The following is a 57671-nucleotide window of genomic DNA, read 5'->3' as shown; positions in this document are numbered from 1 at the left end:
GTCTTGCCGTCGTCTTTGTCGTCGTTCTTATCGTCGTACCTGGAATCGCCATCGTTGTTGGGGCCGTAATCGGTATCATCGTAATCCGTCACACCATCGTTGCTAGGACCGTAATCGGTGTCATCGTAGTACGACCAGCCGTAATCCGTGGTTCCCGAAACAGCGAACACTGCGTTCACCTTATTGGTGTGCGCATAGGCATCGGCGCCTTCGACGATGTCATTCAGGAAGTTATGGGTGGGCATATGCGAGCCATCCTCAAGCTCGATCTGCACCTGGCGGCCTTCTCCTTCGACCTCTTCAACGAGGAAGCCCGCCTCGTTGAACTTGCCCAGCAGCGTTTCCACCACACTGCGACACGGCTGGCCGACGAATTCGTCATCGGAAGGAACAAGAGCGCGGCCATCGTCGTTGAGGCCCTCGACCTTGACGACATTGCCTTGCTTATCGTAGGAAACGGCAATCTCCGGGTTCACGCGCAACACGATGGTGCCATAAATCTCGTCTTCTTGCTGGACAGCGGCGTCCCCCGACGAAATAGCCGTGGACCCTGCCGCGCTTTGCTGCGCGCATCCAGCGATCAGGCTGCCGCATACCATGAGCGAGAGCACGGCTGCGAGCGCGATAATCATACGCTTTTTGGTCATTGTTCTCACATCCCCTCAAAGGTTCGATGCAGTCTTGTGCTGGGAACCTTCGCGTCGTCGGGTGGAACTCGGCGGCGCGCGAGGATGGATGCCAAAAGCCCCACCTTGCGAACACAAAGGTCGTCTCCTCTGTCCGTCCAGAGGAGAATGCTGATAGCGAAATTGTTTCATAGAAAACGCTACGCAACAACGACATTTTTGGCGAATGACGTGCGGAAGTGTAAATTGTTTGTCAAGGGAATGTAAAGTGGTGGGCCAGATTCACCGGGGCAGCCAGAAAAGGTAAACCCCTACGCCATCTTTTCCTGTTTCAGCCTATCGGCTATCCAGGTCTTGATGACTGCCTGTCGATTAATGGCGAGACGATCGGCGGCTTCATCAAGACCCTGAATCATCCACTCAGGAAAATCGACATTTACGCGCCGTGTTTTGTTAAGGGGAGGACGCACCACCGCCGTATCCAAATCAAGATAATCAAGAATGTCTTCTTTGCCCTCGTCAAAGATACGGTCAAACTCCTCAATGCTCGATGCTTGTTTTTTCGTCATAGTATTTGACCTCGTTCTTCCTCGATCGCCTTACAGAAATGATGCGGATATTGCCTCCGCGATAGGTAATGATTGCGGTCCAGTTCTTCCCCTCTATCACACCAAACACAGCAAAGCGCTCTTCGCCATAATCTCCATTCACGGACACCTCGACCGTTGGAGAATCCCACAGCCTCTGCGCACGCATGAAGTCGATGCCGTGTTTCAATAGGTTCGAAATACTCTTTTTTGGGTCGTATTCGAATTCCATACTTTGCCTCGCTTCATTATACTACCTTGCTAGGTATATCTCATATACCTTTTGTAAGCTATTTGAATAATGACGAGGCAATGGTACAAATCTGGTAAACCAGACCGTTGGGCCACGGCAACCACCAAGTATTTGGTTGCGATAACGTTAGAGCTGCCAAGAAAATGGCATGAATTTTGCTACCAATCAGAACAAAACCGAGCACGAGAGGCATATACAATGCTGAACTACACGATAGAACCGGCACAATCCGGAGATGAGCCAGAACTTGTTGCATTAGGCGAAGCGGCAGGCATGGGCGTACTTAAGGGTTTTGAAACAACTCTTGTTGCGCGACTTGCCGACGGGCGCATTGGCGGTTTTTGCCGAATTCGAATCTTTGACGGCATCGCGTACGTAAATCCCATCGTCACGTCCGAACACGCACGCGGAATGGGCTTAGGCGCAGCGCTGATGAATGCCGCACACGAAACCTACGGCGAGCTACGCTTTGTAGCGCGCGGATACGCGATACCTTTCTATCAGTCGCTTGACTGTACGGAGGCACCCTGGGGTTCAATTTGCGCAGAGGTTGCTGCCGACTGCAACGAATGCCCCGATTTTGAAACATGCAAGCCCCTACCGATGGTAATGCGCGCCCCGCACATGCCCAAGAACGGAACCGAACGACCCGTCATAGGTATCACCACCGAACTCGACTACGAATCAAACCTTTGCTCAATAAACAGGGAGTACGCCGAGGCTGTTTGGGCTGCGGGAGGTATTCCCATCATGGTGGCACCAATCGAGAGAACGCCCGAATACGCTGCATGCGCCTTAGAAGCGCTTGACGGCCTTATCCTCGCGGGCGGAGGCGACATCGACCCATTTGAATACGGACAGCAGACCCATCACCCTCTGCTATCGAATGTCCAGAGACAACGCGACGAATTCGAGATCGCTCTTACGGCGCAGGCGCACAAAAGCAAGCTTCCCGTTTTGGGAATATGCCGCGGAATGCAAATAATGAACGTTGCGCTTGGGGGAACCCTCATCCAACACATTGGGCATGACACGCCCCATACGGTAGTCGTCCCTGGCTCGCCCGCCCTCTCCGAAAGCGATGCCCTTTCAGAACAACTCGTCGTTCACGTCGATCACAACCAACCCAAGCCATACACTTCTGCAGCGCATTTTGTTTCCGTTGACTTCGGCACGCACCTACACGCCATTCTTCACAGCAATATGCATGCAGATGATTCACCTTTGGTTCTGCCCGTGAACTCGATGCATCATCAGGCAATAGACTATCTTTCTCCCATGCTCACGACGACAGCGCGCTGCGGCAGCATCATTGAGGCGCTAGAAGACCCCCAGCTTCCCTTCTTTCTGGGCGTTCAATGGCATCCGGAATATCTCGAAAATGAACACGCCCTTTTTGAAGCTCTCTGCAAAGAAGCGCGCAAGTATCGCGCATATAAAAACTGCCCCACCCCAGCTCAGCAATGCGATAACAAAAGTGACAATGAATAGCATGACACCCAGGAATAGCATCGGCGCACAAACGAAACCCCGTTTCGCGAATGCCGCCTTTACGAACGAATGGCTGCAGTTCATAACGGCATCCACTGAAGGCTCGGCCGATGGGCAAAAGGCCGCAACGTACATGAGCACATCGACCGCCATCGTGCACGGGGAAGTGACCCCCTGCGCTGTTGTTCCACGCCTATTCGACAACAACACCAAAGCGGTTATGACTCAAGCCGTTGCCATCATGCATTCGATTCTGAATAAGGTTCGCAACCGCTATCTTTGCGACCCGGCATACCGTGCGCTCTTCGGGTTTGACTCACGTCTCGAAGAACTCATTCTTTCAGCGGATGGCAAGGATCTTTATGCCCCCTTCGCCCGCTACGATATTTTTCTCGACGAAGCAACGGGGTCGTATGTGTTCTGCGAATTGAACGCCGACGGTTCATCGGGCATGAACGAAGATCGCGAAGTCGCTCGGGCGATGAGCCTGACGAGTGCCTACTCCTCGTTTTTAGGCAATCATAAGCTGGAGGGAAACGAACTATTCGAAAGCTGGATTGACACATGTATCTCGATTCTGAAGGCGAACGGCCGCAACCCCAAAACTTCCCATATTGCAATCTGCGATTACCTTGAATGCGCAACGCTGGAAGAGTTCGAAGAGTATCGTTCGCGCTTCGAAGCAAGGGGCATCGAGTGCTCCATATGCGACGTTCGCTCCCTCGCGCTCAGAAACGACGGCCTGCACACTTCAGATGGTCGGCTCATCGACGTAATTTGGCGTCGATGCGTCACCAACGACGTCTTGCTTCATTGGGATGAATCCCAGGATTTTCTTGAGGCGGCCCGACGCAGAGATATTCTGCTCATAGGTGGGTTTTCAGGCCATCTTGTTCATGACAAGAGGCTATTTAATGTACTCCAAGACCCTGAGACCGTCGCATTTTTGACCGGAGCTGAAAACGATTTCATAAAAGAGCATATCCCCTTCACGGCCATCCTCGATAGCTCTCGCGTTGACATCAATGAAGTAAAAACGAACAAAAGCGCCTGGGTCATCAAGCCGGCAGATCACTATGGGGCAGACGAAGTGCATCTGGGGATAGAGACGCCCCAAAGCGAATGGAACAGATTGGTGAACAAATTCGCCAACAGTGCCAGTGGAGATTTGTTCCTCGCTCAACGATTTATTCGACCATACCGCACGCTCACCATTCCTCTTGCAAGCATCGCTGACAATGAATCAGGGGCACAGATGCAGATTGTCGAGCCACGCTCGTATGCGAATCTGCTGGGGCTGTATGTGTACGACGGCACGTTTAAGGGAGTTTTCTCCCGCTTGGGACCGAGCGAAATCGTCACCGGGCTGGCAGGCGGGCTCACTGCTGCAACGTTTTGGGTTGATTGCGGCAGACCGTAGGCAAATTCCCCAAGAAGACCCTTAGATAATGCACCCCCATCTCAGGCCTCTTCCCGTCGCTACGCTTCTTCCAATCCGGATTCCACAAGATAACGTTTCATGTCCCGTCTCTGGAAGAACGCCAACCCCACAGTGCACGCAATCGCTAGAAAAATCACCACCATGCCTCCAGCATATGCCGCTCCGAAGCCTGCCAAATCTATGACTGCGCCCCATACAAAACCAGAGAGAACACCTGCCACATTCGCTGCCATCGAGATGCGAGCATATATAATGGGATACTCCAGTCCGCCGAATGTCTTTCGGGCAAGTAAGGGAGACATGACGTTGGTGACTCCGTAATATATTCCATACAGTATTGCTGCAGCGCCTATAAGCCCCGCAATTCCCAAACTACCGCCGAGCAACAGCAGCACTACACCGACGATTCCTGCAGATGCGCAGAAAATAGGCCCTGCATAAGGATGTTTTTCTCCGATGTATCCCAACATTAATTTCGTGCCAGTCTGCGCAGCCATAGAAAGCGAAGTCGCGATTGACCCCAGCATGGGAACAGCCGCGCCCAATGGCAAAGTTGATACATACGATGGAATCATGCCGTTGAGATACATGCCGCAATTCAAAAAGAAAGCAAATCCCATGATTAGATACAACTGAGGCATCCTGAAAGCTTCTTTGGCAGAGATTCCCTTTCTTGCTTTCGGATGATCCCCCGGCGCGAGAGGAGCAATTGCATCGCCGCTTTTCGATGGAATGCCTGCACCCGCTGCGGAAATATCGCCTGTTTCGTTTGCGCCATAAGGCAATATACCCTTATCTTTTGGCCTGCTCGCCACACATAAAAACATAACTGGGATGCATGCGAATGTAATGCATGCAAAAATACGATGCGTCCACTGCCACCCGACTTCCTGGATGAGTGCGCCTCCCGCAGCTGCCCAGACAACACCCCCGATTCCAGTAAACGCTGCAATAAGCCCGATATAAAAACCGGCATTTTTAGCGAACCATCGATTAACGAGCGTCGCAGGAGCAAGATAGATGAGAACGGAGGTGCCAAATCCCATCAGAACGCCGCAAGCAAGATACTGCCATAACTGCGTAGACATCGACAAAAGCAGAAAAGCCAGCCCAGCAACGCCGCAGGATGCCGCTAGGCAGATTCGCGCATCACAACTGTTGAGCAATCGACCGGCAAAAGGCATAAACACCAGACCAGAAAGACAGGCAAGCGGCGTAAAGTAGCTCAACACACCCGTTCCACATCCTAAGTCCAAAGCCGCATATGGATAGAAAATGCCAGCGCAACTATGTCCGAAGGAAACCGGACAAAACATGCAGAGAATTAAAGCGAACTCGACAAAAAATGCAAAGTGCGGTCCTCGGGAGCGGACATATTTTTCCTGGGTTTCTTGCAATACGGCAGGCATCGATATCCAATCTTTTTTGATAACTATCGTTTAGCTGCCAATTAGCAAGAATCATGCCATTGCAACCCCACAAGCGCCCTATTCGTCGATAACCACTTCAACCTTCACCCTAAGATGAAGCTGCTCCATGCGTTTGTACAGCGTGTTACGCGAAATGCCCAATGCTTTGGCGGCCTTAGACATGTTCCCACCGTGCTCTTCCACAAGTGCAATAATTCGGTTTCGCTCAGCGTTGGCCTCGCCTTTAGGGGCAAATGCGTCCACATCACCCTTTTCACCCTTTTCACCATGAGCGTCAGAAGAAGGATTTTTAGCGCCACCTTGTGTAGATGTTTTTTTCGCGCTCGCCTGGGCAAGACCGGACATGTTCAACGCTGGACCTACGAATTTAGAACCCGTCGAAACGGAATTTGCAATGTGCGCCGGCAAATCGTCGAGCGTCACGTTGGCACCCTCGCCCGCCATGATCAGCGTGCGCTCCACGATGTTGCGCAGCTCGCGCACGTTGCCGCGCCACGTATAGTTCTGCAACGCCTCCATCACATCCTCGGGCAAAGGCGTATAGGGAAGCTGCAGCGATTCGGATAGATCCTTGTTGAAGTAGTCCGCCAGAAGCCTCACGTCGCCATCGCGGCGGCGCAGCGGAGGCAGCTCTATCTCCACCATGCTCAATCGGTAATACAGATCGGCGCGGAACTTCTGCGAGTCGATGAGCGAACGTACATCCTGGTTGGTGGCCGCCAGAAAACGCACATCGAACTTGCGCGCTTCCGTCGAACCCAGGCGCGTGACCGATTGATCCTGAATCACGCGCAAAAGGCCCACCTGCAGATCGAGCGGCATCTCGCCGATCTCGTCCAAGAACAGCGTGCCGCCGTCGGCCGCCTCTATCTTGCCCGGGGCGCCGCTCTCGTTGGCGCCGGTGAACGCACCGCGTTCGTAGCCGAACAGTTCGGCGGCGAACAGATCGCGCGGAATGGCGCCGCAGTTGATGGCGATGAAATTACCCTTGCGCCCCGACATGGCGTGAATGGCACGCGCCACCCCCTCTTTGCCGGTGCCGGTTTCGCCGAGGATGAGCACGTTAGCCTTGATGGGCGCAATCTTGCGCACCAGCTTGTCCACCTTCATCCAGGCGTCGGATTCGCCGATGTAGTTCACGGTCTCGCGCGTGGTGGCGCGGCCCATGACCTTGGGCTCCGATGTGCGCGACACAACCACCTTGGCGGTTTTCGCAGATTCCTTGAACACGCACACCACGTAGGTGAGGCCGTTGCCAAGGTCGATGGAGCGCCTCCTGACCAGGTAGAGGGTTCGTTCGCCCTTCTTGCGAGGAGCCTTGAACGAAATGGCGAGCGGCTGGCCGTCCTTGATGGGCTCGCGCATCAGATACGACGCGTTCGTCTTCTTGGACAGGTAGGCGTCGATCGACTGGCTCGCATAGGAGAAATCCTCGTATCCGGCCACATATGAACGCATGGCGCTGTTGGCGAGCAGCACATGCCCCTGAAGATCGAGTATCAGCACCGGCTCGTCCATGAGGTTGGCAAGCGGCGCGAAGAATTCCGCCGTGGACAGGCGCGCATTCAGCGACCTGCCCGCCGAGAACAGCTCGTTCGCCAAATCGACGCCCATGGCGCACATGTCGAGCGCGTACTCGGGCAGCGGGTTGAACGGGTCGTTGAAATTCAGGGCGCCGAAATACTTCTTGTTCGCATCGATGAACGGGGCGCTTACGCCCGAATACGTCTGGGCGATGGAGCGATACTGCTCGAACCCCTCCACGCGTACCGGCTTCTTCTCGTAAGGAACCACCGTCGCATTGCCGGTGCCCACCTCTTCTTCCAACACGTACGTGCCGAACGTGCGGGGGTAGTAGCTCAGAGGCGATATGAATTCGAATACGAAGTTCTCCTGGTCCATGAGCGACACGTTGCATTCGAGGAGCGCCATGATCACGCGCATGATCGGCGTGTTCGCCGCCAACGAATGGGCGTACTTCTTACGCTTCTCCCTCAGCAACGCCTCATCGATCGAAGGATAGTACGACGACCACGGGTTCACGCCGGCGGCACGGCAGCGGCGCCATGAACGGGCGATCTCGGGACGTACCACATCCTCATCGACCACGCCCGTGGTAACGAACGTCCTCCATGCCTCTGCGAGACGTTTGCGATCGTACATCTATGCCTCCTGCCAGTCTCTCGTCGTTCGTCAGTCGTCAATCCCTGGCTTCACCGCCCAGCGCCTGCGGGCCTGCGGCTCGATGCCCAGCGACTCTCGGTATTTGGCGACCGTGCGGCGCTTGATTTCCACGCCGCGCCCGTTGAGCACCTCGGTGATCTTCGCGTCGCTTAGCGGATGCTCTTTGTCTTCCTCGTCAACGATAGCCTTGATCATTTTCTTGATTTCGAACGATGATACGCCCCCGCCGACGCCTTCCGAATCGGTGCGCGGCAACGAACGCGTGAAGAACATCTTGAGCGGAAACGTTCCCCAGGGCGTCTGCACGTATTTCCCCTGCACCGTGCGGCTGATGGTGGACACGTGCACGCCCAGCGCATCTGCCGCCTGCTGCATATTCATGGGCGAAAGCGCTCCCCCGCCCATGAGGAAGAAGCGGAACTGCTTCTCCACCAGAAACGCCCCGAACCGCTCGAGCGTGCGGCTTCGATGGTCGAGGTTGCGCAGCAGCCGGTCGGCCTCCTCGCGTTTCTCGGCGAGATACCCGCGCGCCTCGGCATCGAGCCCTGCGCCCTCGAGCATCGAAACGTAATCGGAATTGAGGGAGAGGCACTTTTCCATCATCCCGGTCACTTCTACCGTGAGACGCGTATCAAGTTTTCTCACGATGAGGTCGGGAATGATGTAGCGCGCGTCCGTCTTCTGATAGAACGCCGCGCCCGGTCGAGGATTCATCTCCAGCACGGTGCGCTTCATATCCAGCATGTCTTCCATGTCCACGCCGAGAGCCTTGGCCAAAACGGTCAGCTTGTTTTCGGCCAGGTCACCCAGATGTTCACGCACAAGACAAAGCAGAGCGTCGCGATGAGGATCACGTTCGTCCACCTGAAGCTCCAGGCATTCTGAAAGCGACCTAGCACCCACGCCTGCCGGCTGCAGGCCCTGAACGATTCGAAGGGCCTCGTCGGCCGACGCCAGCTCGGCGCCGTGCTCGAACGCAACCACGCCCACATCGCCCGTGTAATACCCATCGTCTGAGATGCCTTCGATAACGGCATCGACCAGCTTCAACATGGCAGCGGAAAGGTCCAGGCACGACGCCTGGAACTGCAGGTATTCGCGAAGGGTCTCGGTTTCCATGCAATCATCTTGAATGCGCGAGAAATCCCAGTCGCCGGCAAGCCCTGGAAGCGGCGCATCGCCGCGCGGGCGGATGAGCGGTTCGGGCTGATCGTCGTTCTGCTCGGCACTGGCAAGCATATCCTCGTACGCGTTCTCGTTCGGCATTTCCGAGAACGCGAGCAGATCGTCGTCGTAGTTCACTTCCAGCAGCGGATTGGATTCCGCGGCTTTCGAGATGTAATCGGGAAGCGCGCTTACCGGAAGCGACAGAATCTCCAGCCCCTGGAGTGCCACGGGGGCAAGCGTGACTTTGGTCTTGGTTTTCGTCGCCGTGCGGGAAGACTGCTGCATTTCCAGACGCGTGGTTGCCATGCTCCCCCTTTCAAAACGACGTGCATGCTCCATTTTAGTCGTTTTGGCCTTTTTTTCTATGGGATTTCGGTAGACCGGAGGCGCTTTAAAGAAATTTGGCATGCTTTATGCTTAGCAACCTAACCTTTTTCAGGCGTGAAAAAAGGGAGGAGCATACGCTCCTCCCCAGAACGGCGATGCGACTCGCCTCTGCGCTGGCGCGAACGAAGTCCGCTTAGCGCTGGCGCTTGGCCTCGGGGGCCGCCTCGGCGGGGCCGGCGTAGGTCTGCACGATGGTGGCGTAGGTGCGCGCCTCGTCGCCCACGACCTCGAGGTCGGTGTCCATCCAGTTGCGGCGGCGGATGGCGACGAGCGCCCAGTCCTTCGCGGTGCCCTTGATGTAGTTCGGGCTCTCGGGGTCGCCCTTGGCCCAGACCTCTCCGGAGGGCAGCGTGAGCTCAAGGTACATCGGGATCTCGGGGTCGAAGGTGAGGCCGTTCACGTTGTACATGTTCGGGCGGCCCTGCCACGACAGGAACAGCGTGGAGGTGATGCGGTCCTTCACCACGGGGTCGAGGCCCAGGGCGTCGTAGATGTCGACGGAGTGCGCCCACAGCTCCATCAGGCGGGCGGAGGCCAGCGAGCGGTTGGACATCGGCGGGATGCCGGCAGCCCACGGCACGCGGGCCTTGGGCCCCTGCTCCATGAACGTGGCGTTCATCAGGGTGCGCTGCTCACGCCAGAAAGCGAGGATCTCGGCGCCAGTCATGTCCTGGCACTTCATGACATGATAGTGCTCGTCCTGATCGGAGAATGCATCGGCGACGGCGTTCACGCTCTCGCCGCGGCCGTTCAGAAGCTCGGCGGCACAGTAGTCGAACATGGCGATGTGGGCGATGACGTCCTTGAGCTTCCAGGTGGTGCAGTAGGAGGCCATCTTGTTCCAGTCCTCCTCGGTGAAGTCCTGAACCAGAACGTCAACCTGAGCCTGCTCGGCCAACAGGTCGCCCATGGGATCGAAGAGTTCTGCCATTGTTTTCCCCTTTCAACGTAACTTGCCTAGATGCCTGCAGGTCATCCATGATCCTGCAGGTTGCTGAAAAGCCAGCGAGGGCGAGCCTGGCGAGTCGGATTGGCCCGCCGCGACCCCAAGCGTGCTTCGCACGCGCCGAGGGGAGCATAAGGGCCAAGCCGGCCGCTAGGCTCGCTCGCAGCGTCGCAGCGCCTCATCGAGCAATTCCGCCGGCTGGCAAGCCGGCGGAACGGCACTAATCCTGATACAGCTTCTGGATGGCGCGGCCGGCGATGTGAATCATGATCTCGTCGGTGCCGGCGCCAATGCGGTAGACGCGCTGGTCACGCCACAGGCGCGAGATGCGGCAGTCCTTGGTGTAGCCGATGCCGCCCATGACCTGCAGCGCGGTGTCGACGACCTCGAACGCGGCGCGGCCGCAGTACAGCTTGGCCACGGCGGAATCGATCTGCACGGGCTCGCCGTTGTCGATCTTCCACGCGGTCTTGTACACCCAGTTGCGCATGTTCTCGATCTTCATGTACATCTCGGTGATGTGCTCCTGGATGAGCTGGTTCTTGCCGATCGGCTTGCCGAACTGGATGCGCTGGGTGGCGTAGCGGGTGGCATCCTCGAAGGCGCACTCGGCAGCACCCAGGCTCTGGGCGCAGGCGATGAGGCGCTCCACCTCGAAGTTCACCATGGCCTGCATGAAGCCGTTGCCCTCGGTGCCCACCAGGGCGCTTTCCTCAAGCTCGACGTCTTCCATGTGCAGCTCGCAGGTGTTGCCCATGTTCCAGCCGATCTTCTCGAGCGGCTCGATGGAGATGCCCGGCATCAGGTTACCCTCGTCGTCATGCAGCTGGACCCACCACATGGAGAACTTGGAGCGGTTCTCGCGCAGGCTGGCGTCATCCTCGGAGTTGCGGGCCACGCACAGCATGTACTTGGAGTTCACGGCGTTGGTCATGAACGACTTGCTGCCGTTGAGGTACACCTTGCCGTCGCGACGGGTGTAGGTGGAGGCAAGAGCGCTGGAGTCGGAGCCGGCGCCAGGCTCGGTGAAGCCCAGAACGAAGCCCGGATTGCCCTTGGCCACCTCGGCGAAGCACTGCTCCTTCTGCTCCTCGGAACCGTACTCGGTCATGTCCTTGAGGGCGCACAGGTTGCCGTAGATGTAGATGGGCACGCCGTTCTTGCACATGCGCTCGGCCACCAGCATCAGGGTCTGAACGTCAACCGGGGTTCCGCCGTACTCCTCATCGAGACCCAGCGACTGGAAGCCGTTCTCCAGAAGCGCGTCGGTGAACTCCTTGGGCCACACATGCTTCTCGTCGCACTCCTTGAAATACTGCTCGGTGCCGTAACGCTCGCACACCTCGTCGACGCTCTCAAGCAGCAGCTCCTGCTCTTCGGTCAGTTTGAAATCCATTGGCCTACTTCCTTTCCTTCTCTGCTCTCTTGCGGTCGAAGTAATCTATGACATCCTTCAGACGAACCTTGCCGGCATCGTCTCTGTGAAGGTCGTCGATGAATTCGACATAGCGGGGCTTCTTATAGCTCGCTATGTATTGCTTGCATGTTTCCTGGACCTCTTCGACAGTCAGCTCCACACCGGGCTGCGGCTGCACCACAGTGGCAACCGCCTCGCCCATCACCGAGTCGGACGTGCCGAACACCACGCAGTCCGCAACCTTGGGGTTGCGCAGGATGGCGGTCTGCACCTCGTTGATGAACACGTTCTCGCCGCCGGACTTGATCATGTCCTTCTTGCGGGCCATCAGATAGAGGTAGCCGTTCTCGTCGCGGCGCATGATGTCGCCCGTATGCAGCCACCCGTCGTCGGTGAACGCGTTGCGCGTGAGGTCGTCCTGGCCGTAGTAGCCCGACATGACCGCGGGCGATTTGACGATCGCCTCGCCCGACTGCCCTTCCTCCACGTCGCGCCCGTCGTCGTCCACGATGCGTACCTCGAGCGTTTCCATGGGGGTTCCCACGGAGGCGAGCTCGGGCACGCGGCGCTCCACCATGTCGCGCGTGATGCGGATGCTGGTGCCGGTGCCGCTTTCGCTCTGGCCCCACCCGTAGTTGACCTCGGTGTTGGGGAACACCTCGAACGCCTCGGATATGACCTCGGGGGTCATGGCGCCGGCGGCGCTCTGCACGATGCGGATGCTGGACAGGTCGTAGTCGCCCACGTGCTCGTCGCGCATGAGGCGCAGGTACGTGGTGGGCGGCAGGAGGATCATGTGGGTCACGCCGTACTGCTCGATCTGGGCGAGGATGCTCTGCGGGTTGAACTTGCCGCAGATCACCGTGGTCGCGCCGGCGGAGAGCGCCGACATGAACCAGCTGTGCCCGCCGTGATGCTCGAGCGGACACTGGATCAGCGCCACGGGATGGTCCATCTCCAGCATGTCGTTGGACGCGATGCACGCGTGGATCTCGGTGAGGTCCTGGCGGTGCGTGCGGCACGCGCCCTTGGGAAGGCCCGTGCTGCCGCCGGTGAACTGGATGCGCGAAAGCGCCGACGCGTCTTTGAACAGCGGCACCTCGGGGTCGATGGGCGCCTCGCTGGCGAGGTCCCACAGCCGGGGCGCGTACGGCGTCGAGGTGCCCACGCCCATGAGGTCGAGGTCGGAATCGAAAACGCTCAGGACGGCGGTCACCTTGTCGACGAACTGCTTGTCGAACACGAGCAGCTTCGCGTCAACAGCGTTGGTCAGAAACGCTATCTCGCGCGAGATGAGGCGGTAGTTCAGCGGAACCGCCACCGCGCCGATGCGCTGGATGGCCAGATACACGCCCACCAGCTCGATGCTGTTGGGAATGAGGTAGGCCACCTTGTCGCCGGCGCCTATGCCGCGGTCGACGAACGCACGGGCGATGCGGTCGGTCAGCACGTTCATCTCGGCGTAGGTGTGGGTGACGTCGCCGCATACGCAGGCGAGCCGGTCCGGATGCGCGCGCACGTTCTCGAGAAACGGCTCTATGATGTTGTCGTATTGCTCGTAGCCCATCGCGTCAATCCCTTCCTTTATCGGACGCTCCCTTTTTTCGTCCGGCCCCACGTCGCGCCGGCGAGTGACCGGCGCCCGTCGGCGAGGCCCGTCCCGCTCCTCCCCCTCCTTGCGGAAGCGGGACGGGCCTTTGCGCACGTTAGCGCGCGAATTTCTCCATGGTCTTTGCGTAGGCCTTGGTAGTGGTGCAGAACGGCGAAGCGGTCTGCTCGTTGTTCATGGACGTCTGCAGGTTCCAGTCTGCAAGGCCGTTGAACATGCACTTGGCAACCTGGATAGAGGCGTCGGGCATGTCGGACAGACGCTTGGCGAGACCCATCGTGGTGGCCTCGAGATCCTCGGAGGCGCACACGCGGTTGGCGATGCCCATATCGAACAGCTGCTGGCCGCTGATGCGGTCGCCCAGGAACACGATCTCCTTGGCGCGCTGCGCGCCCACCAACTCGGGCAAGAACTTCACCACACCCATCTCGGGAGCAATGCCGATCTGGCAGAACGCCGGGATGATCTGGGCGGTTTCCGAGATGCACACCAGATCGCTGGCAAGCACCAGGGCGAATCCGCCGCCCACGGCATAGCCGTCCACCATGGCGATGACCGGCTTGGCGATAGAGCGCAGGGCCCAGACGGCCTGGCAGTACTTGCGATAGGTCTTGCGGGCATGCTCGGGGGTGTTCTCCTCGGGGGAGGACTGGCTCAAGTCGCCGCCGCTCGTGAAGCAGTTGCCCGACCCGCGCAGAACGATCACGCGCACCTCGTCATCGGCGTCCGCCTCATAGAGGCATTGCGTCAGAAGCTCCATCATGCGCGCATTGATGGCGTTCTTCTTCTTGGGCTGGTTCAGGTAGATGACGGCGATGCCGTCTTCCGCCTTCTCTATGTACACGACGTCGCGTTCAATCTCAGTCATGATCGATCTCCTAGATAGCGCAACCCGCCACGTAGCCCGCCTTGGTGGCATCGGCAATGCGATGCGGCTCATCGGCATCGCCAACCAGGTACACCTCGTCGCAGATGCCCTTGAGCGATTCGGCCAACGCATGGTTGGGCTTGAAGCCCAAGGTGACGGCGACGGTCTTAGCGGGAATGAAGATTTCCTTCTTGTTGCCCTCCCTGTCGGACTGAATGGCCTTAACGCCGCTCTCGGTGATTTCGGTCACCTTGGTAAGCGGGTAGGTGGTCACGTTGGGAGCCTTCTTGAAGTCGTTGTTCATACCGAAGCGTTCAGACGCACTCACATCATAGCCAATCTTCTTGCCCTCTTCGATAATCGCGGTGGTGCGGCCCGTTTCCATGCACAGATGCCCAAACTCGCAACCGGGCAGGCCGCCGCCAATGATGGCGACGTTCTTGCTGATGGGCCAGCTCAAAGAGCCCGTCGCCTTGCGAGCGAATTCGGGGGTGTAGTGCATCTTGAGCACCGTGGTGGCGCCCCACCACATGAAGTTGTTGAACGCGCCCTTGGCCTTGGGCTTGTGGCCGTTCAGCATCTCCAGGAAGTTGTGCGACTGGATGACGTTCTTGCCGTCGGCGCCGGGAACATCCAGACCCAGCACATCGCCGCCCACGGCGACCACCACGGCATCGGGCTTGGCAGCCTTGACCACAGAGGCGTCCACCGGGGTCTTCAGGTGCACGTTGATAGCGGGGTGCGATTCGATCAGATGATTCATATAGTCAAGGTAGCGCTCATGATAGGGGCTGAAAATGGAGCTCATCTTCACGCAGCCGCCCAGACGCGGGCCGGCCTCGTACAGATCGACCTCGTGGCCGCGCTCGCTGGCGGCGACGGCGGCGTTGATGCCGGCCGGACCGGAGCCGATGACCATGACCTTCTTCTTTTTGTCGGCCTTGGGATACAGCTCGTGATCGAGCTCGGGGCCGAAGTGGGGGTTCACGCCGCAGTACACCAGCGGCTTGCCGCCGGAAACCACATCGTCGATGCAGCGGCAGCACACGATGCACTTGCGCATGTCGTCGGTGCGGTCCTCCATGACCTTGCGCGGCAGGTCGGGGTCGGCGATGCTGTAGCGCAGGCCGGCGATGGCGTCGCACTTGCCCTCCTGGAGGTTCTTCTCCATGACGGTGGGGTCGGTGTTGCGGTAGCCCTGGGCGACAGGCTTCTTCGCCACGGTCTTGATCTTCTCGGCGATCCACATCCAGTGGCCGTCCTCGATGCGCTTGGTGGTCAGCGGCACGCTGGTCTCGTGCCAACCGACGGCCAGGTCATGCAGGTCGAGGCCAGCCTCTTCGAGGATGGGAACGATCTGGAGGGCTTCCTCGATGTCCAGGCCCTCGCCCGCGTCGGTCTTGATGAAGTCGACCGGCGACCAGCGAACCACGATGGGGTAATCGGGGCCCACGACCTCGCGCACGCCCTGCAGAATCTCGACCGTCAGACGGCAGCGGTTCTCCAGGCTTCCGCCGTACTGGTCGGTACGGTTGTTGGTGGCCTTGGACATGAAGCGGCTCATGATGCCGCCGACGCCCGCCATGACCTCGATGGCGTCGAAGCCCGCCTCCTTGCACACGCGCGCGGCGTTGAAGTATTCCTTCTTGAACTCCTCGATCTGCTCGATGGTCATGGCGCGGAAGCCGCCCATGAACTTCAGCACGGCGATGTCGGTGGGGCCGTAGGGGCCTTCGCACTCGTCGGACTCGAACTTCCAGTCGTGCACGGCGTAGATCTGAGCGCAGATCTTGCCGTCGTGCTTATGCACCGGATCGACCATCATCTCTTTGAGGTTGGGAATGCACTCGTCGCCATAGCAGGACGGCAGGGGATGCAGATGGATGCCGTTCTCGCCGATGTCGGAGTTGCGCTTCCACGGGCAGATGGTCTGGATGATCAGGCCCGTCTTGCCGGCAGCGCGCTCCTCAAGGTAGTTGGCCAGACGCTGGGTGGCCTTGCCGTTCTCCGCATAGCCCTCGCCCGGCGACATGGACGTGGTGATCATGCGGTTCTGCAGCGTGACGCCGTTGACCTTCAGCGGCGAGCCGAGGATGGGATACTGCGTGCTCATCGTATGCATTCTCCTTCTCTTGACGACGAATCCTCTATCGAAAGCCCCTTTTACGTACAAGGCGGTTTCATACGAGGTCGCTTCCGCAGTCCGACCTGCGCGCCGTACGGCAAGCAGGGCGCCATGCGGGAGAAACCTCGGTCCAATTCCCTTTTAAGCAAATTGCGTGCCAACCGCTATTTCCACAGTTTGGAGCCCAAAGAGATGGCCAAAGGAACAATGAGGAACGTCGTGGCGTACAGCGCGATGACCATAACGAACATGCCGGCATAGGAGCCCGTGACGTCGTAGATGACCGCATAGGCCGACGCGCCGATGGCGTTGAAGAAGAACACGGCCGTGGTGACGCGCGCATAGATGCGGGTGTAATCCCGCGGGCCGAAGCAATCCTTGGTCGCAAGGGGATTCACCACCGAAAGCGCCGAATAGCCGCAACCGAACAGAGCCGCGCCGAGAAAGAACGCCGGCACCCCGTTCGCAAGCAGCATGACGAGCGCCCCTATGCAGCCGCAGCCAGCGCCCACGCGCGCCGCGACGCGCGCGCCGTACCGGTCGCTCACCCATCCGAGGAATATCTTCGCGAATATGGCCATCGAGCTCACGATGGACACAGCGAACGCGCCCGCCACGGCGCCTATATGGGGCGATTCCGCTCCGAAAGAGGCAAGCTGCTGACATAGGGTGGCGCTCATCACGAAGCAGCCCGCTGAAATCAGCAGCAGCACGAACGCGGGAGATTTCATCGCCCGAGACGCTTCCACGCCGCGCACTTCCGCACCTGCGGACTCCTTGCGCGCAACGGAAGCATCCTCCGAGCTCCCTTCCGCCGTCCGAGACGGTTGCGCCCCGTCTGTGCGCGCGGCCTTCTTCCTCACGTTGCATGACGCATCCTCTTCCGCACCGTACGGCGCCACGCCCAGCGTATCGGGCATCCCGCGAACGCATGCCACAGTGATCGCGCACGCCAGCACCGTAACCGTGACGCCCATGACCACGCGGGCGCACCGCCAGCCCAGAAACCCGATGAGAAACGTGGTCAGCGGGCTCGCGATAGCCGCGCACACGCTCAAAGACGCGCCCACGATGCCTATGAGCAATCCCATTCGTTTCGTGAACCAGGCGTTGATGAGCACGGGTATCGCGAGATACATGATGAACGATGACGTCGCGCCGTAGACAACCCCGAACAGGATCCAGGACCAAAGCCCACGGGTCACGGCGGTCAGAAGGTAGGCGATGCCGAAGGCGATCACGCACGCGGGAAGCACCGTGCGCGGACCGAATCTATTGAGAATCTTTCCCGAGAAAGGCGAACACGCGCACGCCACGATGGGCATGATGACCGTGAAGATGGTGGCCTCGAAGCGCGACCATCCCGTCTCCTGCATCACGGGCTCGTAATAGTTGCCCGCCGTGTTCGAAAGAAACCCGATAACCAGGGAATAGAAGCCCAGACAGCCGATAAACACGAGCCATGCCGGATGGATGCGCCCCCGCACCTTCTTCGAACGTACCTGCGACTTCCCTGTATCCGCGCGCCTCATGCCCCGTCACTTCCTCTCGTCTTGTCAAGAAGCAAACGGCATGCCACCTTTTACCGAACAGACCGAGAGCACTTTGCTCACGTATAACGAATGCAGCAATCGGGCACATTTTTTGCTATATTTTATGTTCAAATACGAACCGATTCGAAAACGAGGAGCCTCATGGCCAAGAAGAAAAAGAAGCCCCAGTTCAAGGCGCCCGAAGGCCAATTCGAGCGCCTGAGCGAGGTCAACTCCGTCAGAATTCCCGTGGAGCTTGAGAACGGCAAGCTCCCCGTAGACATCGGCATCGAGCTGCCAGACGGACGCATGCAGGTGCTCGTGAAGCGCAATGAGCCCATCCCCTTCTGGCATAGCGAGATGTACTCCACCGCTATCGCCTATCAGACCGCCGTCGAGGCGCACTTCCTTCTGGGAAGCCGTCCGCTCGCTAAAGACAACCTATCGCTCGGGCGCATTCGCCTTCGCAATATCCGCTGGTCGAATCAGGGCCTGCCCATGATCGACATGCTGGTGGGCATGGATGGCCAAGGCACGCTGTCGCTGGGATCGAACAACCTCGACCGCACCGAAGACAAGGGCGCCGTCATTTCGCAAAGCGGCCCCATTTCGGCCGACGACCTGCGCCGCCTTGCCGAGGACGCGGAATCCCACCAGGCGGAAGACGAAGAGTGGCGCACCTATCTCAAGGAGTCCGACGAGGCGCGTCAATTCATCAACGAACTGGCCGACATCTATATCGTGGCGAAGAAGAAGATGGGGTTCGCCCAGAAGCACGCCCACAACAAAGTGGTCAATCGCGTGTGCAAGGTCCTCAACTCCCCGGTGAAGAAACTCACCCCGCAATCCATCGCCCAGTTCCGCGAGGACATCGCCACCCTGAAAGCGAGCCTTCCCCAGCTGCACCAGCTGCGCGCCGCCGTCATGCAGTGGTATCGATAGCCTTCGTACGCTCCTACTGCTCTTGAGCGCATTACAGCCGGCCTCGTTCATGTCGAGGCCGGCTTTTTCATGCAACAAAAGGACGCCCTCCCGAGGGAGAGCGCCCTTGCAATGCTTCTCGTGAGCGAATCGTGCTACTTCTTGTTCTTCCACAGAGCGTTGCCGCGCTTGACGGTGAACGGAATCATGATGGCGGCGCACACGTACAGCGCGATGACCACCACGAAGCACAGGTCGTAGTTGCCGGTGTTGTCGTAGATCAGGCCGTACACCGTGAACGAGATGGCCGTGGCGATGAAGATGCCGGTGGACACCCAGGAATAAATCTGCGAGTAGTTGCGCGGGCCGAAGGAGGCACGGGCCAGCATGGGGGCGATGACGGTCAGGCCGGCGTAGCCGAAGCCGAAGATGACCATGCCCGCATAGAACATGACCACGTTGGAGCCTGCCTGCCATGCGAGCACCATGCCGATGGCGCCGCCCAGCGTGGCGATGAGGCCCGTCCAGGTGATGCCGATCTTGTCGTTCAGAGCGCCCAGCAGCAGCTTGCCCACGATGCCGCCCACCATGATGATGGACACGGCGGTGGCGCCTACGGTAGCGCCCAGCGCACCGTGCGAGCAGAACGCGGGAATCTGCTGGAAGAATGCCGCGCACATGCAGAAGATGCCGGCGACCAGGATGAGGGTGTACAGAGCGGGCGACTTCTTGGCCTGCTCCATGGTGGCGCCGTCCTGCTCCATGGCGGAGTTGTCTTCGCCCTCCTCATACACCGAGTCGGCGCAGAAGGGCAGCACGCCCATGACCGAGGGGCTCTTGCGCACGAAGGCGGCGGTCAGGATAGCGGACAGAACGGTGGTGAACACGGAGAGCACCGCACGGGCGGTCTGCCAGCCGAACTCGTTGATAAGCGCCTGGCCCACGGGACTCGCGATGGCGGCGAGCAGCGACAGGGTGGCGGCAGCGATGGACACGGCGATGCCGGAACCCTTCTTGAACCAGATGTTGATCAGAACCGGAGCAGCCAGATACATGAAGAAGCCGGCGGTGATGCCGAACACCACGCCGTAGAGGTTCCACTGCCACAGCTCGGTGGCATAGGCGCTGGCGAGCGATGCCAGGCCGAACGCAGCGGAAACCGCGGTCAGGATCCAGCGCGGGTTGTACTTCTCAAGCAGCTTGCCCGCGATAGGAGCCGTGATGGCCGAAACGATGGGCTGGATGGTGCGGTACATGGTGGTATCGGTCTGGGTCCAACCGAACTGGTCCATGACCGGCGCCACGAAGATGCCCGACGTGTTGGCGATGATGCCCGTCGGGATGGAGTAGAAGCCGATGCAACCGATGAGCACGAGCCATGCCCAAACGGAGCCGCTCAGTTTAGATGCCGTCATGTTGATCCCTTTCTGCGGCAGTTCAATAAAGCTGTTCCACTTTAGGGCTCCCCTGTTAACAAAGGCTTCACGGATAGGAGGGGGATAACGGGCGTCTGGGTGCCTAAACCGCCCTGATTTCCTGCAATTTTAGCTTGTTCAAGGCATAGTGTTAGCGTTTTGTTAATATATAGGTCATCATGTTAATGTCTGAAAGGGGAAAGCCGAAGGTGGCATCGAAGAGCCTGCGCATCGAGCTCCTTGGCGAGCCGCGCATCCTTGTGGATAATGCCGAGACCGCCGTGGCCCGCACCCGCGTGAGGGCGCTCGCATTCTATCTCGCGGCGGCGGGCAAACCCGTGTCCCGCGCCACGCTCTCGTGGCTTTTCTGGCCCGATAGCACCGCCGATGTCGCCTCTCGCAGCCTAAGCATTCACCTGTCATACCTGCGCGCAGCCCTGCCCGAAGGCGCGCTCGTGTCAACGCGCTCAACCGTAGGCATCTCCCGTTCGTGCGAAACGGACGTCGCCGATTTCGAGCGGCTCTCGCTGTCCTCGAACGAAGACGACGCGCTTGCCGCGCTCCGCCTTTTCCGCGGACCGTTCCTCGAGGGGTTCTCCCTCAAGGGCGCCCATCCGTTCGACCAGTGGGTCGAAGCCCAGCAAACGCGGTGGACCCAGCGCTTCGTCACCACCACCTGCAAAGCCGCGCGCATTCTGGCGATACGCGGAGAGGCGGAATCCGCTCTCGAGCTTCTGGAAACCGCCGCTCAGGCCGATCCCCTGAACGAAGACGTCTATCGCTACCGCATGCGCATCATGGCGCACAGCGGCAGACGCGCCCAGGTCGGAGCCTTGTACCAGTCCCTCGTAGAACAGCTGAACGAAGCGCTGGGCATTCCTCCCTCGCAGGAAACCGTGGCATGCTATCAGGAGATAATCGGATCGAACGACGCGTTCACCGCCTCGGTGCGCGCAACGGGCCAGCAGTTCGTGGGCAGCGAAGACGACATGCCCTTCATCGGGCGAGACGAGCTCCTTCGAACGGCAGTAGAGGAAGCCGAAACACGGTTCGTGCTCGTGCAAGGCCAGGCGGGCATCGGCAAAACCCGGTTTCTCAAGGAGCTCGCCCGCTTCAACAACGCCGTCTCGCTTATGGTGCCTCTTTCTCAACAGGGAAAGGACGCGCCCTTCTCCACCGTCGCGGCCATCATCCGCGCCGTGGCGGCAGCGGTCGACTGGCCCCGGCTTTCCGCCCGCCTTGAGCAACGCTTGCCCACCGAGCTGTGGGCCACGCTGTACTGCCTCGTTCCCGACCTCGATTCCCACGACAGGGATTCATCGGCCGCCTTCGCGTTCACATCGCTGCAGGTGTCGGAGGCGTTCTCTCGCTTTCTGGAATGCGCCTCCGAGCAGCAGGCCGTTCGCATTCTGATGGACGATTTGCACAACGCCGACGCCTCGTCGCTCGCGGTGTTCCAGGCCATTCCCTCGTACCTGGATGCAGGCAAAGCGCAGTTCATCGCCACGCTCTCCCCCACGCTCATGGATCTTGCCACGGCGGGTTTCCTCAATGACCTGCAGAAAACGGGGCGCATGCGCGTGCTGAGGCTTGAGCGGCTTAGCAATTCCCAGATGATGGAATTGTTGCTGTACTACTTCCCCGACATCGACAAAGAGACGGCCGACCGCCTTGTGACGCTCGCCGACGGCAACCCGTATTGGATGAAAGCCATCGTGCGCGGCCTCGATTCGGGATACACGGAGTTCTCGGGCAAGAACTCGCTGGACAATCTCTTTGATTTCGTCCTACGCTCGTTAAGCCCCGAGGCGCAGACCATGGCGGAAAAGCTTGCCGTCATGGAAGAGCCGTGCGAATTCCGCCTGTTCGGACGCATATGCCGGTCCGACAACCCCGAGAATGTGCTCTTAGAGCTTTCGACGGCGGGCATCACCGCGCTCGACCGCACAAGCCATGTGGGTTTCCTGCACACGCAGGTGCGCGACCACGTTCTAAGCCGCCTTGCGCGCGAGTCCCAGCGCCTTGCCACCGCGCACCTGCGCGTTGCCCAAGGCATGGAGGCGCTGTACGGCGACGGCCCCGCCAACGCGCAGGACATCACCATCGCGAAACATTACCTCAAAAGCACCCACCCCGAATCAAGCGCCCGTTTCGCGGCGAAGGCGGGCGACTACCTTCTTCAGGTGGATGACGTGGAAGGCGCCATCCATCATTACAAGCTGGCCGTTCGCTACCTCACCGGACCCAAGAAGCTCGACTGCACGATGGTGCTCTACGCCAACATGACGCACCGAGGGCAAATGTATGAGGCCGACCTCTACGTCCAAGAAGCGGTCGCGGTTGCACGCGCTCAAAACAGGAACGACTACGCTCTCACGTTCGAGGCGGCACAGGCCTTGGTGGCAATCCCCGAATTCAAAGAGGTGCAGGCCGGCGTCATCCCCTATTACCGGCGCGACCTCGACGCCTCTATCGTGAAGAAGCTGCGGACGGCCGAAAACGAAGCGCTCCTCAACGGGGCCAGCATGCTGCTCATCAACTACATCCTGGGATTCGAATCGTCGTATTACATGATCGTGGGCGATTTCGACCGGGCGAAAGACTGCCTCAATCGCCTGATAGGCCGCAATCTGTGGCAGCGAGGCAACGAGGAGTCCAGCGCCAACATGCTGCTGCAGTACTCCGCCATCGTCACGCTGATCGCCATCATGAACTGGTTCCCCGACGAGCGCATCTACGACGTCATCAAGCTCGAGGAGGAGATGTTCCGAGAGACGCCTATCAACAGCTTCTCGGCCACGGCGTCGGGCGTCAGGGCGCTGCTCACCAACATCCGCGGCGACTTCGTCGAAGGAGAGCGCCTCATGGACATCGCCATCGACGAGCTGCGCAAGTCGGACAACCCCATCTCGCTTGCAAGCACGCTGGTCACCCAGGCCATGCTGGTCCATCGGCACGCGCCCGGCAAGGCGTATGCCGCCAATCGCGAAGCCTACCAGATCGCCCAGCGGCACCAGGCGCGCTACATCCAGGTGAAGGCGCTGATCGGGTTGGTTGTCACCAGCCCCGACAAGCGCGAAGCCGCCACGTTCCTCGAAGAGCTGCGCGAGCTCGCGAGCATCATCGGCGACGGCGCCCTGTACACGCGCATCGCTCACGTGGCGTCCTCCATCAAAGACAAGCCGTATCTGAATTAAATCACGCTCCCCACCTGAACGACGGCGAAAAAGGCCGCGCCGCGATGCCGACAACGACACCGCGGCGCGGTCTTTTCGCAGAGCGCCCTGCTCGCGATGGCAGCGCACCCCGCCATCCCCAAAGCCCCAAGGCAAAAAACAAGCCGCCCCCGAAGGAGCGGCTTGCGGATGGCCGAGTTTGCAGCCTCGACCGAACGTGCATGAAAGCGTGATGCTAGGCTTCCTTGGCCCAGAGCTTGCGACCCATCGGGACGATGACCATGGACATGAGGATAACCAGGGCGTAGAAGACCATCATGACGACCATGGCAGCCTGGTAGCCACCGGTGAGGTCGAACAGGGTCGCGTACATCAGAGCGGCGAAGCCGGAGAGAACGTTCAGACCGGTAGCGACGATCGAGTAGATGTTCGCGTAGTCCTTCTGGCCGAACGCCTGACGGCAAGCCATAGGCGGAACGATGTTCAGAGCGGAGTAGCCCAGACCGAACAGAGCAGCGCCGACGTAGAACATCATGACGGAGCCGCCGGAGAACATGATGACGGCAGCGCCAGCCAGACCGCACACACCAGCGGTGATGCCGGAGACGCGAGCGCCGAAGTGGTCAGCGATCCAGCCGAGGCCGAACTTGCCGACGATGGAGGCGTACATGATGACGGACACGGCCATAGCGCCGACAGCGGCACCGCTCTCACCGAACAGCGGGTTGACGGCGGCGTAGCGGGCAGCCTGCTGGTTGAAGGAAGCAGACAGCACGAACAGGCCGGCCATCAGAACGAGCATCCACAGAGCGGGGGACTTGATGGCGTCCTTCTGCATGCAGCCCTCGTCCGGACCGACTTCCCACTTGGAAGCAGCGGTCTGCTTGGCCTCGGTAGCCTCGCCATAACCCCAAGGCAGAACGCCCATCTTCTCGGGGGACTCGCGGAGCAGCAGCAGCGTGCCGCCGGCGGAGATGATGGTCACAGCGATGCCCAGGACGATACGGGTCTGCTGCCAACCCCACTCGGCGATCCAGCCGCCGATGATGGGGGACATGATGGCGCCGAGCAGCGACACGAACACGCCGATGACGCCGATGATGGTGCCGTTGTTCTTAGCGAACCAGCGGTTGACCATCGTCGGGGTGGCGATGTACATCCAGAACGCGGCGGACGCGCCGTAGAGCACGCCGTAGATGTGCCACTGGATGGGCGAGGTGAACCAGGCGCAGGCCAGAGACGAGAGGCCGAACACGAGGGCGGCGATCGTCATGACGATGCGGGGGTTGTACTTGGACAGCAGCTTGCCGGCGAACGGCGTGCACACTGCAGCAACCCAGGGCTGGATGGACATGTACAGCGAAGCCTCGGTCTGAGACCAGCCGAACTCATTGATGACAGGCGTCAGGAACAAACCGGCGTGGTTTGCCATGAGGCCCAGCGGGACAGCGTAGAAGCACACGCAGGCAATGGCTACTGCCCAGGCGTAATTGCTGCCCTTAGCATTGGTGGTTCCCATTTTTCACTCCTTGTCTCTCTTGCCGGAGATGCTTCCACCTCCGTCGGCCGCCCCCGAAGGCCGCCGTCGGACGAGGAAGCTTTGAGACCTTTACGGGTGTGACCCCGTCCCCAGTCTCGCACGCGCCCCCTGCAAAGGGCGCGCTATTTCACAAGCAAAAACCATGCCAAAGCAGCTTGCTGCAACAGGCTCCGAAGGCACTCCTTTTGCTCGATGGCAGGTAGGCGGGGAGACGGATGGCTCCGCCTCCCCGTTCGGCAGGCGCTATGCCCGCCTCAAGATTCGGGTTATTCGCCCTTCTTCAGGACGCCCTTCTCGTACAGAGCGGCGACTTCCTCGGGGGTGTAGCCGAGCTCTTCCATGATGTCGGCGGTATCGGCATCGTACTTCGCGCCGCCGCGGACGATCTGGCCGGGATGCTTGGCGAACTTCGGGAAGAGGTTCACCTGCTTCACATCGGCGTCGGTGATCTCGTCGTGGCACTCGATGAACACCTCGCGCGCCTGGTAATGAGGATCCTTCAGCATGCGCTCGTAGGTCATATGCGGAGACACGGGCACGCCCATGGAGGTGAACTGCTCGTTGACTTCGTCCACGGTGTGGGTCAGGCAGTACTCGTCCAGCGCGGCGCGGAACTTCGCGGCGCGGGCAGGCAAAGGATCGTTGATGTCCTTGCAGCCGGGGGCGCGGGTGATGGAAGGATAGGTGCCCAGGGGCTGGAAGTCGGGGTCGTCGGCGAAGCCGAAGAACTCGACCAGCTTGCGCACGGGACCGTTGCCGCCCACGGCGACCTGGACGTAGCCGTCCTTGCACTTCTGGGAGCCGGCGCAGGCGCCCACGAAGTCCTCATTGCCGATGGGGGTGGGCTGGATGCCGTGGTTGATGCCGTCGGAGAGCGTAGCGCCTTGGACGCGCACCAGGGACTCGAACTGCGTGCAGTCGATGGAGTCGCCCTCGCCCGTCTCGCGAGCGCGGATGACGGCGGCCAGCGTGGCCCATGCGCCCATGAGGCCGGTCATGTAGTCGCCGGTGAAGGGCTTGGTGACCGACGGAGGGGTGCCCGGGAAGCCGTTCAGGCTGGCATAGCCGGAGAACGCCTGTCCGATGGGATCGAAGGATGCCTTCTTCACATAGGTGGGATCGCCCGTCTGGCCGAAGCCGGAGATATGAAGGATGACGAGCGCGGGGTTGTGCTCCCACAGCACCTCATCGGTGATGCCCCACTTCTTCCAGGTGCCGCCCTTGGAGGACTCGACCAGCACGTCGGCGTCCTTGACGAGGCGGAACAGCACCTCTTTGCCCTCGTCGGTGGGGATGTTCAGCGTCATCATGCGCTGGTTGCGGCGCTCTGCCGACCATGCGTCGCCGTACATGCGGTACATGTCGGGGGCGATCACGCTCTCCAGCTCGATGACGTCAGCGCCCTGCTCGGCGAAAAGGCCGCACACAAACGGACCGGCGATGACCGATGCCGCATTGATGACCTTGAGGCTCTGCAGATTGCCGAACTTGGGCATATCAGCTGCTTTCATATACAACCTCCTTGACTCTACCGGCTCCTCGATTGCCTTCGCATAGGAGTCCGAAAATCTATAAGCAAGAACCGTGCCAATCCCGTTCTCGCATCGCTTCAGGCTATGACCACCAGGGCATTCGTCCGCTCGTTGAACAATCTGCACCGTTTGAGGCAATGTGTTCACAAAATGTTCACTTTATTGCAGTGCAGCGATGGAGCTGGGATTCGCCGCGACGCAAACTAGATGGACCCAGCGCCGTGCAAAGACCTACGAAACCGCATGAAACTCAGTTCGAGGGAGCTTTGGCCGCGATGATAGCGGCCTCCGTCGCGTAACCCGCAACGCTGCGGCAGGACGCTATTCGGCGAACGAGCCTTCATAGGGGCGCTGGCCCAGCATGCGGTCTTCGTACATGCGCGCAATGCGCTCGTCATCGAAGCCGAGCTCGCGCAGAATATCCTCGTTATCTTGGCCGATGCAGGGGGCACCGCGCCACACGCGACCGGGGTTATTCTTGAGTTCGGGCACCACCTTCACACCTGTCAATTTCTTCTTGCCGTTGACTGTCGACCAGGTCTCCATGACGCCGCGCGCCTGGTACTGCGGATTGCGTGCCGCGTCGGCGTAGCCCATCAGACGCGAGCACGGCACGCCGTTGTTCGCCAGAATGTCTTCCACCTCTTCAGCGGTGTGCTCAGAAAGGAATTTCGCGAACGCTTCCTCGGCCACGTCGGCGGCGTGCGATCCGTAGGGGATGATGCCTTCCCCTTCCGGGAACAGCTCGCTGCCGTATTCCAATCCGATAAGCGGGAGCCCGACCTTAAGCACGCCGGGGCCCAAGAACAGCACGTACACCTCTTCTCCGTCCTTGCAGGTATAGGTGCCATATAGGGCGCAAATCAGGCTGTGGCTGCCTTCTTTCACGTATTCCTCGCCGTAGGTCCAGCCGCCTATGGCGTACTGCGACTGCATGCGCATGAGCGTCTCGAACTGAGCCACGTCGATGCTCTCGCCCTTGCCCGTCTCCTGGCGCTTGAGCAGCGCGGCGAGCGACATACTGAACGCGTAGAACGCGGAGGAATAGTCGCCCGGGAACACCATGGCGGGCGCGGAGGGCTGCCCGGGAAGGCCGTTCATGCGCATGACGCAGCCGAATGCCTGGGCAATGGGGTCATAGCTGGCGCGACGGACGTACTCGGGCACGCCGGTCTGGCCGAAGCCGGATATGTGGGCGATCACCAAACCGGGGTTGACCTCCCAGAGCGCCTCATCGGACAGACCGCATTTGTCGAAACGCCCGCCCACCGATGCCTCGATGAGCACGTCGGTGGTCTTCATGAGCTCGAGGAACGCCTCGCGGCCTTCGCCCTTGAGATAGTTCATGGCCAGGCTGCGCATGTTGCGCCTGTCCTGCTGGGTGCTGGCGCCGTGGCACGAGAACCGGCCCATATCGGGCACCGTGGGATTCTCGATCCAGATGACGTCGGCGCCGTGCTCGGCATACAGCTCTCCGGCGAACGGGCCCGCCACCGAAAGGCCGATCATCACCACGCGATAGCCGCTCAACAGGCCGAACTGGGGAATATCTTCGGTTTTCACAATGCTCCTCTCTTGATAAACCAGTTTTTCAAGAAGAGGTGCGCAAAAAACATGCCACAAAAGACGGGTATCCTTTATGCTAAGAGAAAACATGGTTCGTCGTACCAACCCATTCGCAGGAATAAGAGTCGCCTGGCATTGTTTCGGCGGCCAGAACATGCAGCATCATTGACATGATCCCGGTTGAATCGGTACTATGGATTCATACAATATAGAACATAAGTTCGTAGTATTACTTAAAGGAGCAGAGCAGGTTCCCAATGGCATACGAATCGGATTCTTTCAAAGAGCACCATCTGACCCGACTACCCGTGCTCCAATCGCTCATCGAGATGGGCTGGAATCGCGCACAGATCATCTGTCCGTCCCCCGATTCAGACGAAACGGAATGGCGCATCCCTAAAACACCTTCTGAAGCAGCAAAGCGCGAAGCGAAGCACCGCTTCAAAGGATACCCGGCAGATATAGCTCTTTTCGACGACGCCGATTATGTCGGCGACTACGAACACGTCATCGCGCTCATCGAGTGTAAAGAGCCCTCAATGGAGCACGGAATTAGTCAGTTGAAGATATATCTCGGGCTAGAGCCTCATGCCCGATTGGGAATATGGACTAATGGGACGGAATTCGTGCGCGTTTACAAACTTCCCACCGCAGGAAGTTTTAAAGTGGTCGCAGGAACAGCGCTTCCCAAACCCGATGAGAATATTATTCTCGCCGATGAGCAACGTATTACATACGCCGACCTCCATATCCCTTCTGTAAAAGAGCTGAAGAATGCGTTTTTGTCATTGCTCGGATCAATCACTTCTCGAGACACCAAGTCAACCAGGCGAGAAGACCAACTTAGTCAGATATCGAACGTCCTGCTCGTCAAACTTGATTCGGATCGTGCGGGCCAATGGGATCAGTCTTACCCCCTCGCTTTCCAGCTCAACGACACCCCCGAACGCACACGTGAAGTGATAAACAGGTTCTTCAAAGCATTTAAAATCGAACACCCGTCGCTCTTCGCGGAAGAGGAACCCGACGAAATCGTTTTTGATGAGGACACGATTCAAGAAATAGTGCTTCGCCTACAATTCATGAACATCGGAGCAATGGCGCCTGACGCTCTCTCGATAGCATTTCAGGTGTTCCGCGATGCTACGCTTAAACTGGGCGACGGACAGTACTATACGCCGATTCGCGTCATCGAGGCAGGCGTTGCCATGATGGATATTACCCACCGGGATTCGATCATCGACCCAGCGTGCGGAACCGGCGGCTTTCTCTCGGCAGCATTGATGAAGGTCTCGGAAGCCGGAGCCGATAGCAAGGCGGTTTCCCAATGGGCACATTACAAACTGTTCGGCGTCGACAGAGACAAAACCAATATCAAGCTGACTCGCGCGCTCATGGTAGGCATCGGCGATGGATCGACAAATGCCCGCCATGGCGATTCCCTGCGCGAGTCGAAATGGACCGGCGAAGCGAGCGAGTTGAAGTCAATTTTAGGAGCCGAAAGATATACGGCGATACTCACCAATCCCCCCTTTGGGCAGAACCTCGTTATAAGCGCAGCGGATGCCAAGGCATCGAAACTAGAGATCTGCAAACATTCCCCCAGCGGATTGCCGGCACAAGATTACGCCCCCACAACAGAGCTGGGAATAGCATTCGTTGAGCGCGCGTGGCATATGCTTCAAAACGGAGGAAGGCTCGGCATAGTTTTGCCTGAAACATACTTCTTCTCTAAGTCATACTCCTGGTTCAGAGAGTGGATGGACAAGCATTTCATTCTCCGCGGCGCTCTCAATATAGCAATGGAAGCATTCCAGGGATTTTGCCGTGCGAAAACGAACTTCTATGTCTTCGAAAAGCGAGGGAACGGCCCGAAAGTTCCTACCCCGTCATGGTTCCGCGACGGCTATGTTTGGGTGTCCTGCGCGCCCACTATCGGGCTCAACAAAGACGGACTCGATCTGTTCGTCGTAAACGATGAAGGCCAACGCACATCTGAAATTGACGATGTGGCCATGGAGGACGTTCGAGCATTGCTTGCCGGCAAAAACACCCCGACTTCGGGCTACGTACCTCTCGAACCGATGGCGACTTCTTTCATTGCCGTTCCAACGTTTTCAGGAAATCAGGCGGAATCCGTTCTGAAGTCAAAAGTAGCCCTGAAGCTCGAGGGATTCACCACAAAGTCACTTGGCGACCTTATGGACGAAGGCATCATATCGATTCGCGGAGGACACGGTAGTCCTTCGGCGGATGTAAGAAAAGGAAACATTCCCTATATCAAAGTAGTAGATTTGCGAGCGGGCAAAGTCAACCCCAACCGCACGAACATGGTTTCTATTGAGGTGGCACGCCGTTTCTGGAAAGGAAACGATAGCGGCGTGACACCCTGGACAATTGTCACTCCCGCACGTGCATCAAAAAATATCGGGGAGCCTTGCATGATCATGCCCGGCCAGGAGCAATCGGTTTTCACAAAAGAAGTCCTCATGATTTCTGTAAGCCCCGATGCGCCAATCGATCCGTTCTTCCTTTTTTGGGCACTTGGTCTTGATGACGTGAAAAAGCAATGGGGACGCGTCGTTTTCATGCAAACGAATCGTGAAGACCTTGGAAACAGATATCGACTTATTGAAATACCTTACACGGACGATGAAAAGCTCGCTCAAAGCGTCTCCAGTCCGTACAAAAAATACTTTACAACCCTCGCCGCAATTCAGAAGGAGCTTAACGAGACGATCATCTCGCTTTAATGGTCCGTTCTGCTGGGCACGCTTTTTGCTTTTAGGCATATGGAAGTGGACTGAGGAAGCCCCTCCATCGACCCTCAGCCGAAACCACGAAACGAAAGGCGTGATACGTATGGCAGAAGAATTCACCCCGTTCGGCCCACTTCAGGGAGTCAAGGTTTTGAACCTTTCCCAGGCAATCGCCGGACCGTTCGCCTGCGCGATGCTCGGCGACTTGGGCGCCGACGTCATCGGCATTGAGAATCCCAAGGGCCGCGACACCTCGCGCCCGAACCCGGCGCTCGGCGGCTGGGGCACCCAGATGGACCGCCGCAACTCGCGCTCCCTGTGCATGGATGTGCGCAAGGGCCGCGGCCGCGAGCTGTTCTTCGAGCTGGTCAAAGAGGCTGACATGCTGGTCGAGGGCTTCCGCGGCGGTCAGATGGAAAAGTGGGACATGTCCGACGAGACGCTGTGGGAGGTTAACCCCGCCCTGGTCATCGTGCACATCTCCGGCTTCGGCCAGACCGGCGTGCCCGAATACGTAACCCGCGCCAGCTTCGACGGCATCGGCCAGGCGTTCTCCGGCTACATGGAGATGAACGGCTTCCCCGATCGCCTGCCCATCCCCGCGTTCCCGCAGCCCTCTGACTACTTCACCGGCCTGTTCGGCATCGTGGGCGGCCTGGCCGCGCTGCATCGCGCCAAGGAAACCGGCAAGGGAGAGAGCATCGACATCGCCCAATACGAAGCGATGATTCGCGTGTCCGGTTTCTACGTGATGAACTACCTGAACACCGGCGGTCTGCCGGTGCGTGAGGGCTCGCACTCCACTAGCTCCGCCGGCTACGGCGCTTACACCTGCAAGGACGGCGTGCCCCTGTACATCCTGATCCTGGGCGCGGGCGTGGTGCGCAACGCCCTCAAGACGCTTGGCATCGACATCAACCAGGAGCCCTTCTACGACGGCATGGGCCTGTGCGCTATGGGTACGCCCGCCGGCGACATTCTAGAGGAGAAGCTGGCGGGGTTCTTCGCCGAGCACACCGGCGCCGAGGCTGAAGAGATCTTGCTGGGCGCGGGCGTGCCCTGCAGCCGCATCTACACCTTCGCCGACTGCGACGCCGACCCGCACTACAAAGCACGCGAGACGTTCACCTCGTGGAAGAACGCTTACGACGATGACGAGATCCGAGGCGTCAACGTAATTCCCAAGCTCAAGAACAACCCCGGCAAGATCGGCCGCGGCATGCCGCTGGTGGGTCAGCACAACGAAGAAATCTTGCATGGCCTGGGCGTGAGCGATGATGAAATCGCCGCCCTCTATGAGGCGGGCACCATCCGCCAGGAGAAAACTCTGATCGGATAGCCCCTCTCTTTTTGTCCTCCTTTGTCCAGTCCCTCGATCGAAAACTCGGTCGAGGGACTACTTCTTTTGCGTGGCTAGCAGAAGTCAAATGACATTTTTACCTTTCGCCGTCCGTATGACGACATATCTCGGCAATGGGGGCAATCGCTTCACCGGTGCGTTGCCTTAATTGTCATTTATTTGGCGTGTACCTACGCAGCCCTTGCTCATCCACGCGACGCACGATATCGCCACGCTCCACCAGGCAGTCGAGGATTACGAAGCTCTCGCTGACGATGCACCAGCGCAACGCGGGCTTGATTGCCATCCAGTTGCTCGTATCCACGCTGAACTTGATGCTCTTCACAATCTGCTCGCCCGTGATTCCGGGGCGCCCGTCCACATAGCCCTTGACCTCGGCGAGGCGCTTTTCGTGGTGACGAATCAGATGCAGCGTACGGTCGCGCCATTCAGGCACCAGCGGCCCATGGGAATGACACAGAAGCGAAATGTCCATATTGGCAACCGTTCCCAGGGTACGCAGGTACGAATCCATGATGCCGCTTGCGGACGGATGCAACTCCAGCACGGGCGACACCACGAACAGAATGTGGTCGCCTCCGAAAAAGAGCCCGCTCTTTGGCTCGAGCAGCGAAAGGTGGCCCGGCGTGTGCCCCGCCGTATCAACCACCTGCAGCGTATAAGCGCCCACATGCAACTCATCGCCCGGCTCAATCAGATGGAGGTCTTTCCCTTCGAAGTGCTCTTTGCCCTCGTGGTCTTCGTATGCGGCATACACACGGGCCTCTTCTTCGGGTATGCCTTCGGATACAAAGCGGTCCAGTATCAGATTCTTGAACCCAGGAACCGCACGCTCCTCGTTCAATTCGAAATCCCGCTTGCCCGCATAAAGCGGCCTGTTTGGCGGAACGACGCGATCCACCAACCCGGCATGATCCTTATGTAGATGGGTAAGGAAGAACGAGGTGCTTTCGAGATTCGCCCCGATAAGCTCGAGCGCTTCCAGAAACACCGCAAGGCCCTCTTCGCTGAATGCCCCCGTATCCACGACCAGGCATTCTCCCCCGTCGCAGATGGCGTAGGAATTCGTGGAATCGGTGGTAATGTTGGGATACGGCACGCGAATATGGTAGACGTCGGGGGCGTCGCAAATCTTTTGGCACAATCCCCCATTACCTATATGTATGCCCTCGTGCAAATTCTCCATGCCTGCACACTCTTTCATTCGCTCTTGCCTGCCATAGCGATTCGGAGCCACCGCATGTGCCGCAGTCCGCAGAACACGCGCCCGAATCGCAAAGGCAACCCGTCGAGCCGGGATGGCGTTTTGCCGGCCCAACGCCTACGCTCATTCATTCTGTCTATGGTACTGCGAAACGTGCCGAGCGTCATAGCATCCGCATCGAAGGAGTCGGTTTCGCGGCATTATCGAGCAGAGGAACGGCAATCGATTTGCATATTGCTGCATACGATGCGCCGTTAAACGCCCGATATTCATCCGCTAATCGTTTCATTTTGTATAAATACTCAATTTACTGAATATTAATAATTTCTTATTGATTTTTGCGAATAAGTATTCGATAATGCCACTACTCCAACGCGATAAAGTGTTGGAGCCCGCCTTTGGGGTCCGCCGCATCGCGCGGCAGGCCCCGCTTCGAGAAAGCGCGAACGACCGAAGGGATGCAACATGACGATGCGACGCCACAGCTTCCGACGCCGACGACGATGAGCCTGTTGAGGTTTCGTGTTTTACACTTGATTACCAGCAGCGCTCGATTGTTCCGCAGGAAACGCCGAGCGTTTTTCTTTTCTCCAGCCACTTCGCCGAAAGGATTACTCCTATGAAGACCAAAACCACCGCTAAAAGCCTTCCCACCTTCCTCTTAGGCCTGCTTGCCGCTGTATCGCTGTGCGCCGTGTTCGCGCTGGCCGGCTGCTCTTCGGGCGGTACCTCCGAGACCGCATCCGACAGCGCCGACACCGCTGCGACCGACGACGGCAGCTACACGCTGGTGGAAGAGGGCAAGCTGACCGTTGCCGCGTCGCTTGACTTCCCGCCGTTCGAGAACCTGGTCGACGGCCAGGCCGAAGGCTTCGAGGTCGACCTGATGACCGCCATCGCAGAAAAGCTTGGCCTTGAAATCAACTATCTGCCCACCATGAAGTTCGACACCATCATCCCCGCCATCACCGCAGGCGGCACCGCTGACGTGGGCGTTTCTGGCTTCACCATCACCCCCGAAAGGGAGGAAGAGGTCGACTTCTCCACGCCTATCTGCGACACCAACCAGTGCATCGTGGTCCTGAAGGGCTCTGACATCACCGGCTCCGCCGACCTGTCCGGCAAGACCATCGGCGGCCAGAGCGGCACCACCGGTATCGACTGGGCCAACGAGAACGTGCCCGACGCCGCCGAGGTCGTGACGTTTGACGAGTACACCGCCGTGTTCGCCGCCCTGCAGTCCGGCCAGGTGGAGGCCGTCGTGCTGGACAAGCCCGTGGCTGACTACTACGTGAACACCGCCTACGACGAGTGCGAAGTGGTTGAGGAGATCCCCACCGGCGAGCAGTACGGCATCGCCGTGAGCAAGGACAACCCGAACCTGACCGCCGCCATCAACGACGCCATCGCCGAGCTCCAGGAAGACGGCACCTTCACCGAGATCGAGGAGAAGTGGTTCGGCGCCCAGGAGTAGCCCTCAAGGCGTAGCCTCACTCCATCCGAAATAAACCCGAATATATGCGGTGCCGGCAATGCGCTTGGCACCGCATATTGCATATTTTGAGTTTGTTTCTTCAAATTACCTGGACATATCCCCTTATTTATTGAAACACGATGCATAAAATCACAAAATATAGAATATTTTGAGTTCTGCATTGATTTTCATCCGGGCGTGTCCGATAATGCAGATACTTCAGTACGCTAAAGCAAGGAAGCATCCAAGGGAGGATTCAAACCATGATGCGACGCCTCAACATCCGACGCCGACGAAAGAGGAGCCTGCTTTAGCCCCGTGCTTGAACACTGTCTCTTAAGCAGCGCTCGTTCGTTTACCAACGCACGGGCGCTGTTCTTTTCTAGGGGATGAGACAGGGGATTTGGAAGAAAGGATAATCAATCATGAAAACCAAGACCTACGCCAACCACCTATCTAAGTTCCTGCTATGCCTGATCGCGGCGCTTTCGCTGTGCGCCGTGTTCGCGCTGGCCGGCTGCTCTTCGGGCGGCGACTCTTCCGCCGACACCTCGGCTACCACCGAGGCCGCCGAGTCCACCGACGCCGCCGCGACCGACGACGGCAGCTACACCCTGGTGGAAGAGGGCAAGCTGACCGTTGTGGCGTCCATCGACTTCCCGCCGTTTGAGAACCTGGTCGACGGCCAGCCTGAGGGATTCGAGGTCGACCTGATGACCGCCATCGCCGAGCAGATGGGCCTTGAGGTCAATTACCTGCCCACCATGAAGTTTGATGCGCTGGTGCCCGCCATCGCTGCTGGCGGCACCGCCGACGTGTCCGCTGCCGGCATCACCATCACCCCCGACCGCGAAGCCGAGGTTGATTTCACCGACCCCATCATGGATTCCAACCAGTGCATCGTGGTGAAGAAGGGCTCTGACATCGCCGGTTCCGCCGACCTGTCCGGCAAGATTATCGGCGGCCAGAGCGGCACCACCGGCATCGACTGGGCCAAGGAAAATGCGCCCGACGCCGAGATCAAGACCTTCGACGAGTACACCGCCGTGCTGGCTGCCCTGCAGTCCGGCCAGGTTGAGGCCGTGGTCATGGACAAGCCCGTGGCTGACTACTACATCCTGAACGCCTATCAGGACTGCGAGGTCGTCGAGGCCATCCCCACTGGCGAGCAATATGGCATCGCCGTGAGCAAGGACAACCCCAACCTGACCGCCGCCATCAATGAAGCGCTCCAGGAGCTCAAGGACAACGGCACCTACGAAGAGATCCAGATGAAGTGGTTCGGCACCACTGATTAACGTCTTCCAAGGGGCTGCGTGGCATGCCGCACGGCTCCTTCCAATCCGGGCGGAAGCCTTCATGCGCTTCCGCCCTTCCGCATCTTCGACATCGGCGCGCACAAGAGGCGCTTCGACGCCGGCGATGCGGCACCAATCGCCGCATCCGACCCTTCCATCATTGAAAGGCTTACCATGAACACGTCCACCCCGAAAGCATCTCCGCTCGCGCGCATCGCCCTTGCGTTTGCGCTCGTTCTTGGGCTTTTCGCCGTCGGCTCGCTCGTCGTGCCCGGCCAGGCGCAGGCCCTCGAGGTTACGCAGTGCACCGCGGCCCCCAACGAAGATGGCGGCAACCAGATTCTGGGCGGCGCAGAAACGCGCATCACTTGGCGTGGCCAGGCCGCCGAGGACGAAAGCGTGTCTTCCATCGTGCTCACCATGCCCGAAGGGCTGCAGTTCGACGCCGACGGCGTCAAGGTGACGGGGCTGGACGAGCTCGACCGCGTTGAGCTGAACGCGCAGATCACCATCCCCGGCGACGGCACGATGCACATCGACTTCCCCGAGCCCGCGCCCGCCGGCCTTTCCTTCCTCGTTGAAACGTACGGCGCCACCTTCCCCACCGAAGGCGGCACGTTCACGGTATCCACGCAAATCACCGACGCGGACGGCACCGTGTCCGATCTTGGTCCGTCGAGCGAAATCCAGGTGGCGGGCCTCAGCAAGTCCGAGCAGCTTTCCTCGTGGCTTGAGGACCAGGAATGGGTGCAGGCATGGAACTCCAACCGTTTCCTGCATATGTTCTTCGACCCCACGCTCATCGTGACGAGCATCCCCAGCGTGGCGCAGGGCTGGGTCACGGCACTGGGCATCGTGATCATCGCGTTCCCGCTGGCCATCGTCGTGGGCTTCCTGCTGGCGCTGCTGCGCATGTCCAAACTTCTGCCGCTGCGCGCCATCGCCTCGCTCTATGTTAACATCGTGCGCGGCACGCCTATGTTCCTGCAGATTTACATCGCGTTCTTCGGCCTGCCGCTTCTGGGCGTGAACGTCGACAACTTCGCGCTGGGCTGCATCGTCATGGCGCTTAACTCGTGCGCATATCTGTGCGAAATCTTCCGCGCCGGCATCCAGTCCATCAACAAGGGCCAGTTCGAGGCCGCGCGCTCGCTGGGCATGTCGGCGCCCCAGACCATGCTGAGCGTCATCATCCCGCAGGCGTTCCGCAACGTCATTCCCACCATGACTAACGAGCTCATCACGCTGTATAAGGACACCTCGCTGCTTGCCGCCGTGGGCATCATGGAAACGGTCATGTACGCCAAGACCATCACCGCGGCCACCGGCAACATCACGCCCTACATCGTGGCGGCGCTGTTCTACCTGGTGGTGACGCTGCCCATGACCGCCATCACGCGCCGCATGGAGACGGGCTCGACCAAGAAGTCAAGCAAGAAGGGCAAGGGCCTTTTCGGCAAGTCGTCCTCCAGCGACAAGGGAAGCTGGACGCCGGCCACCGACGGTACGTCCACCAAGCTCGAAGTCAAGCAGCCCGATTACTTCTAAGACCCCAGGAGAGATGACGATATGACCACCGAAACGATTTCCAATGCGCCTGCGCAGGCGGGCAGCGAACAGCCCATCGTTCGCATTCAGGACCTGCACAAAAGCTTCGGCGGAACCGAGGTGCTCAAAGGCATCGACCTGGACGTCCATCGCGGCGAGGTCGTGGTTGTTCTGGGCCCGTCCGGTTCGGGCAAATCCACGATGCTGCGCTGCATCAACCGCCTGGAAGAGCCCACGAGCGGCCACATCTGGTTCGAAGACGTAGAGATCACCAACCCCAAGACCAACCTGAATAAGGTGCGCGAACATGTGGGCATGGTGTTCCAAAGCTTCAACCTGTTCCCGCACCTCACCGCCAAAGAGAACGTGATGCTCGCACAGCGCAAGGTGCTCAAGCGATCCAAGGAAGAGGCGGCTCGCGTGGCGGAGGTGCAGCTTGAGCGCGTGGGCCTGGCCGACCGCATGGATCACTACCCCTCCGAGCTTTCCGGCGGCCAGCAGCAGCGCGTCGCCATCGCGCGTGCACTGGCGATGGACCCTCACGTGATGCTGTTCGATGAGGCTACGAGCGCCCTTGACCCCGAGTTGGTGCGTGGCGTTTTGGATGTCATGAAGGAGCTTGCGCGAGGCGGCATGACCATGATCGTGGTGACGCACGAGATGGGATTCGCCCGCGACGTGGCCGACCGCGTGGTGTTCATGGAAGGTGGCGTGATTGTCGAGGAAGGAGCACCTGACCAGGTGTTCGGCAATCCGAAATCCGAACGCACGCGTGCGTTTATTGGTGACATTTCTTAGTCAAAGGGGAAGAGGCGAGGATGTTTCCTCGCCTCTTCCCCTTTGGAACCCCATCTCCACTCCCCGCCCCAGTCCGCATGAGATATCACTTCTTTCTGCGGGCGCGGAAGGCTGCCATGGGTTCTATGCGCAGGCCGTGTTTGTTGTAGCTTACAGCCAGGTCGCCCTGGATATTCGCCACATACCCTGACTCATCGAGGCCCTTGATGCACGCCTCGATAGAACTGTTTTCCACGCGCTCGTCATATGGCAGCATCATCGAGAGCAGCTTATCGAACACGCGTCGAACGAGCGGGGCATCCTGCTCACGCAGCTCAGGTTTGAACAGCACGCCATCGCGGATGGTTGAGCCCAGCGGCGTGGCGAGCGTTACCAGCGCTTCGCGTGCTTTCGCGTCGAGCATGTCGTCCTCATCGGCAATCAGATTCATCGTGCGCGTGAGCGTCTCCAAAAGCTTGGGGTTGCGCTGCTTCGCGAGCGGAATAATCTCATGGCGCACGAATGCGCGAAACCGATCGGTGTCAGCGTTCGTGGCATCTTCTCGCCACAGCTGCCCCATCTCATCGACAATCGCGCCGTCGTGCCCCTCGATATACGCACGCAAATCGTCGCGCCCCTCTTCAAGGAGAGGACGGCACACGCGGCAGCCTTCGAGCATCACGTCGTGCCGCATCGAACGAAATCCCCCCGGCCCCGTTCCCACGATGGATCGCATGTAGAAGTTTTCCATGCGGTCGTCAGCGGTATGCGCCGTGAACACGCGCCCTGCCTCGAACGGAAAGCCCATGTGCAGACACGTGCTTTCCAGCGCCTCACGCGCCGCTTTGTAGCGTTCGGCGCGGGCGATTGCCTCCATGTTGCCACCGCTGCGCGCCACGAGCCCCGCCACGTCGATATCGCACATGAACAGCGGAAATCCCAGACTGTTGGCAAGCTCAGACACAAAGCGGGCATCGCCGTCAGACGCCCCGCCGCGCAGCTTGTGGTTCACATGCAGCATGGCGACGGCGCCCAATCGTCCCGCCGCCACCAGGTCGGCGACCACATACGCAAGCGCTGTACTGTCCGATCCACCGCTCACCATGAGGAGCACCGGCGTATCGACCGTCGCCATGTCGCGTTGCTCGATGACGCCGGCAACGCGCTCCGTCAAAGACAATCGCCTGGCCACGGCCTACATCGCCGCCTCGAAGATTTCGGAGAATTCTTTGAGCAGACGCTTCACGGGCAGGCCGACCACGTTGTCGTAATCGCCCGCCACGCCCTTGACCAGCGCCCCGCCTTCGCCCTGAATGCCGTAGGCGCCCGCCTTATCCATGGGCTCGCCGGTTGCCACGTATGCCTCAATCTCCTCGTCGGAAAGTTCCTTGAACGTCACGTGGCTCGTCTCGGTGAGCGTACGGAAGCCCAGCGAAACGTTCTCCTTATCAGGGGCGGAAATCAGCCACACCGAAACGCCCGTGATGACCTGGTGCACGCGGCCCGAAAGCTCGCGGAGGATACGCCTGGCCTCCTCCTCGTTGGCGGGCTTGCCGTAAATGCGACCGTTCAGCACCACCATGGTGTCGGCGCCGATGACGGCCGCCGCACCCACATAGTCGGCGCCCAGAACCTCCTGCACCACGGCGCCCGCCTTGCGCTCCGCCAGCTTCTTGGCAGCTTCATGCGGGTCGCGCAGAATGTCGGGCTCGAGGGTTTCGTCCACCTCAGACACGCGCACCGTGAACGGCACGCCTTCGCGCTCTAAGAGCTCACGGCGGCGCGGGCTACCGCTTGCAAGAATGATATCGATCTTCTGAGACATGTATTCTTCCTTGCTCCCTGCCGCGCCAGGACAACCGACGCAGCAAAACATGCGTTCTTCGGCCATAGAATACACAATCGCCCCGCCCGAGCAATGCCGGACGGGGCGATTCGCCGCAAAGTCTGCGTTTTAGCCCTCGAAGAGCGCGGTGGACAGGTAGCGCTCGCCCGTATCCACGGCGAAGGTCACGATGTCCTTGCCCTTGGCCTCAGGATGCTCGGCCACGAGCTTGCGCACAGCGGCCACGTTGGCGCCGCTGGAAATGCCCACGAGCAGCGCCTCCTGCGCAGCCACCCAGCGCGCAGCCTCAAGCGCCTCAGGCGTGGTCACGCGAATCACGCCATCGAGTGCCCCCAGGTCAAGCGTATCGGGGATGAAGTTGGCGCCGATGCCCTGAATGCCGTGCGGCCCGGGGGTCAGCTCCTCGCCCGCCAATGCCTGGCCAATAATGGGGCTTTCCTCGGGTTCCACGGCGAATACGGTCACGTGCTCTTGTGCAGCAGGTTCCTGTGCTACGGTACCGCCTCCATTGAAGAAGTGCCCCACGCCCGAAACCGTGCCGCCCGTGCCAGCAGCCGCCACAACGTAGTCCGGCGCCTTGCCCAGCGCCTCAAGAATTTCAGGGCCGGTGGTCAACTCGTGCGCTGCCGGATTGTCGGGATTGGTGAACTGCCCCACAATCCAGGCGCCTTCCGTCTCGCGCTCGATACGCTCGGCCTCGGCCACGGCGCCGGCCATGCCCTGCGCGGCCGGCGTCAGAACCAATTCAGCGCCGTATGCCGCCAGCAGTTTGCGGCGTTCGACGCTCATGGACTCGGGCATGGTAAGAATCACGCGATAGCCGCGCGCCGCGCCGATCATCGCGATGCCGATACCGGTATTCCCGCTGGTGGGCTCCACGAGCACGCTCTTGCCGGGCGCTATGTCGCCGCGAGCCTCCGCCGCGTCAATCATGGTGCGTGCCGCGCGGTCTTTGATGGATCCGCCCGGGTTTGCGGCTTCGTATTTCACGTAGACGTTCGCCCCCACCTCGGCCGAAAGCTTCTCCATCTTGATGAGGGGAGTTGCGCCGATAGCGGCGCTAATCTTTTCAGACATGGTAATCACTCCTTTTGCGGCACCATTCTGCCGCACCTTTTTCGAAGGCGATGCGACAAGCGGCACGCCCCTGCGAAGCAGTATCGTTTTCATCGCAATCATAGCAACAAGCAGACCCTCTGAGGCGATGTTCACGCGGGAAGCATTCATCCGGCATACAAAATCCCTTGTCCACGCAGAGCGCGGCACGCTGCACGAAGCACGCCCTCCGGCCTCGCCAATGTCGGCGACGAACATCGCACCGATGTGCGGCGTTTGTGCGAAGCCCCAAATAAGTGGAGGGACGCGACCTGGACCGCATCCCTCCACTTCTGAACGCTCGACTGAATCCTGCCTCGTTTGCGTCACGCTATTCGCTTCCGGCGCAATCGGCTTCCTTTCGGTCGCCACGAACCGCTATCTAGCGCGCCGTCGTTCCTAACGATTCAGTCTCCTCAAACTCCAGGTCGCACCGGCGATTGCCGCCAGCGACAGCACGGCGATTGCCGCAAATGCACCCGCATTGACGCTGTCGCCCGTAGTCGGCAGAGCCTTCTCGCCATGGGCCTCGTTCCGAACGGAAGTCGTCTTAGGCGAGGCCGGATTCTCAGGATTGTCCGGGGTCGTAGGATCTACAGGCTTCTCAGGGTCGGTCGGGTTGTCGGGATTTGTAGGCTCGCCAGGGTCAACCGGATCGGTAGGGTCAACCGGATCGGTAGGGTCAACCGGGTCAATGGGGTCAACCGGATCAGTGGGGTCGGTGGGCGCCGGCGGATTGTCAGGATCGGACGGAATCAGCGTGTTGACCACGTCGTAGCCCGACACCTCCGACGTATACCCTTGCACGGGATCCTCGACCACGGAGTAGTTGACCAGCTTGCCGTTCTCGTATTTCGGCAGCCCATCGAACGACCAGGCCCAACCGTTCTGCGCGGTCACAGTCTTATGCGCGACCTCCGTGCCGTCCTTCAGAAGGTGGACGCCTATGGAATCAGGCCTCGTGCCGCGAGCGTTCTCATCGTCCACCCACGTCTTACGCCCGGCAACGTTCCAGATATTGACCGTGTTGAACTTCAGCTTCAGGTTCGACTGCATATTGCCGCGCTCCAGGTAGAAGAACGAAACCGTATGGCGCTTGCCCGCCGAGCCGTCCCATTCAAGTCCCTGGTTCGCAAAGATGTCTTTCAGGGTCGAGTTGGGACCGATAATCGGTCTCCATGCCGGAGCGGGAACGACGTCGTCCACGTTCACATCCCCCGTAGCGAAGTTGATGCTGCCCTTCCTGACGCCGTGGATTCCGCCGATATCCAGAACCAGCACGCCGTCCACGAACACCCACGTATCGTCATCGCCCGCGAACTCGAATTGCATGTCGTCGCCATTAATCTTGCCGTTCTCGGGCATCTCGAACGTGGACGTCATCGTAAGCCCCAGATGATGGTTGTACGGACCCGTTGGGTCGATGTTGGTTTTGGCGGGGTTGTATTCGTCGAACGGGAAGAACCCCACCGCGGGCAGCGTTATATTCTTTGACGGACGATAGCCCGGATAGGTGTCGTCGTACACGACGAAATCGCCGCCGCTTTCGTCGGAATTGTAGTACGCGTAATTGGTATCGGAGTCGTAGGCGTAATATCCGTCGCTATCGCGCGTGAACAGATGCGTGACATCGGTGAATGAGCGCTTGCCCTCAAGCGCGAATTCGGGATCGAAGAGGTATGCGAGGCTGCGCGGCTTCGCATTCGTCTTGCCCGGCTCAAGGCCCAAATTCAACACCGGATACCCGTCGGCACCAAGGCGATTCTGCACGATTCCCTGAACCGCCCCGCCTCCCACGTATCCATTCATCCAATGGAGGTCTTCGATGGGGAACTTGAATATGAAATCGCCGTAGGCGTTGACGCTCTGCCGCTCCGGATCGTCCGGATAGTCGAACAGGTTGATCGTGATGTTTTCGGGGCGCGTGTCTACGGTTTCTATCGTGCCGGGCGTATTCGGGTTTTCATCCGCGCTGTCGGCAGACGCTTTTCCATCGGCGTCATCGTCAGCGTTCTCCTCGCCGCTTTGTGCGCTCGACGTGGTGGGCGATGCCGCTTGCGCAGAGAAGGCCATCGGTGCGGCGGCTTTGGATGCCACGCCCTCTTCGGATTGCGTTGCATCTTCGCTGTGGGCAGAATCGCCTGCGTCCGACGAGTCCGATGCCGTTTCCTCCGACGATGCAGCATTCTCTTCCGCTGCCGCAGACGAAGCGCTATCCGAGGCCGGCGTTACAGCGACGTTGTTCGCCACGTCATCTCCCTCCACGGGCGATGCGTCATCCACCGCGGATGCTGTTTCCCCGTCATCCGCATCTGCCCCGGCAAGGGCAAATGCCGGTGCGGCGGGGACGAATGCAAGAAAGCACGCCATCGCTATCGCCGTGGCGAAGCGGAACCCTTTCCTCAACCTGTCGGGAGCAGCCTTGTTCCCGTGCAATGGTTTCTTCATGTGACGCTCCATTTCCGCTCGTCAGGAAGCGTTATCAAGGCTCCCTATATGCTACTAAATTAGTAGCATATTTGCTTACACTGTGACGAGCGGAGCGTACGTCATCACCTCGCGTCGCGAACAAGCGCCACGATATTTTCTACATGAGGCGTATGCGGGAACATGTCCACAGGCTGCATCTCGACGACGCGATAGCCGTGCTCGATCAGGTATCGCACGTCGCGCGCCTGCGTGTCAGGATTGCAGGAAATGTAAACGATGCGCTTGGGCGCAAGCGTGCAGGCCGCCTTGAGAAAATCGGGCGTAGAGCCCGCGCGCGGCGGGTCCATCATGAGTACATCAAGCGATGCGCCCTGAGCGGCCAGATCGCGCATGTACTCCCCCGCGTCGGCAGCGACGAACTCAGCCGCCTCCACGCCGTTGTGACGCGCGTTGTTGCGAGCGTCAGCCACGGCATCGGGACGCTCCTCGACGCCGATGACCCGCGCCGCACCTGGCGTACCGTCCACGCCACGTGCCGCCACCAGGCCAATCGTGCCTGTTCCACAGTACGCATCCATAAGCGTCTCAGTGCCGGCAAGCGCCGCCATCTGCACCGCACGGCGGTACAGCTCCTCGGTTTGCACGACGTTCACCTGGTAGAACGACTTGGATGAGATGCGGAACTTCAAACCGCACAGCTCATCGAGGATGAAACCGGGACCGTACAGCGTGCGCTCTTTGTCGCCCATGATCACATTGGTCTGGCGCGTGTTGACGTTTTGCACCACCGTCGTGATGCAGGGATGGGCCTTGACCAGCGCCTTCACGAACGCGCGCGATGCCGGAAACTGCTCGTCGCGCGTGACAAGCGTAACCATGACTTCGCCGGTCGCATGGCCCACGCGCACCTGGGCATGACGCAGGAACCCCGTATCCGCATCCTCGTCATAGGGCGTCACGCCAAACCGCGGCATGAGGTCGCGCACCGTGAGGATGATGCGCTTGGCGATGCGGTTCTCAATCAGACATTCGCTGGAATCAATCACGCGATGCGTGCCGCGCGCGTACATGCCGCACAGGATGCGGTGTCTGCGAGCGCGTTTGTCATACACGCCAACAAACGGTGAAATCACCTTATTGCGGTAATGGGTAGGGTCCGCCATGCCGATAATCTTACGCACGGCGCATGTCTCATCGATGAGATCGGCGAACAGGTTTTCCATGCGAAGCTGCTTGTCGCGAAGCTGTTTTGCATAGGGAATGCTCAGAAGCTGGCATCCACCGCACTGGCCGTCGATGGGACAATAGAGCGCTCCGGGGGCAAGTGACGTAGACGTTTTACGACCAGACGCCAATCCGCTCTTCCCTGCCGTGCCCGTACGTTTTGCCAGAGCTTTTTTCGCGCGGGGGCTTTTGGGATTGAACCCCTTTGCGACCAGCGTCCTGCCCGCATTCGTTTTGCGGTTGGCGTTCGCACCGCCTTTGCCGGACGCGTTCCGCTTTGCGCTGCCGCGCGAAACCGAAGCCGCTTTCGGCTCGCCATGCGCCGCCGGTCGCGTGTCGAGCTTTCCCGGACGCGCAGGCGGCTTACAGCGCGCCGTGCTGCTAGGGCGGCCTGTTTGGATTCGTTTGGAGTTCTGTCTGTTTCCGTTTTTCATACAGGCATTGTACTATGGTGAATCGCGGATGCCGCACGCTTGCGAGAGCGACTACACAACATCAAGGAACTATCTGTGTTCAAAGGCTGCCCGTCACGTGCCGCAAGGCATGCCGGCTGCAGCGCATGCGCTCCGCACGCGACCACAGATGAAGGAAAGGCAAGGCGAGCACGATGCAAGACACGATGGGACAGGCGCTTGAATGGCTGCTGTGCCTTGCGCCCATCGCCGTTCTTTTCATAGGAATCACCGTTGCACGCGTGAAGGTGCCCGCCGCTGCCGGAGCGGGACTTGCCGCGGCCCTTGCAACTGCCGTCATGCTAGGCAACGTCGGAGGAGGCCAGATTCTTAGCGGAGCATCGACGGGCGCCTCCGCCGCGATTTCCATCCTCTATGCCGTATGGCCCGCCATGTTTCTCTACGACATCATGCGCGAAGCCGGTGCGTTTGCCGTGCTACGTCGATTCGCCGAAAGCGCCACGCAAGACATGCTTGCGCTCGTCTTGCTATTCGGATGGGTGTTCTCGAGCTTTTTGCAATCCATCACCGGCTTCGGCGTACCGGTTGCCGTATGCGCGCCGTTTTTGGTGGCGCTGGGCGTACGCCCCGTGCCCGCCGTAATCATGACGCTCATCGGCCACTCGTGGGGTAACACCTACGGCACGCTTGGCATGGCATGGGACGCCCTCGTACAAATGGGGCCGGTCGCCCCCGCCGACATGACCGCGACTGCGTGCCTGGCCGGCGCGCTCCTTTGGGTGGTGAACCTCACAGGTGGCCTGATTGTTGCCGGGATATACGGAGGCGGGCGCGCCATGGCGCACGGCTTGCCGCTCATCGTCGCGCTCTCTGCCGTCATGGGCGGCGGGCAGGTGGCAGCCTCCCTCGTCAACACCACTGTCGCGTGTTTTTTGCCCTCGACCGCCGCGCTTCTCCTCTTTGCTTTCCTTATTAAACTTGATTTCTATAAGAAATCATGGAATTGCTCTTCGCGCGTTGTAGGAGACGCGAGCGGACGAACGAAGCAGCACGCTTCTGACGCGCCCTCGTTGCGCGACGTCACCCTTTGCGCAAGCCCCTTCGTTTTCCTTGCCGGCGTATCCATCGTCCTGTTCGTCATTCCCGGCATGCAGGAGTTGCTGGCGTTCGCGCAGATCGGAGGAGCGCACATCGTGGGACACGCCGGATTCGCGCTCCTTGCGTCATGTCTTTTTGCCATCGTCATCATGACGCGCGCGGGGCGCCTTGACTCGCGCCGTCGTGCACACGCCTACCGCGGTGCGCTTGACAGACTTTGGGGAGCATCCGCCGGCATCATCCTGCTTGTCATCATGGCGCGTATCATGCAGACGACCGGGCAGATGCAGATCCTGGCAGAAGGGGTGGCATCGGCGGCGGGCGCGGCATACGTCCCCCTTGCGCCTGCCATGGGGACGTTCGGCGCATTCGTCACGTCGTCCAACATGTCCTCGAACATCTTGCTCGCCGGATTCCAAAACGCCATGGCAGCAAGCTTGAACGTCAGCCCCGCCCTGCTTCTTGCTGCTCAGACCGCAGGCGGCGCGGCAGGAGCGGCAATCGGCCCTTCCACCATCCTGCTGGGAGCCGCCACTGTAGGCGCAACGGGCAAAGAGGGAGAAATGCTCAAGCCCCTTCTCATCGTGAGCTTCAGCCAAGCAGCTTTGCTGGGGATAATCGTCTGGGCCCTTTCGGTTCTCTAGCAATCGGCCCGCCTATGCGTTCATGCTGCAATTCGTTCACGCGCATTCATGCTGCAGTTTTGCCCTCCCCGGTAAAGCAACGCGCTTGCGGACACAATCGTGACCTGGGGAAACAGGAGTTGGAAAACGCGGCTATCTCACGCTTCCGCTGAAAACTGCAGCACCAAAAGAATAATCGCGCCAAACATGGCCATAAGCTACAATATCGTGCTGCATATCGTGCCGCACGCCTCGCGCATGCGCGCCAATCCGGCGCTTGCACACCTCCATACCTCACCGACCGAAAGGTCTTACATGATTGCTCGACTCAAGGAGTTCTTCGAATTCCTCTGGCTCTATTTCAAAGGGTTCAAACCCGTCGAATTCGTACGCGACGAAGACCGCGTGTCGCTGCATGCGTGCGGCTGGCGCGCCAACGGCACCGGCCGCATGAAACGCGCGAAAGATGCCGTAGCGTATCTTGATGCGGCAGACGCAGAACAGTGGAAGCAGATTTATTGCGGCATGACGCCGTTTCTAGTGTCGGACAAAGGCAATGTGAAACAAATCGATGGCAGCCCGGCGAAGCTGTTTTTGGCGAACGGGCGCTACCAAATCCAATACAAACCTGAGGACGCGCGCGGCCGCGGCAAAAACGGGCACACCCATAAGAAGCGCGTCTATCGGTCCATGCTGGTGGCCATGGCGTTCTTGGATTTCAAGAAGGGCGACACCACGCACGAAATCCACCACGTGAACGGCTACCGCACCGACGACCGTTTGGCAAACCTCCTGGTGCTCACGCACGAGGACCACATCCGCCTTCACAACATGGGGCCTTGTGCGCTTTCGACCACGCGCGACGAGGCCTTGTCCCTGCTTGCCACAGCAGAACCCATCGCCGCCGAAGACACCGAAAAGAAGAGCAAGCGCAAGAAGGCAAACAGGAAACAACGGACGCCCGCCGAGAACGCCGAGAGCGGCAAAGTCGAGACAACGCAGAAAAATCTTAGGGAGGTGCAAGCGTGCGAACCCGATGCTTGTCTCAACGAAAGCACGAATACCGAGGATGGCAGCCAGGTAAGCGGTGGCTCCCCGAAAAGCCACAAGAACCCCGACGCCACCACAGTCACTTCCTCCAAGAAAAAGGCCAAGAATCCCAAGCCTAAGAATCAAACCACCGATCAACCAATCGATTGGACGGAAGCGCGCGCCAAATTCGAAAGCGGGCTTCGCGACTATCTGGGAAAATGTGCGCCCGACCCCTCTAAGAAAACCCCTTCGGCGAAGCAGCTCACGCAGTGGGCGAAACCTGTCTACAAAGCATACAAGCCCTTCCTCACCTGCCCCGATGCGGTAACGCAATTCGACACGACGCTTGCCGGCGTCCGTGCCATCGCCCACGCCGAAGCGGAATGGGGCACCACCGGCCCCGCGCAGCTGCAATCGCTGCTCGGCGCGCTACTCCACTCCCTCAAGTATTCGGTTAAGCTGCTTACGGCGGAAGACAATGTGGTACGCTCCTGCATGGAGGAGCTGCTGCGCGACGAGATGGGCAAACCCGTGTACGACAAGACCTCGGCCAAGCGCGGCATGCGCCAATGCCTTTCGGTCGCGTGCTCGCGCAAAGGAGCCGAGCCGTCTGCTGCCCAGGCGTAACGTTTCGACACGCGTCGAAGTTACCATGCGCAGACACGGTTAGGTACGTGCCCGCCGCGCCCGCAAACCCATCTGGAAGTGGCGCTTCGGTTCTTGCCGCAGATTGCGCCTCGGTAACGAATCGGCAATGGATATCCAACAGGGTGCGTCCTTGCCCACAAAGAGCGCGCCCTTTTGTAATACTTGCCCTCATGAAGGCTTGCTCGCAAGCAACCTCAAAACCCCTACGAAAAGGATGTGCTCACTCATGGGATTCGTGCTTCGTTGGATCGTCACCGCCGTCGCCGTTGCTGCCGCTGTGTGGCTTGTGCCCGGCGTCGAGGTATCGTCGGCAACGGAATCCTGGGTGGGAGTGGCCGCATTCGCGCTGTTCCTAGCGCTGCTCAATATGTCGATCAAACCTATCCTGCAGTTCCTGAGTCTGCCCATCACGTGCCTCACGCTGGGCATCTTCTACCTGGTGGTCAACACGTTCATGCTCTATCTCGCATCATGGCTGGCCACAGGGCTTTTCGATACCGGCCTGGTCATCAGCAGCTTTGGCAGCGCCTTCGTGGCGAGCATCGTGATAAGCGTGGTGAGCGCCATCCTTAACTCCATTGTGGGAGCAGACGACTAACCGCTCGAGCCAACCGGATGGCGAATCCTCACGGGCGTGTAGTTCCCGTGGTCTTGGCGCCAATTGCGCCGTTAAGCGTGTCCCGCTGCAGAAAAACGTCCATAATTGCCACTCGTACTTATTCGCAGCTTTCTCGATCGCAATCGATGAGCGCCACGAGCCTTGGCGGCTCCCCTTGTGCACCCGTTTCTCGCGCCGACCATCGGAACCGCGAGAATGCGCCGACTTTGCCGCAACCCACGTTGCTGCACCAGCCCGAGCGCATCGCACATCCCGTATTTCGCCTGAGGCTCACCCGAGACGAAGCCTCATGGCGATGAATCACCATCGCAAATGCCCGCACCGCCGCGGCGCATGATGCAGTCTTTGCGCACATATCGCTATCGCAAAAGCAGACCCATCGGGCCTGAAGCGCACTGCGCCCGCGCCCGGATAGGAGACGTATGTCTACGTTCGCAGAACTCGGCCTGTCCGAGAAAACCCTGGCCGCCGTCGAGGAGCTGGGCTACACCGAGCCCACCCCCGTACAGGAGCAGGCCATTCCGCTGGTGCTTGAGGGCCGCGACATCATCGCCGCCGCCAAGACCGGCACCGGCAAAACCGCAGCGTTCTCGCTGCCCGGCATGGACACGCTTCCCCATCGCGCCATCGGCGAGAGCGGCCCGTTCATGCTGGTGCTCACCCCCACGCGCGAGCTGGCCAGCCAGATCGGCGAAACCTGCATGCCCATCGGCAAGCACACCGAGCACTTCGTCGCCATGTTCGTGGGCGGCGTGAAATACGACCCGCAAATCAAGAAGCTCGAACGCGGCATCGACGTAGCCATCGCCACGCCCGGCCGCCTGATCGACCTGATGGAGCGCGGCGCGGTGGACCTGTCCGCTGTGCGCGTGCTGGTGCTCGACGAGGCCGACCGCATGCTTGACATGGGCTTTTGGCCCCAGGTTGAGCGCATCGTGAAGGAAACGCCCGACGACCGCCAGACGCTTCTTTTCTCGGCCACCATCGACCGCAGCCAGGACAAAACCATGTTCTCGCTGCTCAACGACCCCGCCATCGTGGAAATCGCCCACCGTGGCGACACCGCCGACAAGGTTGACCAGTACGTCATCCACACCACGCGCCGTCAGAAGCCCGAGCTGCTGAACGCGCTCATCAAGGAGAAGGGCGGCTTCCGCGTCATCGTGTTCACGCGCACCAAGGGCGGCGCTGACAACGCCACCAAGCGCCTGAGGCGCGCGGGCATTCCCACCGAGGCCATCCACGCCGACCGCTCGCAGGCGCAGCGCACCCGCGCCCTGGAGAACTTCCGCACCGGCAAGACCAACGTGCTGGTTGCCACCGACGTGCTGGCGCGCGGCATCGACGTGAGCGGCGTTGACTACGTGGTGAACTACGACCTGCCCATGATGCCGGAAGACTACGTGCATCGCATCGGCCGCACCGGTCGCGCAGGCGCCGACGGCCTGGCGATTTCGCTGGTCACGCCTGAGACGAAGAGCCTGCTCAAGGGCATTCAGAAGTTCATCGGCAAGAAGATCGACGAGATGGATTACAAGGTTCCGGCCGACGCGTTCGACCCGCTGCCGGCCGATGACCCGCGCGTCGTCAACCAGGAGCGCATCGCCGAGGAAGAGCGCCGTGCCGCCGCTGAGAAGCGCGGCTCCAGCAAGACCGAGGGCAAGCGCGGCCGCAAGCGCAAGATGCGCAACCGCGACATCGAGCGCGCTGAGGAGCACAAGAAGCGCAAGGCGGCCGAGGCGGAAGGGCGCGAGTATGTGGCGCCCGAGCGCCCGAAACGCGAGAAGAGCGACCGTCCGCTGACGCTCGAAGAGCGCCAGGCGCGTGCCGAAGCCCAGTTCAACGCCATGTTTGACATTCCAAATATCGAAGGTGGCAAGCGCAAGGAGGCCGGGCGCGACGCCAAGGAGGCCAAGAAAGCCAAACGCAAGCAACGCAGCGCCGGCGAACACACGTATTCCTACGAGCAGTTTGCCAAGGGCAAGCGAGGCGGCAAATCGGGCGCCGAGGCGCGCCACGAGCGCGGCCGCGATTACGACTTCGACCGTCGCGGCGGGCGTAAGGAACGCGACTTCGAGGGCGACTTTGAAAGCGAAAACGACCGCAAGCCGCGCGGCAAGAAGTACAGCAGCAAGCAGTACTCGGATGGCCGCGGCGCTAAACCGGGCAAGAAGAATTACGGCAAAGGCGCTGCCAACCATGCGGGTAAAGGCACCCGTTCGACCGGCCGCGGCGGCGAAGGCTTCCGTACCGCAGCCGGCGACGGCAAGCGCGCGGGAAAGGGCGGCTTCCAGCGCTCCGGTAAGGGCGGCTTCGACGGTGGCCGCGGCAAGGGCGGCCGCACCCAGCGCGGCGACCTCAATGGACGCGGCAAGGGCGAGTTCCGCCCCGGCCGCAGCAATCGCACCGGCGGCGGGCGTCCCGCAAGCCGCGGCAAGGGCGGCATGAACCGCGGACGATAAGCCGAATCATATCGGTCCATAGCATGACGAAGGGCGTCGGAATACCCCGACGCCCTTCGCAATAAGCCCTTCAGCCAAAGAGCTCTATCTCTCCACGCAGGAATTCTTCAATGCCGCATCCTGTTGAGCCAATGATGATTGGATGCGCGTGCGGATTCTCGACAAGAAACCGCGTCATTCCGTTTGTGGATTTCACTCTGCCGCTCTTCACTTCAATGGCAGTAACCGCATCCTTACCGGCGATAACATAATCAACCTCGTCGTTGCCGTCACGCCACCAGAACACCGAAAACCCCTCTATTGAAGCCCGGTTAATCAGATACGCCCCGACGGCGCTTTCGACCAAATGCCCTCGAAGCGACGGATCGGTCAACAGAGCCTTTCGCCGCCGCCTATACCGTTTTCGCTCATCACTTCCCACAACGCACGGAGCTCGCGTCGGAGCGTTCTCTCGTCTTCCGCCGACACGCTCACCCGGTACAGCTCCGAAGCCCCACACAAGGCATCGCCACCGGAAAAATAAGCCGCATAGGCTGCAACATCTGCGGGCATTACGATCGATAAGGGCATATCCCCATGTTTTATGTGAACCAATCTAGACGACTGTCACCGTTTCCTGTGAAGACAAAAGAGCCGCATATTCCGACAATACACGGCGCGGATCGAAAGTTTCGTCAATATCAAACACAAGGAGGAACTATGAGGGGAAACATTTCTCGCAGGAGCCTTATAAAAGGCGGCGCAATAGCCGCAGCGGGCGCAGCCATTGCGGGCATTGCGGGATGCGCGCCAACAACGAAAGAGAGCGCATCGAAGACCAATTCTTCCGAACTTCCACCGGATCTTAGGAATGCGGATTTCGAGTATAGCGTCGTCGAACTCGACCCCATTAGCGAATTCGATACAGAGGAAACCTACGACATCGTAGTCGTAGGAGCGGGATGCGCGGGAGTTCCCGCTGTGCTTACCGCTGTGGAAGAAGGAGCTTCCGTTGCGTGTCTGCAAAAAGAGGCCACGGTATCCGCAAACGGAAACGGATGCTCGTTTGTCGTAAAGGCCGCCTCAAACGCCGCAGGCATCATGAGATGGCGAAGCGATTGGGCTAAGCTCAACGACTGGCGCATTAACCCCGCCTTATTCCAATACTACATTGATTTTGCCGAAGAAGCAGTCCCTTGGGTGATTGAGCGAGGAATTGAAGAAGGCATTACCCCCATCGAATTCCTCACAGACAGTTCGGTTCGCTATGACGATGGCGGCATTGTTGCGGTCTGCGACGCTACGCAGGAATCGAACCAAGACCTAATGGTGGCACTCGCGAAGCGGGCAGAAGCGCAGGGAGCTACGTTTTATTACGAAACGCCTTGCGTCCAACTCGTCCAATCTGACGACGGAACAGTGACGGGCGCGATAGGAAAGACCTCTGACGGCAAGTATATCAAGCTCAATGCCAACAAGGGCGTCATCCTTGCAGCAGGCGATTACATGAACAACGATTCCATGGTAGATCGCAACATGCACGACGCGAAAATGTATCCTAAAGTCCTCGTTAACCATACGGGAGATGGGCACATCCTCGGCATTCTCGCCGGTGGGCGCATGGCCCCATTGGGACATGCTCGCCAGATACACACTAACTACATCGGGCCCTTCATGTTCTTCCCGTTCCTAGCGCTAAGCGCCGAAGGCAAACGATTCTGCAACGAAACGGTGGGGATGTCGAGCCTCAACATCCCCATGTCGTATACGACAAGGCCGGAAGACGCCGGAAAGCATTTCCGCCTTTTCGACTCGAAGAAAGAGAACTACTACCCGAACAGCCTGGGCGTTTCGCCCGCCATGCTTGTCGGGGAAGGGTCCGCTTGGATGGATCCCAGCATTCTTGTTTCGGGGAACACCCTTGAAGAGCTTTGCGAAAACGCCGGCATCCCTGTTTCTGACGGCGTGGAGAGCATCAAGCGCTACAACGAAATGTGCGCCCAGGGACGCGACGACGATTTTGGCGTACCGGGAGACTACCTTGTAGCCATGGACACGCCTCCGTATTATTGCATCAGGGGCGACCTTGGCATGTCGGGAATCAATGCGGGCGTCATGGTGGATGACCGATATCGCGTCATCGACGAGAATGACAACCCGATTCCTGGTCTTTATGCTGCAGGCATTCAGGCGGGCAACCCGTGCGGAGGCATCAACTGGAACATGCCCGGCGGTTTTTCGAATTCTCATATCTTTACGGCTGGCCGCTACACGGTCATACATGCGCTCACGGGCGATACCGCCCCTTCGAATCCGAGCGGATTTGACAAAGTGAAGAAATACTTCGCAGGTCCCGACGGATCGTACATGTGGGATGACCCATCCTGCGCCTCCGCCATCCTCAGCTGGTAAAACAACACCTCCCCTCCAGAGGCCGGGAAAATATTCCCGGCCTCTTTATTCAGAAGGCACCGCCCTCACACTCTTGGACGAGAAGAATCGCCGCTTTTCCCCAACAAATCGATGAGCTCTTGGCGAGAATGGATATCGAGTTTCCTGTACAGGCTCTTCGCATAAGTCTGCACGCTGTTGAGAGACAGCCCCAAATCTTCCGCAACTCGCTTCTGGGTATTGCCCTGAGCAAGAAGGGTCATGACTTCTCGCTCTCTCCTTGTTAGGCCAAAGGACTCGGCTAATTCATGTATGCGCTCGACGCCCTGGGACTCTGGAGATTCATTTTGGGTCGCAGGCAAGCCCTCGCCCTTCTTCATGTTCCCCGCAATCCAAACGATAACGCACGCAGTCATAGCAAAGGCCGTTGCCAGCGCCACCAAATTGACGATGAGCGCCAATTCACCTTTTATCAAAGGATCCACCGCCAGCACATCCGCAAAGGCGTTGATAAGCATGATTGCTGAAAGAACGGAAGATACGATGATTGCATTCGAGCGTCCGTCAAGCCCCGAGCCCCACAAAAAAGCAAGGAGCATGAGCAAGGTCATCGCAAGAGGGCGACTAGGGAGGATTAGTTCTGCGCACAAGTCTGAGTGATCAGGGTTCAAAAGAGCGACGCAGTACAAAAACACGGTAAGCAGAAGGGCGAAAGCGACCCAAAACCAAAGCCCGGTCCAATTCTTAAAATTCAGCCGGAAACGCTCGCTCCCCCTATACTCAGCAACTGCATATAGCGCGCATAACACGTACAGGAGCAATCCCACGATAAAATGCAGAGGATTATCCGTAAACCAAACCCCGCTTGTTGCAGCAACATGAGTTCCCATGAACGCTGCGCTTGCAAACAGATAGAGGAGCAGCATGACGACGAGCGGCATATACTTCGCCGTAGCCCCCTCTCGCCGCGAAGCAAAATCCGCCTCCTGACGATTACTGAGCCCAAAAGGCGAAAGAGAGATGACACCGGCAACGATTAGCATCGGATAGCAGGAGCTTGTTGCCGTAAGCCCAGCAAGCGGAAAGACAGATGGAACAGCTACTCCAACGAATAAGCCAAGCGGCATCGAACCGAGCACCGCGATGACAATCTTGCCGCCGTCCATGCTTCGCATCACCTTGGCAATGCGAAGGGTGACGAAGAATCCGCAAAATCCCACAGCGACTGGAAACGCAATAAACAGAACGTTCGGGGGCTCGACGCCCACTAAAGACAGGATAATGAGCGCCACGGCCAACATGCATAGCACGACAAGCGATACAACCGTCGCCACACGGCTTATCCGCTCAACCTTTTGGGCACGCTTCAAAAGGCAAATCAGACAGATAAAGATGACAACGCAGCAAATGCATGACTGCACGCAGGTAGATAACGCAGAAGATGAAGAAGGAAATAGCTCCTCAGGAAGAACTGGGGAGGCAAGGAAGGACCAATAAAACATCAGTACGCAGATTGCTGCCAGGAGCATTGATGCCCTCCCCTCCGTGCATCATCAGGACCAAGACTATCGCTCACTGTGAAATTTTACAATTGACTTGCCTGCCGCAGGGCAAAAATGAGTCGAAATGCGAACAAATGATACGCAGGCAGCGACTGGACGAGCGTCGTCATTCCAAAAAACGCACACCCATAAGCTGGACAACACAGCTAAGGCGCATCTCACGGCGACCTTCATGGGCGCGGGAAGAGCGAGTTCCGCCCCGGCCGCAGCAATCGCAACGCAGGTGGCAACTGACCCACGAACAACCGGGGCGGCAAAGGCGGCATGAAGCGCGGCCGCTAATCTTTTGAGCACTGCGATACGCTCGTTTGCATAAGGGAGACACGAAGGGCATCCGCTGATTATTCAGGGACGCCCTTTAGCCCCCTGTTGAACGACTCAAAGAATCCTGTCATACCGGCCTCCTTACAAAAAAGCCCGTCGGAGGGCGAACCTGCCGACGGGCTTTGGAACCTTGCGCGTTCGAGAGGCAGCAAGCCTTAGTTACCCGCAGCCCTCTTGTCCTGATATTCCTTCACCAGCTTCTGCTGCACATCGTAGGGCGCCTGCTCGTAGCCGCTGTCTTCAAGCGTATAGCTGCCGGAACCGCGCGAGATGGAGCGCAGGTCCTTGGTGTAGGTGATGACCTCGGCATAAGGAGCGCGCACCATAATGACGGTATTGCCCTCGTCGTCGGAATCGGTACCCACAATGCGGCCTCGACGCGTGGAGATGTCGCCCATCACGGCGCCAGCGTATTCCTCGCCCACCGTGATATTCATGTTCACCATGGGCTCAAGCAGCACTGCGTCTGCCTTCTCGCATGCAGCGCGGAAGCCGATGCGTGCGGCGGTCTTGAACGCCATTTCGTTGGAGTCGACCGAATGATACGAACCATCAAACACGGTGCACTTGATGTCAACCATGGGATAGCCCGCCAGGAAGCCCTCGGTCATGGCCTCCTGCACGCCCTTGTCGACCGCAGGAATCAGGCCGCCGGGAATCACACCGCCCTTGATGGCGTCCACGAACTCGTAGCCCTCACCCGGATTCGGCTCAAGGCGCAGCCAGCAATCGCCGAACTGGCCCGCGCCGCCGGTCTGCTTCTTGTGGCGGCCCTGCGCCTCTGCGGGCTTGCGGATGGTCTCGCGATACGGGATGCGCACGGGCACCAGGCGAGCCTCGACGCCCGTCTGATCCTTCAGGCGGTTGAGGATGGTTTCCACCGCAGCGTCGCCCATCGTGGTGAGCACGGTCTGATGCGTCTCATCGCTGCGATTGATGCGCACGGTGGGGTCGTTCTCGGCAACGCGCGCCAGGAATGCGCCCAGCTTGTCCTCTTCGTTCTTGTTGACGGCCTCGATAGCCACCGGGTACTGCGGCACCGGGAACGGCAGCGGCGCCACTTCGATGTCGCCGGTATGGGACAGCGTGTCGCCCGTGCGGGTCTCGGAGAGCTTGGGGATCACGATGAGGGGAGAGATGATCATCGTGTAGGTGCTGCCGAACAGGGCGATGATCGAGGCAAACAACAGCGTATAGAGCGCGCCGGATGAAAACGCATCCGAGAGGCGCTCTTTAGCCTGTTGTCCCGCATGCCGTATGTCGACCATCGCTGCCCGTTCGCCGCCGTCAGC

General features: G+C 59.4%; 39 protein-coding genes and 1 pseudogene (1 of these 40 running past the window's edge). 15 read left to right on the top strand and 25 right to left on the bottom strand.

Features of this window, described 5'->3' with window-relative positions:
* The 3 genes from Q0J60_RS09265 to Q0J60_RS09255 all read right to left on the bottom strand — a co-directional run.
* On the bottom strand, positions 1 to 647 hold the 5' portion of the coding sequence (locus tag Q0J60_RS09265) for a hypothetical protein (RefSeq protein WP_294440850.1). Its footprint begins 475 nt before the window's first position; only the first 647 of its 1122 coding nucleotides appear in the window; its start codon is at positions 645 to 647; the stop codon falls past the left edge of the window.
* A gap of 290 nt (positions 648 to 937) precedes the next feature.
* Positions 938 to 1195 (bottom strand): type II toxin-antitoxin system BrnA family antitoxin, encoded by a 258-nt coding sequence (locus Q0J60_RS09260; RefSeq protein ID WP_294440847.1) that lies wholly within the window; start codon positions 1193 to 1195, stop codon positions 938 to 940.
* Entirely contained in the window at positions 1167 to 1445 is a 279-nt protein-coding gene (locus tag Q0J60_RS09255; protein ID WP_294440845.1) for a BrnT family toxin, read from the bottom strand. The genes Q0J60_RS09260 and Q0J60_RS09255 overlap by 29 nt, the downstream gene beginning before the upstream one ends.
* Positions 1446 to 1664: 219 nt before the next feature.
* Here Q0J60_RS09255 and Q0J60_RS09250 point away from each other — a divergent pair, with 219 nt between their 5' ends.
* Complete coding sequence (locus Q0J60_RS09250; protein WP_294440843.1) at positions 1665 to 2957, top strand: GNAT family N-acetyltransferase; 1293 nt, start codon at positions 1665 to 1667, stop codon at positions 2955 to 2957.
* Positions 2950 to 4377 (top strand): carboxylate--amine ligase, encoded by a 1428-nt coding sequence (locus Q0J60_RS09245; RefSeq protein ID WP_294440842.1) that lies wholly within the window; start codon positions 2950 to 2952, stop codon positions 4375 to 4377. The genes Q0J60_RS09250 and Q0J60_RS09245 overlap by 8 nt, the downstream gene beginning before the upstream one ends.
* A 59-nt stretch (positions 4378 to 4436) precedes the next feature.
* Here the strand turns inward: Q0J60_RS09245 and Q0J60_RS09240 are convergent, their stop codons facing one another.
* From Q0J60_RS09240 to Q0J60_RS09200, 9 genes are all read right to left on the bottom strand, one after another.
* Positions 4437 to 5807: an MFS transporter gene (locus Q0J60_RS09240; RefSeq protein ID WP_294440840.1), complete on the bottom strand. Its 1371-nt coding sequence runs from the start codon at positions 5805 to 5807 to the stop codon at positions 4437 to 4439.
* Between the two features lie 78 nt (positions 5808 to 5885).
* The gene (locus Q0J60_RS09235; RefSeq protein ID WP_294440838.1) at positions 5886 to 7991 is read right to left on the bottom strand and encodes a sigma-54-dependent Fis family transcriptional regulator; all 2106 of its coding nucleotides are present in this window, start codon (positions 7989 to 7991) and stop codon (positions 5886 to 5888) included.
* Between the two features lie 30 nt (positions 7992 to 8021).
* Positions 8022 to 9485, bottom strand: a complete 1464-nt coding sequence (gene rpoN / locus Q0J60_RS09230; protein ID WP_294440836.1) for an RNA polymerase factor sigma-54 — start codon at positions 9483 to 9485, stop codon at positions 8022 to 8024.
* A 214-nt stretch (positions 9486 to 9699) separates the two neighbouring features.
* Positions 9700 to 10497 carry a TIGR03084 family metal-binding protein gene (locus Q0J60_RS09225; protein WP_294440835.1) on the bottom strand — a complete coding sequence of 266 codons (798 nt, stop codon included), beginning with the start codon at positions 10495 to 10497 and terminating at the stop codon, positions 9700 to 9702.
* 235 nt (positions 10498 to 10732) lie between these two features.
* Positions 10733 to 11908 (bottom strand): acyl-CoA dehydrogenase, encoded by a 1176-nt coding sequence (locus tag Q0J60_RS09220; RefSeq protein ID WP_294440833.1) that lies wholly within the window; start codon positions 11906 to 11908, stop codon positions 10733 to 10735.
* A gap of 4 nt (positions 11909 to 11912) precedes the next feature.
* Positions 11913 to 13496, bottom strand: coding sequence for a class I adenylate-forming enzyme family protein (locus tag Q0J60_RS09215; protein WP_294440832.1), 1584 nt, complete (start codon positions 13494 to 13496; stop codon positions 11913 to 11915).
* 139 nt (positions 13497 to 13635) lie between these two features.
* Entirely contained in the window at positions 13636 to 14406 is a 771-nt protein-coding gene (locus Q0J60_RS09210) for an enoyl-CoA hydratase/isomerase family protein (RefSeq protein WP_294440830.1), read from the bottom strand.
* 10 nt (positions 14407 to 14416) lie between these two features.
* On the bottom strand, positions 14417 to 16519 hold the full coding sequence (locus Q0J60_RS09205) for an FAD-dependent oxidoreductase (RefSeq protein WP_294440829.1): 2103 nt from the start codon (positions 16517 to 16519) through the stop codon (positions 14417 to 14419).
* Positions 16520 to 16695: 176 nt separating this feature from the next.
* Positions 16696 to 18063, bottom strand: a complete 1368-nt coding sequence (locus Q0J60_RS09200) for an MFS transporter (RefSeq protein WP_294440826.1) — start codon at positions 18061 to 18063, stop codon at positions 16696 to 16698.
* A 162-nt stretch (positions 18064 to 18225) separates the two neighbouring features.
* On the opposite strand from Q0J60_RS09200, the gene Q0J60_RS09195 reads away from it, so the two are divergent.
* The gene (locus Q0J60_RS09195; protein WP_294440824.1) at positions 18226 to 19005 is read left to right on the top strand and encodes an Hsp70 family protein; all 780 of its coding nucleotides are present in this window, start codon (positions 18226 to 18228) and stop codon (positions 19003 to 19005) included.
* Positions 19006 to 19139: 134 nt separating this feature from the next.
* Here Q0J60_RS09195 and Q0J60_RS09190 read toward each other — a convergent pair whose 3' ends face one another.
* The gene (locus Q0J60_RS09190) at positions 19140 to 20399 is read right to left on the bottom strand and encodes an MFS transporter (RefSeq protein ID WP_294440823.1); all 1260 of its coding nucleotides are present in this window, start codon (positions 20397 to 20399) and stop codon (positions 19140 to 19142) included.
* A 209-nt stretch (positions 20400 to 20608) separates the two neighbouring features.
* Between Q0J60_RS09190 and Q0J60_RS09185 the strand changes: the two genes are divergently transcribed.
* Positions 20609 to 23596, top strand: coding sequence for a BTAD domain-containing putative transcriptional regulator (locus tag Q0J60_RS09185; protein ID WP_294440821.1), 2988 nt, complete (start codon positions 20609 to 20611; stop codon positions 23594 to 23596).
* Between the two features lie 214 nt (positions 23597 to 23810).
* Here the strand turns inward: Q0J60_RS09185 and Q0J60_RS09180 are convergent, their stop codons facing one another.
* The 3 genes from Q0J60_RS09180 to Q0J60_RS09170 all read right to left on the bottom strand — a co-directional run bounded on the left by Q0J60_RS09180 (position 23811) and on the right by Q0J60_RS09170 (position 28210).
* Positions 23811 to 25094, bottom strand: a complete 1284-nt coding sequence (locus Q0J60_RS09180) for an MFS transporter (RefSeq protein WP_294440819.1) — start codon at positions 25092 to 25094, stop codon at positions 23811 to 23813.
* 287 nt (positions 25095 to 25381) lie between these two features.
* A complete protein-coding gene (locus Q0J60_RS09175) occupies positions 25382 to 26626 on the bottom strand; it encodes a CoA transferase (protein WP_294440817.1) in 1245 nt (414 codons plus the stop codon).
* A 342-nt stretch (positions 26627 to 26968) separates the two neighbouring features.
* Positions 26969 to 28210: a CoA transferase gene (locus Q0J60_RS09170; RefSeq protein WP_294440816.1), complete on the bottom strand. Its 1242-nt coding sequence runs from the start codon at positions 28208 to 28210 to the stop codon at positions 26969 to 26971.
* A 260-nt stretch (positions 28211 to 28470) separates the two neighbouring features.
* On the opposite strand from Q0J60_RS09170, the gene Q0J60_RS09165 reads away from it, so the two are divergent.
* Together Q0J60_RS09165 and Q0J60_RS09160 are read left to right on the top strand one after the other, a co-directional pair.
* Positions 28471 to 30966 carry a class I SAM-dependent DNA methyltransferase gene (locus Q0J60_RS09165; RefSeq protein ID WP_294440814.1) on the top strand — a complete coding sequence of 832 codons (2496 nt, stop codon included), beginning with the start codon at positions 28471 to 28473 and terminating at the stop codon, positions 30964 to 30966.
* A 109-nt stretch (positions 30967 to 31075) separates the two neighbouring features.
* Complete coding sequence (locus Q0J60_RS09160) at positions 31076 to 32311, top strand: CaiB/BaiF CoA-transferase family protein (protein ID WP_294440811.1); 1236 nt, start codon at positions 31076 to 31078, stop codon at positions 32309 to 32311.
* Positions 32312 to 32483: 172 nt separating this feature from the next.
* On the opposite strand, the gene Q0J60_RS09155 is transcribed toward Q0J60_RS09160, so the two are convergent.
* Positions 32484 to 33518 (bottom strand): MBL fold metallo-hydrolase, encoded by a 1035-nt coding sequence (locus tag Q0J60_RS09155; RefSeq protein ID WP_294440808.1) that lies wholly within the window; start codon positions 33516 to 33518, stop codon positions 32484 to 32486.
* Between the two features lie 637 nt (positions 33519 to 34155).
* On the opposite strand from Q0J60_RS09155, the gene Q0J60_RS09150 reads away from it, so the two are divergent.
* From Q0J60_RS09150 to Q0J60_RS09135, 4 genes are all read left to right on the top strand, one after another.
* Positions 34156 to 35010, top strand: a complete 855-nt coding sequence (locus Q0J60_RS09150; protein WP_294440806.1) for an ABC transporter substrate-binding protein — start codon at positions 34156 to 34158, stop codon at positions 35008 to 35010.
* 425 nt (positions 35011 to 35435) lie between these two features.
* Positions 35436 to 36308, top strand: a complete 873-nt coding sequence (locus tag Q0J60_RS09145) for a basic amino acid ABC transporter substrate-binding protein (RefSeq protein WP_294440804.1) — start codon at positions 35436 to 35438, stop codon at positions 36306 to 36308.
* Positions 36309 to 36326: 18 nt separating this feature from the next.
* On the top strand, positions 36327 to 37856 hold the full coding sequence (locus Q0J60_RS09140; protein WP_294440802.1) for an amino acid ABC transporter permease: 1530 nt from the start codon (positions 36327 to 36329) through the stop codon (positions 37854 to 37856).
* 21 nt (positions 37857 to 37877) lie between these two features.
* On the top strand, positions 37878 to 38654 hold the full coding sequence (locus Q0J60_RS09135) for an amino acid ABC transporter ATP-binding protein (protein ID WP_294440799.1): 777 nt from the start codon (positions 37878 to 37880) through the stop codon (positions 38652 to 38654).
* Positions 38655 to 38739: 85 nt separating this feature from the next.
* Here the strand turns inward: Q0J60_RS09135 and tilS are convergent, their stop codons facing one another.
* From tilS to rlmD, 5 genes are all read right to left on the bottom strand, one after another.
* A complete protein-coding gene (gene tilS, locus Q0J60_RS09130) occupies positions 38740 to 39825 on the bottom strand; it encodes a tRNA lysidine(34) synthetase TilS (RefSeq protein WP_294440796.1) in 1086 nt (361 codons plus the stop codon).
* 3 nt (positions 39826 to 39828) lie between these two features.
* Complete coding sequence (locus Q0J60_RS09125; RefSeq protein WP_294440794.1) at positions 39829 to 40458, bottom strand: nucleoside triphosphate pyrophosphatase; 630 nt, start codon at positions 40456 to 40458, stop codon at positions 39829 to 39831.
* 129 nt (positions 40459 to 40587) lie between these two features.
* Positions 40588 to 41556, bottom strand: coding sequence for a cysteine synthase A (gene cysK / locus Q0J60_RS09120; RefSeq protein ID WP_294440790.1), 969 nt, complete (start codon positions 41554 to 41556; stop codon positions 40588 to 40590).
* 417 nt (positions 41557 to 41973) lie between these two features.
* Positions 41974 to 44022, bottom strand: coding sequence for a Cna B-type domain-containing protein (locus Q0J60_RS09115; RefSeq protein WP_294440787.1), 2049 nt, complete (start codon positions 44020 to 44022; stop codon positions 41974 to 41976).
* A 104-nt stretch (positions 44023 to 44126) separates the two neighbouring features.
* Positions 44127 to 45662, bottom strand: a complete 1536-nt coding sequence (gene rlmD, locus Q0J60_RS09110) for a 23S rRNA (uracil(1939)-C(5))-methyltransferase RlmD (RefSeq protein ID WP_294440785.1) — start codon at positions 45660 to 45662, stop codon at positions 44127 to 44129.
* Between the two features lie 173 nt (positions 45663 to 45835).
* Between rlmD and Q0J60_RS09105 the strand changes: the two genes are divergently transcribed.
* The 4 genes from Q0J60_RS09105 to Q0J60_RS10540 all read left to right on the top strand — a co-directional run bounded on the left by Q0J60_RS09105 (position 45836) and on the right by Q0J60_RS10540 (position 52123).
* The gene (locus Q0J60_RS09105; protein WP_294440783.1) at positions 45836 to 47383 is read left to right on the top strand and encodes an L-lactate permease; all 1548 of its coding nucleotides are present in this window, start codon (positions 45836 to 45838) and stop codon (positions 47381 to 47383) included.
* A 186-nt stretch (positions 47384 to 47569) separates the two neighbouring features.
* A complete protein-coding gene (locus tag Q0J60_RS09100) occupies positions 47570 to 49021 on the top strand; it encodes an HNH endonuclease (protein ID WP_294440781.1) in 1452 nt (483 codons plus the stop codon).
* 247 nt (positions 49022 to 49268) lie between these two features.
* On the top strand, positions 49269 to 49640 hold the full coding sequence (locus Q0J60_RS09095) for a phage holin family protein (RefSeq protein WP_294440780.1): 372 nt from the start codon (positions 49269 to 49271) through the stop codon (positions 49638 to 49640).
* 443 nt (positions 49641 to 50083) lie between these two features.
* Entirely contained in the window at positions 50084 to 52123 is a 2040-nt protein-coding gene (locus tag Q0J60_RS10540; RefSeq protein WP_367178832.1) for a DEAD/DEAH box helicase, read from the top strand.
* A 70-nt stretch (positions 52124 to 52193) separates the two neighbouring features.
* Here the strand turns inward: Q0J60_RS10540 and Q0J60_RS09085 are convergent, their stop codons facing one another.
* Positions 52194 to 52496: a DUF4143 domain-containing protein gene (locus Q0J60_RS09085; RefSeq protein ID WP_367178831.1), complete on the bottom strand. Its 303-nt coding sequence runs from the start codon at positions 52494 to 52496 to the stop codon at positions 52194 to 52196.
* A gap of 203 nt (positions 52497 to 52699) precedes the next feature.
* Here Q0J60_RS09085 and Q0J60_RS09080 point away from each other — a divergent pair, with 203 nt between their 5' ends.
* Positions 52700 to 54514: an FAD-dependent oxidoreductase gene (locus tag Q0J60_RS09080; protein WP_294440776.1), complete on the top strand. Its 1815-nt coding sequence runs from the start codon at positions 52700 to 52702 to the stop codon at positions 54512 to 54514.
* 65 nt (positions 54515 to 54579) lie between these two features.
* Here Q0J60_RS09080 and Q0J60_RS09075 read toward each other — a convergent pair whose 3' ends face one another.
* On the bottom strand, positions 54580 to 56022 hold the full coding sequence (locus Q0J60_RS09075; RefSeq protein ID WP_294440775.1) for a helix-turn-helix transcriptional regulator: 1443 nt from the start codon (positions 56020 to 56022) through the stop codon (positions 54580 to 54582).
* A 512-nt stretch (positions 56023 to 56534) separates the two neighbouring features.
* Positions 56535 to 57671, bottom strand: a pseudogene (locus tag Q0J60_RS09070) (hypothetical protein); the annotation flags it as partial.

Source organism: uncultured Slackia sp. (genome assembly GCF_944321625.1).
In the GTDB taxonomy this organism is placed as follows: Bacteria; Actinomycetota; Coriobacteriia; order Coriobacteriales; family Eggerthellaceae; genus Slackia.
This window is presented reverse-complemented; position numbering and strand designations above follow the sequence as displayed.

Excerpts from the sequence above, each read along its gene's own strand:
- Q0J60_RS09160 (WP_294440811.1), top strand. The coding sequence starts at position 31,076 with ATGGCAGAAGAATTCACCCCGTTCGGCCCACTTCAGGGAGTCAAGGTT.
- Q0J60_RS09215 (WP_294440832.1), bottom strand. The coding sequence starts at position 13,496 with ATGGGCTACGAGCAATACGACAACATCATAGAGCCGTTTCTCGAGAAC.
- Q0J60_RS09175 (WP_294440817.1), bottom strand. The coding sequence starts at position 26,626 with ATGAAAGCAGCTGATATGCCCAAGTTCGGCAATCTGCAGAGCCTCAAG.
- Q0J60_RS09250 (WP_294440843.1), top strand. The coding sequence starts at position 1,665 with ATGCTGAACTACACGATAGAACCGGCACAATCCGGAGATGAGCCAGAA.
- Q0J60_RS09105 (WP_294440783.1), top strand. The coding sequence starts at position 45,836 with ATGCAAGACACGATGGGACAGGCGCTTGAATGGCTGCTGTGCCTTGCG.
- Q0J60_RS09195 (WP_294440824.1), top strand. The coding sequence starts at position 18,226 with ATGGCCAAGAAGAAAAAGAAGCCCCAGTTCAAGGCGCCCGAAGGCCAA.
- Q0J60_RS09255 (WP_294440845.1), bottom strand. The coding sequence starts at position 1,445 with ATGGAATTCGAATACGACCCAAAAAAGAGTATTTCGAACCTATTGAAA.
- Q0J60_RS09080 (WP_294440776.1), top strand. The coding sequence starts at position 52,700 with ATGTTTTATGTGAACCAATCTAGACGACTGTCACCGTTTCCTGTGAAG.
- Q0J60_RS09100 (WP_294440781.1), top strand. The coding sequence starts at position 47,570 with ATGGCCATAAGCTACAATATCGTGCTGCATATCGTGCCGCACGCCTCG.
- Q0J60_RS09155 (WP_294440808.1), bottom strand. The coding sequence starts at position 33,518 with ATGGAGAATTTGCACGAGGGCATACATATAGGTAATGGGGGATTGTGC.
- Q0J60_RS09260 (WP_294440847.1), bottom strand. The coding sequence starts at position 1,195 with ATGACGAAAAAACAAGCATCGAGCATTGAGGAGTTTGACCGTATCTTT.
- Q0J60_RS09145 (WP_294440804.1), top strand. The coding sequence starts at position 35,436 with ATGAAAACCAAGACCTACGCCAACCACCTATCTAAGTTCCTGCTATGC.
- Q0J60_RS09190 (WP_294440823.1), bottom strand. The coding sequence starts at position 20,399 with ATGACGGCATCTAAACTGAGCGGCTCCGTTTGGGCATGGCTCGTGCTC.
- Q0J60_RS09225 (WP_294440835.1), bottom strand. The coding sequence starts at position 10,497 with ATGGCAGAACTCTTCGATCCCATGGGCGACCTGTTGGCCGAGCAGGCT.
- Q0J60_RS09115 (WP_294440787.1), bottom strand. The coding sequence starts at position 44,022 with ATGAAGAAACCATTGCACGGGAACAAGGCTGCTCCCGACAGGTTGAGG.
- Q0J60_RS09165 (WP_294440814.1), top strand. The coding sequence starts at position 28,471 with ATGGCATACGAATCGGATTCTTTCAAAGAGCACCATCTGACCCGACTA.
- Q0J60_RS09180 (WP_294440819.1), bottom strand. The coding sequence starts at position 25,094 with ATGGGAACCACCAATGCTAAGGGCAGCAATTACGCCTGGGCAGTAGCC.
- Q0J60_RS09205 (WP_294440829.1), bottom strand. The coding sequence starts at position 16,519 with ATGAGCACGCAGTATCCCATCCTCGGCTCGCCGCTGAAGGTCAACGGC.
- Q0J60_RS09135 (WP_294440799.1), top strand. The coding sequence starts at position 37,878 with ATGACCACCGAAACGATTTCCAATGCGCCTGCGCAGGCGGGCAGCGAA.
- rpoN (WP_294440836.1), bottom strand. The coding sequence starts at position 9,485 with ATGGCAACCACGCGTCTGGAAATGCAGCAGTCTTCCCGCACGGCGACG.
- Q0J60_RS09095 (WP_294440780.1), top strand. The coding sequence starts at position 49,269 with ATGGGATTCGTGCTTCGTTGGATCGTCACCGCCGTCGCCGTTGCTGCC.
- Q0J60_RS09245 (WP_294440842.1), top strand. The coding sequence starts at position 2,950 with ATGAATAGCATGACACCCAGGAATAGCATCGGCGCACAAACGAAACCC.
- Q0J60_RS09125 (WP_294440794.1), bottom strand. The coding sequence starts at position 40,458 with ATGTCTCAGAAGATCGATATCATTCTTGCAAGCGGTAGCCCGCGCCGC.
- Q0J60_RS09200 (WP_294440826.1), bottom strand. The coding sequence starts at position 18,063 with ATGAGGCGCGCGGATACAGGGAAGTCGCAGGTACGTTCGAAGAAGGTG.
- Q0J60_RS09220 (WP_294440833.1), bottom strand. The coding sequence starts at position 11,908 with ATGGATTTCAAACTGACCGAAGAGCAGGAGCTGCTGCTTGAGAGCGTC.
- Q0J60_RS09210 (WP_294440830.1), bottom strand. The coding sequence starts at position 14,406 with ATGACTGAGATTGAACGCGACGTCGTGTACATAGAGAAGGCGGAAGAC.
- Q0J60_RS09235 (WP_294440838.1), bottom strand. The coding sequence starts at position 7,991 with ATGTACGATCGCAAACGTCTCGCAGAGGCATGGAGGACGTTCGTTACC.
- Q0J60_RS09150 (WP_294440806.1), top strand. The coding sequence starts at position 34,156 with ATGAAGACCAAAACCACCGCTAAAAGCCTTCCCACCTTCCTCTTAGGC.
- Q0J60_RS09075 (WP_294440775.1), bottom strand. The coding sequence starts at position 56,022 with ATGCTCCTGGCAGCAATCTGCGTACTGATGTTTTATTGGTCCTTCCTT.
- rlmD (WP_294440785.1), bottom strand. The coding sequence starts at position 45,662 with ATGAAAAACGGAAACAGACAGAACTCCAAACGAATCCAAACAGGCCGC.
- Q0J60_RS10540 (WP_367178832.1), top strand. The coding sequence starts at position 50,084 with ATGTCTACGTTCGCAGAACTCGGCCTGTCCGAGAAAACCCTGGCCGCC.
- Q0J60_RS09240 (WP_294440840.1), bottom strand. The coding sequence starts at position 5,807 with ATGCCTGCCGTATTGCAAGAAACCCAGGAAAAATATGTCCGCTCCCGA.
- cysK (WP_294440790.1), bottom strand. The coding sequence starts at position 41,556 with ATGTCTGAAAAGATTAGCGCCGCTATCGGCGCAACTCCCCTCATCAAG.